At 50.5% G+C, this 57,671-nt stretch carries 49 protein-coding genes and 6 pseudogenes (1 of these 55 running past the window's edge); 21 read left to right on the top strand and 34 right to left on the bottom strand.

The genetic code is table 11. From position 1 onward, the window contains the following. Positions 1–911 carry the 5' portion of a type VI secretion system baseplate subunit TssK gene (gene tssK, locus IAE27_RS27530; RefSeq protein ID WP_154022279.1) on the bottom strand. The gene continues 433 nt to the left of window position 1, outside the view, so 911 of the gene's 1,344 nt are visible here — the first part of the coding sequence; the start codon lies at positions 909–911; its stop codon lies off the left edge, out of view. A 1,121-nt stretch (positions 912–2,032) separates the two neighbouring features. Between tssK and IAE27_RS29900 the strand changes: the two genes are divergently transcribed. Continuing rightward, on the top strand, positions 2,033–2,164 hold the full coding sequence (locus tag IAE27_RS29900) for a hypothetical protein (protein ID WP_261982985.1): 132 nt from the start codon (positions 2,033–2,035) through the stop codon (positions 2,162–2,164). 196 nt (positions 2,165–2,360) lie between these two features. On the opposite strand, the gene IAE27_RS27525 is transcribed toward IAE27_RS29900, so the two are convergent. Further along, a complete protein-coding gene (locus tag IAE27_RS27525) occupies positions 2,361–3,977 on the bottom strand; it encodes a peptide ABC transporter substrate-binding protein (protein ID WP_004101482.1) in 1,617 nt (538 codons plus the stop codon). A gap of 189 nt (positions 3,978–4,166) precedes the next feature. On the opposite strand from IAE27_RS27525, the gene mpaA reads away from it, so the two are divergent. Next, a complete protein-coding gene (gene mpaA, locus IAE27_RS27520; RefSeq protein ID WP_154022278.1) occupies positions 4,167–4,880 on the top strand; it encodes a murein tripeptide amidase MpaA in 714 nt (237 codons plus the stop codon). Here the strand turns inward: mpaA and ycjG are convergent. Then, entirely contained in the window at positions 4,871–5,836 is a 966-nt protein-coding gene (ycjG, locus tag IAE27_RS27515; protein WP_154022277.1) for an L-Ala-D/L-Glu epimerase, read from the bottom strand. The genes mpaA and ycjG overlap by 10 nt on opposite strands. A 101-nt stretch (positions 5,837–5,937) precedes the next feature. Here ycjG and tpx point away from each other — a divergent pair, with 101 nt between their 5' ends. Further along, positions 5,938–6,444 (top strand): thiol peroxidase, encoded by a 507-nt coding sequence (tpx, locus tag IAE27_RS27510; protein ID WP_004101479.1) that lies wholly within the window; start codon positions 5,938–5,940, stop codon positions 6,442–6,444. 45 nt (positions 6,445–6,489) lie between these two features. Here the strand turns inward: tpx and IAE27_RS27505 are convergent, their stop codons facing one another. The 4 genes from IAE27_RS27505 to IAE27_RS27490 all read right to left on the bottom strand — a co-directional run bounded on the left by IAE27_RS27505 (position 6,490) and on the right by IAE27_RS27490 (position 12,238). Next, positions 6,490–7,545 carry an AbrB family transcriptional regulator gene (locus tag IAE27_RS27505; protein WP_004101477.1) on the bottom strand — a complete coding sequence of 352 codons (1,056 nt, stop codon included), beginning with the start codon at positions 7,543–7,545 and terminating at the stop codon, positions 6,490–6,492. A gap of 127 nt (positions 7,546–7,672) precedes the next feature. Beyond that, a complete protein-coding gene (gene tyrR, locus IAE27_RS27500) occupies positions 7,673–9,214 on the bottom strand; it encodes a transcriptional regulator TyrR (RefSeq protein WP_004101475.1) in 1,542 nt (513 codons plus the stop codon). A gap of 942 nt (positions 9,215–10,156) precedes the next feature. After that, the gene (locus IAE27_RS27495; RefSeq protein ID WP_064398350.1) at positions 10,157–10,504 is read right to left on the bottom strand and encodes a DUF6404 family protein; all 348 of its coding nucleotides are present in this window, start codon (positions 10,502–10,504) and stop codon (positions 10,157–10,159) included. A gap of 372 nt (positions 10,505–10,876) precedes the next feature. After that, complete coding sequence (locus IAE27_RS27490) at positions 10,877–12,238, bottom strand: YncE family protein (protein WP_135800818.1); 1,362 nt, start codon at positions 12,236–12,238, stop codon at positions 10,877–10,879. Positions 12,239–12,574: 336 nt separating this feature from the next. On the opposite strand from IAE27_RS27490, the gene IAE27_RS27485 reads away from it, so the two are divergent. Beyond that, a complete protein-coding gene (locus IAE27_RS27485; RefSeq protein WP_023340962.1) occupies positions 12,575–13,192 on the top strand; it encodes a LysE family translocator in 618 nt (205 codons plus the stop codon). 296 nt (positions 13,193–13,488) lie between these two features. Continuing rightward, positions 13,489–15,252, top strand: coding sequence for a sensor domain-containing phosphodiesterase (locus IAE27_RS27480; protein WP_064398353.1), 1,764 nt, complete (start codon positions 13,489–13,491; stop codon positions 15,250–15,252). Between the two features lie 280 nt (positions 15,253–15,532). Here IAE27_RS27480 and IAE27_RS27475 read toward each other — a convergent pair whose 3' ends face one another. Then, on the bottom strand, positions 15,533–16,072 hold the full coding sequence (locus IAE27_RS27475) for a VOC family protein (RefSeq protein WP_046878778.1): 540 nt from the start codon (positions 16,070–16,072) through the stop codon (positions 15,533–15,535). Between the two features lie 208 nt (positions 16,073–16,280). Beyond that, positions 16,281–16,670, bottom strand: a complete 390-nt coding sequence (locus IAE27_RS27470; RefSeq protein WP_072057040.1) for a GFA family protein — start codon at positions 16,668–16,670, stop codon at positions 16,281–16,283. Between the two features lie 196 nt (positions 16,671–16,866). On the opposite strand from IAE27_RS27470, the gene IAE27_RS27465 reads away from it, so the two are divergent. Then, positions 16,867–17,535: an epoxyqueuosine reductase QueH gene (locus IAE27_RS27465; RefSeq protein WP_023340966.1), complete on the top strand. Its 669-nt coding sequence runs from the start codon at positions 16,867–16,869 to the stop codon at positions 17,533–17,535. A 267-nt stretch (positions 17,536–17,802) separates the two neighbouring features. Beyond that, positions 17,803–18,786 (top strand): alpha/beta hydrolase, encoded by a 984-nt coding sequence (locus IAE27_RS27460; protein ID WP_077266548.1) that lies wholly within the window; start codon positions 17,803–17,805, stop codon positions 18,784–18,786. 131 nt (positions 18,787–18,917) lie between these two features. Here IAE27_RS27460 and IAE27_RS27455 read toward each other — a convergent pair. Together IAE27_RS27455 and IAE27_RS27450 are read right to left on the bottom strand one after the other, a co-directional pair. Then, positions 18,918–19,476, bottom strand: a pseudogene (locus IAE27_RS27455) (cysteine hydrolase family protein). An 87-nt stretch (positions 19,477–19,563) separates the two neighbouring features. Beyond that, positions 19,564–20,766 (bottom strand): MFS transporter, encoded by a 1,203-nt coding sequence (locus IAE27_RS27450; protein WP_154022276.1) that lies wholly within the window; start codon positions 20,764–20,766, stop codon positions 19,564–19,566. Between the two features lie 85 nt (positions 20,767–20,851). Between IAE27_RS27450 and IAE27_RS27445 the strand changes: the two genes are divergently transcribed. Further along, positions 20,852–21,502: a GntR family transcriptional regulator gene (locus tag IAE27_RS27445; RefSeq protein ID WP_064398456.1), complete on the top strand. Its 651-nt coding sequence runs from the start codon at positions 20,852–20,854 to the stop codon at positions 21,500–21,502. 91 nt (positions 21,503–21,593) lie between these two features. On the opposite strand, the gene IAE27_RS27440 is transcribed toward IAE27_RS27445, so the two are convergent. The 5 genes and pseudogenes from IAE27_RS27440 to IAE27_RS27420 form a co-directional block, all read right to left on the bottom strand. After that, positions 21,594–22,859, bottom strand: a complete 1,266-nt coding sequence (locus tag IAE27_RS27440; protein WP_064398360.1) for a Y-family DNA polymerase — start codon at positions 22,857–22,859, stop codon at positions 21,594–21,596. A gap of 1 nt (position 22,860) precedes the next feature. Then, positions 22,861–23,280 (bottom strand): translesion error-prone DNA polymerase V autoproteolytic subunit, encoded by a 420-nt coding sequence (locus IAE27_RS27435; protein WP_064398361.1) that lies wholly within the window; start codon positions 23,278–23,280, stop codon positions 22,861–22,863. 310 nt (positions 23,281–23,590) lie between these two features. Further along, positions 23,591–23,743 (bottom strand): hypothetical protein, encoded by a 153-nt coding sequence (locus IAE27_RS27430; protein WP_224257692.1) that lies wholly within the window; start codon positions 23,741–23,743, stop codon positions 23,591–23,593. Positions 23,744–23,836: 93 nt separating this feature from the next. Further along, a pseudogene (locus tag IAE27_RS27425) lies at positions 23,837–23,992 on the bottom strand (IS1-like element transposase); the annotation flags it as partial. A gap of 240 nt (positions 23,993–24,232) precedes the next feature. Continuing rightward, entirely contained in the window at positions 24,233–26,434 is a 2,202-nt protein-coding gene (locus tag IAE27_RS27420; RefSeq protein WP_181879915.1) for a TonB-dependent siderophore receptor, read from the bottom strand. A gap of 335 nt (positions 26,435–26,769) precedes the next feature. Here IAE27_RS27420 and IAE27_RS27415 point away from each other — a divergent pair, with 335 nt between their 5' ends. Then, complete coding sequence (locus IAE27_RS27415) at positions 26,770–28,401, top strand: hypothetical protein (protein WP_200093221.1); 1,632 nt, start codon at positions 26,770–26,772, stop codon at positions 28,399–28,401. Positions 28,402–28,624: 223 nt separating this feature from the next. On the opposite strand, the pseudogene IAE27_RS27410 reads toward IAE27_RS27415, so the two are convergent. Next, a pseudogene (locus IAE27_RS27410) lies at positions 28,625–28,945 on the bottom strand (recombinase family protein); the annotation flags it as partial. A 103-nt stretch (positions 28,946–29,048) separates the two neighbouring features. On the opposite strand from IAE27_RS27410, the gene IAE27_RS27405 reads away from it, so the two are divergent. The 4 genes from IAE27_RS27405 to IAE27_RS27390 are packed head-to-tail and all read left to right on the top strand — an operon-like array spanning position 29,049 to position 31,124. Then, positions 29,049–29,405 (top strand): hypothetical protein, encoded by a 357-nt coding sequence (locus tag IAE27_RS27405; RefSeq protein ID WP_004849222.1) that lies wholly within the window; start codon positions 29,049–29,051, stop codon positions 29,403–29,405. Next, positions 29,402–29,788 carry a hypothetical protein gene (locus IAE27_RS27400; protein WP_070557323.1) on the top strand — a complete coding sequence of 129 codons (387 nt, stop codon included), beginning with the start codon at positions 29,402–29,404 and terminating at the stop codon, positions 29,786–29,788. The genes IAE27_RS27405 and IAE27_RS27400 overlap by 4 nt, the downstream gene beginning before the upstream one ends. 54 nt (positions 29,789–29,842) lie before the next feature. Then, on the top strand, positions 29,843–30,076 hold the full coding sequence (locus tag IAE27_RS27395; RefSeq protein ID WP_074185878.1) for an excisionase: 234 nt from the start codon (positions 29,843–29,845) through the stop codon (positions 30,074–30,076). Then, positions 30,054–31,124, top strand: a complete 1,071-nt coding sequence (locus IAE27_RS27390; RefSeq protein WP_049130020.1) for a tyrosine-type recombinase/integrase — start codon at positions 30,054–30,056, stop codon at positions 31,122–31,124. The genes IAE27_RS27395 and IAE27_RS27390 overlap by 23 nt, the downstream gene beginning before the upstream one ends. Before the next feature lie 260 nt (positions 31,125–31,384). Here IAE27_RS27390 and IAE27_RS27385 read toward each other — a convergent pair whose 3' ends face one another. The 7 genes and pseudogenes from IAE27_RS27385 to pspA all read right to left on the bottom strand — a co-directional run bounded on the left by IAE27_RS27385 (position 31,385) and on the right by pspA (position 35,830). Further along, the gene (locus tag IAE27_RS27385) at positions 31,385–32,446 is read right to left on the bottom strand and encodes a YcjF family protein (RefSeq protein ID WP_070557322.1); all 1,062 of its coding nucleotides are present in this window, start codon (positions 32,444–32,446) and stop codon (positions 31,385–31,387) included. Then, entirely contained in the window at positions 32,443–33,840 is a 1,398-nt protein-coding gene (locus IAE27_RS27380; RefSeq protein ID WP_115240143.1) for a YcjX family protein, read from the bottom strand. The genes IAE27_RS27385 and IAE27_RS27380 overlap by 4 nt, the downstream gene beginning before the upstream one ends. Before the next feature lie 89 nt (positions 33,841–33,929). Then, positions 33,930–34,244, bottom strand: a pseudogene (gene pspE / locus IAE27_RS27375) (thiosulfate sulfurtransferase PspE). A gap of 33 nt (positions 34,245–34,277) precedes the next feature. Beyond that, positions 34,278–34,508: a phage shock protein PspD gene (gene pspD / locus IAE27_RS27370; RefSeq protein ID WP_004101464.1), complete on the bottom strand. Its 231-nt coding sequence runs from the start codon at positions 34,506–34,508 to the stop codon at positions 34,278–34,280. 19 nt (positions 34,509–34,527) lie between these two features. Beyond that, positions 34,528–34,887 carry an envelope stress response membrane protein PspC gene (pspC, locus tag IAE27_RS27365; RefSeq protein ID WP_004101461.1) on the bottom strand — a complete coding sequence of 120 codons (360 nt, stop codon included), beginning with the start codon at positions 34,885–34,887 and terminating at the stop codon, positions 34,528–34,530. Then, a complete protein-coding gene (gene pspB, locus IAE27_RS27360; RefSeq protein ID WP_004101459.1) occupies positions 34,887–35,111 on the bottom strand; it encodes an envelope stress response membrane protein PspB in 225 nt (74 codons plus the stop codon). The genes pspC and pspB overlap by 1 nt, the downstream gene beginning before the upstream one ends. Before the next feature lie 50 nt (positions 35,112–35,161). Next, a complete protein-coding gene (gene pspA / locus IAE27_RS27355) occupies positions 35,162–35,830 on the bottom strand; it encodes a phage shock protein PspA (protein WP_004101456.1) in 669 nt (222 codons plus the stop codon). A 152-nt stretch (positions 35,831–35,982) separates the two neighbouring features. Here pspA and pspF point away from each other — a divergent pair, with 152 nt between their 5' ends. Continuing rightward, entirely contained in the window at positions 35,983–36,972 is a 990-nt protein-coding gene (gene pspF, locus IAE27_RS27350) for a phage shock protein operon transcriptional activator (RefSeq protein WP_017146047.1), read from the top strand. Here the strand turns inward: pspF and IAE27_RS27345 are convergent. Together IAE27_RS27345 and IAE27_RS27340 are read right to left on the bottom strand one after the other, a co-directional pair. Further along, the gene (locus IAE27_RS27345; protein WP_142475993.1) at positions 36,963–38,354 is read right to left on the bottom strand and encodes an MFS transporter; all 1,392 of its coding nucleotides are present in this window, start codon (positions 38,352–38,354) and stop codon (positions 36,963–36,965) included. The genes pspF and IAE27_RS27345 overlap by 10 nt on opposite strands. Positions 38,355–38,379: 25 nt before the next feature. Beyond that, on the bottom strand, positions 38,380–39,549 hold the full coding sequence (locus IAE27_RS27340) for a M20 aminoacylase family protein (RefSeq protein WP_064372487.1): 1,170 nt from the start codon (positions 39,547–39,549) through the stop codon (positions 38,380–38,382). A gap of 168 nt (positions 39,550–39,717) precedes the next feature. Between IAE27_RS27340 and IAE27_RS27335 the strand changes: the two genes are divergently transcribed. The 6 genes and pseudogenes from IAE27_RS27335 to IAE27_RS27310 all read left to right on the top strand — a co-directional run bounded on the left by IAE27_RS27335 (position 39,718) and on the right by IAE27_RS27310 (position 47,502). Next, on the top strand, positions 39,718–42,030 hold the full coding sequence (locus IAE27_RS27335) for a helix-turn-helix domain-containing protein (RefSeq protein ID WP_196549993.1): 2,313 nt from the start codon (positions 39,718–39,720) through the stop codon (positions 42,028–42,030). 165 nt (positions 42,031–42,195) lie between these two features. After that, a complete protein-coding gene (locus IAE27_RS27330; protein ID WP_064372489.1) occupies positions 42,196–42,480 on the top strand; it encodes a hypothetical protein in 285 nt (94 codons plus the stop codon). 369 nt (positions 42,481–42,849) lie between these two features. After that, entirely contained in the window at positions 42,850–44,493 is a 1,644-nt protein-coding gene (gene sapA / locus IAE27_RS27325) for an ABC transporter substrate-binding protein SapA (protein WP_004101448.1), read from the top strand. Then, a complete protein-coding gene (gene sapB / locus IAE27_RS27320; RefSeq protein WP_004101442.1) occupies positions 44,490–45,455 on the top strand; it encodes a putrescine export ABC transporter permease SapB in 966 nt (321 codons plus the stop codon). Before sapA ends, sapB begins: the two co-directional genes overlap by 4 nt. 202 nt (positions 45,456–45,657) lie before the next feature. Continuing rightward, a pseudogene (locus tag IAE27_RS27315) lies at positions 45,658–46,211 on the top strand (SOS response-associated peptidase family protein); the annotation flags it as partial. Between the two features lie 103 nt (positions 46,212–46,314). Then, positions 46,315–47,502, top strand: coding sequence for a diguanylate phosphodiesterase (locus IAE27_RS27310; RefSeq protein ID WP_115239617.1), 1,188 nt, complete (start codon positions 46,315–46,317; stop codon positions 47,500–47,502). A 240-nt stretch (positions 47,503–47,742) separates the two neighbouring features. Here IAE27_RS27310 and IAE27_RS27305 read toward each other — a convergent pair whose 3' ends face one another. From IAE27_RS27305 to IAE27_RS27290, 5 genes and pseudogenes are all read right to left on the bottom strand, one after another. After that, complete coding sequence (locus IAE27_RS27305; protein WP_200093219.1) at positions 47,743–49,917, bottom strand: TonB-dependent siderophore receptor; 2,175 nt, start codon at positions 49,915–49,917, stop codon at positions 47,743–47,745. 350 nt (positions 49,918–50,267) lie between these two features. Continuing rightward, positions 50,268–50,507: a hypothetical protein gene (locus IAE27_RS29775; RefSeq protein WP_074188455.1), complete on the bottom strand. Its 240-nt coding sequence runs from the start codon at positions 50,505–50,507 to the stop codon at positions 50,268–50,270. A 284-nt stretch (positions 50,508–50,791) separates the two neighbouring features. Then, positions 50,792–51,271, bottom strand: a complete 480-nt coding sequence (locus IAE27_RS27300) for an NUDIX hydrolase (RefSeq protein WP_115239618.1) — start codon at positions 51,269–51,271, stop codon at positions 50,792–50,794. Continuing rightward, positions 51,264–51,674 carry a hypothetical protein gene (locus IAE27_RS27295; protein ID WP_142745168.1) on the bottom strand — a complete coding sequence of 137 codons (411 nt, stop codon included), beginning with the start codon at positions 51,672–51,674 and terminating at the stop codon, positions 51,264–51,266. Before IAE27_RS27295 ends, IAE27_RS27300 begins: the two co-directional genes overlap by 8 nt. Before the next feature lie 366 nt (positions 51,675–52,040). After that, positions 52,041–52,253: pseudogene (locus tag IAE27_RS27290) on the bottom strand (recombinase family protein); the annotation flags it as partial. 465 nt (positions 52,254–52,718) lie between these two features. On the opposite strand from IAE27_RS27290, the gene IAE27_RS27285 reads away from it, so the two are divergent. Further along, positions 52,719–53,933: a colicin-like pore-forming protein gene (locus IAE27_RS27285; protein WP_227685316.1), complete on the top strand. Its 1,215-nt coding sequence runs from the start codon at positions 52,719–52,721 to the stop codon at positions 53,931–53,933. A gap of 33 nt (positions 53,934–53,966) precedes the next feature. Here IAE27_RS27285 and IAE27_RS27280 read toward each other — a convergent pair whose 3' ends face one another. The 3 genes from IAE27_RS27280 to IAE27_RS27270 all read right to left on the bottom strand — a co-directional run bounded on the left by IAE27_RS27280 (position 53,967) and on the right by IAE27_RS27270 (position 57,515). After that, positions 53,967–54,293 (bottom strand): colicin E1 family microcin immunity protein, encoded by a 327-nt coding sequence (locus IAE27_RS27280; RefSeq protein ID WP_115239620.1) that lies wholly within the window; start codon positions 54,291–54,293, stop codon positions 53,967–53,969. Positions 54,294–54,683: 390 nt separating this feature from the next. Further along, entirely contained in the window at positions 54,684–55,598 is a 915-nt protein-coding gene (locus tag IAE27_RS27275) for an arabinofuranosidase catalytic domain-containing protein (RefSeq protein WP_115239621.1), read from the bottom strand. 9 nt (positions 55,599–55,607) lie between these two features. Continuing rightward, the gene (locus IAE27_RS27270; protein WP_200093217.1) at positions 55,608–57,515 is read right to left on the bottom strand and encodes a hypothetical protein; all 1,908 of its coding nucleotides are present in this window, start codon (positions 57,513–57,515) and stop codon (positions 55,608–55,610) included. Positions 57,516–57,671 lie beyond the last annotated feature (156 nt).

The raw sequence follows: 57,671 nt of genomic DNA, 5'->3' as shown, positions 1-57,671 counted from the left end.
TCAAACAGTGGAGGAAAGACCGCCGTTAACTGCTCATGCCGATAGGCCGGAATATCGGCTGTAGTGTGTTCAAGAGAAAAAGTCAGCAGGCTACCTGCCAGACCGGCCAACGCTGTATACAGACGTTCCGGATGCACCTGCGGATGACGAACAAAATGGCTGAGCAACGGCTCAGCGCTGTTGAGCGCACTCAGCAGCCAGAACAGCGACACGTCCGCTACCGCGAAGTCGGCCATTCGCTCGTTGCTTTCCCGACGCATAGACATCAGGCGCTGCAGGCGCGCACGGAGCTGACCCGTCAACTGTTCGGTTTGTTCCCTCAACCAACGGCTGGCCTGTACGTTCAGCAGCGGCGGCAGAAAAGACTCGTCCTGCGACCAGTGTCCCTGGCTATCGCGCGTAAGACGGATCGCGGCGACGGTCTGGTAATCAGCGTTGTCGCTATCGGCCTCACGCAGCGTCAGCTCCGGCTGCATTACCGCAATCTGGCGGCAGTCCTCCCCATAGCGGTTTCGCACCTCCCGCCAGGCCAGACGCCAGCGCACAGGACGCTCCGCTCTCTGCTCCGGTTGCAGACAGTTGCCACCGTTCTCATGCTCATGGGGCAGCGCCAGAACCACCGTCAGTTCGTGATGTTCTGTTTCCGGCAGGTTCATCACCGGCGGCAACGCATCGGCGTTATCGCTATCAATGAGCGTGCCGTCGGCGAAACGCACGCACAGGTGGTCGGCTTTCAGTTTCCCCTGCTTCAGCAGCGCGGTATTAAACTCCGCCCGCGCCACTCCCCAGGGATGAATTGCCCCCAGCCGGGCGACATACTCTGTCTGCCAGGCCGATTGCGCGGTTTCCTGCTGAAAATGTTGGGGAGAGATCATCTGCCCCCGTCCCCATAACGGTCGTACTGTTTTCATCCCTGCTCCTGTATTACGCTTTTGATATCAGACCCACCTGCGACAGGGGCACGTCCGTGTCTTCCAGGGCTTTGTCGGGCTGCTCCGCGCTATTTTCCGATTGACGGCCCTCACCCTTAAACTTTTCTATAACGCTTCCAGACCCTCGCCTGAGGGGCGACAGAAAGCGCCTCCATATCCAGAAAGGGATTCATCTCACCCCAACAGCACGCCCGGATTAGGTTGTTTTTTAAACAGAAAACAACGAGTACTCTCTGTTTCCAGTACTGCGGCTTGCCTTTCGCGAAGCGGTGTTGATATTTACCAACATCAGCCATTTCCGGATAATTGATTAAACAACGCACCCGATTAATTCTGGGGCCAGCGTGTTCATTTCGGCTCATAATTTCTGAGTCAACGCGGCGTCTTTTAGAATTTATTCAAACGCCTTTCTGAATATAGCGATATCAAAGTCTGTATTTGAGGGCGCGGGATAATTGACGTATCGCCAGCATGGCATGAAGTTAAAGTTTCTCGCACGCATCCTGCTCGTACTCAAGGCCTTTAAAAACTTAGACACTCTGACGCATATTATTTCCCGCCCGTTCTTTTAGCGCCTGCTCAGCCCAGATAAACGCTCTTCTGCACGTCATTATGAAAACGCGCAGCTAAAAAGAGCGCCCATTGGCGTTGAATTTTTTTATCTTCCAGATAAAAGACGCCCCGCTTTGCCATTACTCAAATCAGTAACGATGCAGCGCATAAGCGGAAATGCGACGCCGCTATTCGCGCCCCTCTGACGTGCAGCCTCAGCTTAAATCAGAGGCCGCCTTACAGCCGCACTCGCAATATCCTGGCCATAGCGCTTCCTTCCCTGGAGGCGTATGGGTCAAACATAACGATTTTCTTTGCACAATCATCGCAGGGCCAGACATCAGAATAGAGCAACTCATCCGTGTTCAGGCCAAATATAAGACTTTGCTTAAGCATTTAAATGAAAATACAAAAAATAATAAGCATCATGCGCACAAAATCAACAAAAACATTCATCATCTGACTGCGATAAATAAAAAATTAACATCTCACAAATGAATAAATATTAAATTCACATATAAACAAATTGAGTTTATTGATGCTAATCAATGAACGAAGGCACTCAGGCCATTCCCGAGGCGGAAAAGATTGCGCGTATCCAAAAAAATATGTTGGGTACATTTAATCGCTCGCAAGCCATCAGCCAACCCAACCCCGACGATAAATATAAATATCAATAATTTCAGATAGGATAAATATAGATTTTAAAAATGATATCTGATGGCCTCTACGCTGTTCATTGACCAGGAGAGTGAGAGCTGGCGAAAGTGAGGTTTGCCGCTGCGTCTGGAAATAGAATACAGGTTAGCTGGCGCTGCGGGCCGCGCTCTGGAGAGATGTGATGGTTGCCTGACGCCCGCAGGCAACCGGTGCTTATCAGTGCTTCACGATATACATCGTGCGGCTATAGGCGACGTCTTCCGGATTGGCAATCGGATACCCTTTCAGCCACGGTTTAATCAGTCGCCCGTTGGTATACTGGTAAATCGGCGCGATAGGCGCTTTCGCCATAATGATTTTTTCCGCCGCGTTGTAATCGTCATTGCGCGCCTTTTCCGACGTTTCCAGCGCCGCCTGAGTGAGAATTTTGTCGTAGGCCGGATCGTTGAAGCGGGAGATATTACCGCTGTGCGTCGAGGTTAGCAGAGACAGGAACGTTGAAGGTTCATTGTAATCCCCCACCCACGAAGCGCGAATCACATCGAAGTTGCCGGTATTACGGCTGTCGATATAGGTCTTCCACTCCTGATTTTGCAGCTTCACGTCGACGCCAAGATTCTTCTTCCACATAGACGCTACCGCAATGGCGATTTTCTGATGATTCTCCGAGGTGTTATACAACAGGCTGAGCTTCAGCGGGCGACCCGGGCCGTAGCCCGCCGCCTGTAGCAGCGCTTTGGCCTGGGCATTCAGCTCAGCCTGGCTCATGCTCTCGATTTGCGACGGCTGGGGAGTGAAGCCGGCAGTAACATCCGGAGTAAAACGCCAGGCCGGTTTCTCACCAGTACCCAGAATTTTTTCCGCCATCAAACGGCGGTCGATAGTCATACTCAGCGCCAGGCGGACGCGCTCATCGGCGGTTGGCCCTTTCTGTGTGTTAAATGCGTAATAATAGGTGCCCAGCTGTGGCGGAGTGTAAACCTGCCCCGGAATATCCTTCATCAGCTTCTGATACATATTTTTCGGGAACGACTCGGTAATATCGATATCACCGGCCAGATAGCGCTTAGTTGCCGCTGACTCCTGATTAATGGGCGTAAACGTGACCTGCTGGATCACCGTTTTGCCGTTGTCCCAGTAGTGCGTATTGGGAACCACCACCAGTTTTTCATTCACCACGCGATCCTTTAAAACGTACGCGCCGTTGCCAATCAGGCTTCCCGGACGGGTCCAGCTGTCGCCGCTCTCAACATTCGCCTTCTGGACCGGATAAAACGCAAAGCTGGCGGTCAGATTGCTGAACCACGGCAGCGGTTTATCCAGCTGAACGCGCAGCGTTCGCGCGTCTACGGCGGTGACGCCAAGAGTATCCGGCGCGGCTTTACCATCAATGATATTTTGCGCATTGGCGATACCGGCCAGCGCCGCAAACCAGGCAAAGGGTGAAGTGGTTTTGGGGTCAACCAGCCGTCGCCAGCTATAGACAAAATCTTCTGCCGTCACCGGCGTTCCATCGGACCAGCGGGCATTATCGCGCAGGGTAAACGTCCAGACGCGGTTATCATTGCTCTGCCAGCGAGTCGCCACGCCTGGTATTAGGTTGCCTTTCTCATCCTGATTGACTAAACCTTCAAAAAGATCGCGGATAACCTGAATTTCAGGTAGGCCGACGGCTTTCGCGGGATCTAAGGTGGCGGGCTCATCTTTTATGTGCCGCACCAGCACCTGTTTTTCGGCTAATACGGTGCCGGGCGGGACATCCGCCGCCCAGGCAAGAGAAGAGACGCTGGCTAACCACAGCGCGCCGCATGTCAATTTGACAGGATACTTCATAAGATCCCCTTTAAAATAAAAAAACCAGAGCTGGCAGTGCGATAATTATTTGTTTCATCACCTGAAATTGCAAACAGCTTGTGAAAGAAAGTTGACATATATGCTGATTTCAACATTGCTGGAAACTATTTGATTCCGGGACGGTTTTACACAACACTGCTGAAAAATAACCTGATAACAGGATGCCCTATGCCCGTTTCTCGTCCTCGCCCCCAGCGCGGTGATTTTCCGACTGGAACCCAACGCTACGGCCAGTCTTACCTGGGCGCGCCGCTGCTGTGGTTTCCGGCGCCGCTGGCCGATAGCCGTAGCGGCCTGATCCTTGCCGGTACTCACGGCGATGAAAACGCCTCCATCGTCACCCTCTCCTGTGCGCTACGAACCCTCAAGCCAGAGCTGCGCCGTCATCACGTGGTGCTGGCGGTCAACCCTGACGGCTGTCAGCTGGGGCTGCGGGCTAACGCACGCGGTATCGACCTGAACCGGAATTTTCCAGCGGCGAACTGGAAGGAAGGAGAAACCGTCTACCGCTGGAACAGCGCGGCAGAGCAGCGCGATGTCGTTCTACTCACCGGCGAAAAGCCAGGTTCGGAACCCGAGACCCGGGCGCTGTGCCAGTTGATCCATCAGATCCACCCGGCATGGGTGATCTCATTTCACGATCCGCTGGCCTGCATTGAAGACCCCGGCCACAGCGAACTGGGGCAATGGCTGGCCGATGCGTTTAGCCTGCCGCTGGTGGGTAGCGTCGGCTATGAAACGCCCGGTTCTTTTGGCAGCTGGTGCGCCGATATCGGCCTGCCCTGTATCACCGCCGAATTCCCGGCAATATCCGCCGACGAAGCAACGGAGAAATATCTGCAGGCCATGACGGAGCTGCTGCACTGGCACTCTCAGAGATGAAGCACCCCGGTGCTGAAGTGCAGCGCCGGCTCGACATCCACGGCCAGCCATGTTGGACCATCAAGATCGGCAAAACGGGCCAGCGGCGCCAGCGGTAGCGCCGCGCTAATCGCTCTCGACGTACACAGCATACAGCCCAGCATCCGCGCAAACCCCAGGCGTTCTGCCTCCTCCGCCAGCAGCAGCGCTTCAGTCAGACCACCGGTCTTATCCAGCTTGATATTAACCATTTCATAGCGGCCGCGCAGCGCCGCCAGGCTATCGCGAGTATGGCAGCTCTCATCAGCGCAAATAGGCAGCGGATGGATAAAATTTGCCAGCGCTTCATCGGCCCCAGCCGGAAGAGGTTGCTCCAGCATCGCGACGCCGACATCCGCCAGCAGCTGACAGCGCTCGGCCAGACCGTCGCTGCGCCAGGCTTCATTGGCATCGACGATGAGCGTTGCCTGCGGAACCGCCTCGCGAATGGCAATTAACCGCTCGCTAATCAGATGGTCATCAAGCTTCACTTTCAGCAGCGTGGCACCTTTCTCCCACAGGGCCGACGCGCTGGCCGCCATCTGCTCGGGGGTGCCGATCACCACCGTTTGCGCCGTAACCACCCGGTTGGGCAGCGTCACGCCTAACAGCTGCGAGATGCTTTTACCCGCGCTGCGCGCCTGCCAGTCCCAGAGCGCGCAGTCCACTGCATTACGCGCGGCCCCTGGCGGCAGCAGGCGTTGAATCTGCTCTCGAGTGACGCCCCGCTCAATCTGTTCGCCGATCGCCATAATCTGCGCCATCACCGAGGCGATACTCTCTCCATAGCGAGGATAAGGCGCGCATTCCCCCGTGCCCTTGACGCCATTCTCTTCAATTTCCACCACCACGACTTTTGCCTCGCTGCGGCTGCCGCGGGCGATCACAAAAGGGCTATGTAGCGGCCAGGCTTCTTCATAGACTCGCAGATTTCGCATTCCCTGAACCTCGCAGGTAAGTATTAAAAGGATTTGCCGTGCCGATGACGGATGTCATACACTAGCCGCGACGTTAACTATATGTAAACAGGAAGATAACCATGTCACAAACCGTGCATTTCCAGGGCAACCCCGTTTCTGTTCAAGGCACCATTCCGCAGGCAGGCGCTAAAGCGCAGCCGTTTACGCTGGTGGCCAAAGATCTCTCTGACGTCGCGCTGAGCCAGTTTGCGGGCTCCCGTAAAGTGCTGAACATTTTCCCAAGCATCGATACCGGCGTTTGCGCGGCATCGGTACGTAAATTCAACCAACTGGCGTCAGAATTGAACAACACCGTAGTGCTGTGCATTTCCGCCGACCTGCCGTTCGCCCAGTCACGCTTCTGCGGCGCTGAAGGCCTGAACAACGTCGTGACTCTGTCCACTCTGCGCGGTGCGCAGTTCCTGGCCGACTACGGCGTAGCGATCTCCGCAGGCCCGCTGGCCGGTCTGGCAGCGCGTGCTGTGGTCGTGATTGATGAAAACGACCAGGTGGTATACAGCCAGCTGGTGAATGAAATCACCGAAGAGCCGGACTACGACGCAGCCCTGGCCGCGCTGAAAGCGTAATATCCCCACCAGGTAACGTAAGCCCTCGTTAAACGGGGGCTTTTTTTATTCCCGCGTCGCATAGCGGGAGATAAAGCGCGCAATCGCCGGGCCGGTCAGCAAGATAGTGAACAGGCGCAACGTCTGCATCGCCATAATAAACGACATATCCGCCCGCGTGCCGGCAGCGATAATCGCTACCGTGTCCAGCCCGCCCGGGCTGGTCGCCAGATAGGCGGTCATAAAGTCCAGCGGTAAAACCTGCGTCAGTCCATAAGCCATCAGCGCACATAGCAGAATCAGGCCGATAATCGATGCCAGGATCTGCGGCAGGGTTTTTAACGCCAGCAGGAAGATCTGTTTATTAAACTTTAGACCAACGCTCCAGCCAACGGCGGCATAAGCCAGCGCCAGCAGCCACTCAGGGAGTTCAAGCTGCAGCCAGCCTTCTCCCTGCACCAGCGCGCCGATCAGCATCGGGAAAAGCATCGCACCGGACGGAAAGCGCAGACGCAGCCCCAGCCATCCCGCGGCCGCCGTCACCAGCAGCGTAAGCGGTAGCTGCCAGCTTATCGGGGGAAACCAGGCGACCTGCTGAGTCATCTCCTGGGCTTCGCCGCCGAGCGCAACGCGAACCACCAGCGCCGCGGCACCGGCAACAAAAAGTACGCGCAAATACTGCATCAGCGCCACCAGTCGAACGTCGGCGCCGTACTCCTGGGCCATGATAACCATCGCCGAAGCGCCGCCCGGCGAACTTCCCCACGCCCCGGTGGCGCCGGGTAGCGCGCTATAGCGCACCAGCAGCCATCCCGCCAGCGCGCTGATGGCGAGCGTGGAGAAGAGAATCAGCAGCACCAGCGCCCAGTTTGCCAGCAGAACGCCGAAAATCGAGGGCGTCAGGCTACGGGCGATCATGCAGCCGATAATCATCTGAGCGGCAATAAAAAAGGGTCGGGGAACGCGGATTTCCGCCCCGCGAAGGCTCAGGCAAATGCCGGCAATCATCGGCCCCAGCAGCAGCGCGGCCGGGAGGTGAAACCAGAACAGCGCAAAAGAGATCGCGCTGGAGAGCACCAGCAGTTTCATCCACTGAAAAAAACGACTACGCCAGATCCACATGCGTATTCCTGCAAAAAAGAGGGTAAAAACGCAGTATATACAGATTCATTCGCCGCCAGGCCCCCTCCTTTTTCTGGAAATGTTCTGGAAATGCCGACCGACGGCGCAGGCAGCCGGTCGGCGGGAATTACTCGTCGCCTTTTTTCTGGCTCAGGCCGTACTCGCGAAGTTTATTGGCGATGGCGGTATGCGAGACGCCAAGCCGCCTGGCCAGTTTACGCGTGCTGGGGAAGCTACGATAAAGCTGGGTAAGCACCGAGCGCTCGAAACGGCGCGTGATATCATCCAGCGAGCCTTCCATCGCTTCTTCGCCAACCGCTAATGACGAGACGTCGTGATCCGGCAGCAGGATATCCTGAGGGCGCAGTTCAAAACCGTCCAGCTGAGTCAGGGCACGGTAAATCGCGTTTTTGAGCTGGCGCACGTTGCCCGGCCAGCTATAGCGCGTCAATACGCTGTTTAAATCGGCAGAAAGTTTCGGCCGCGGGATACCCTGCTCATCGGCGAAACGCGCCACAAACAGTTCGGTCAGCGGCATGATATCCTGCGGACAATCGCGCAGCGGTGGTAAATAGAGCGTCAGCACGTTAAGACGATAATAGAGATCTTCGCGGAACAGCCCTTTTTGCACCAGTTCCACCAGGTTTTTCTGCGTCGCGCAGATCACCCGTACATCTACGTGGACTTCATGATCTTCCCCGACCCGGCGGAAGGTTCCATCGTTGAGGAAGCGCAGCAGCTTAGTCTGCATTCGCGGCGACATTTCGCCAATTTCATCCAGCAGAACCGAACCGCCGTTAGCCTGCTCGAAGAACCCCTTTTTGCCCTGGATAGCGTCGCCAAACAGCTCGCTCTCCACCGCGTCCTCCGGAATGGAGCCGCAGTTCAGGGCCAGATAAGGTTTCCCCGCTCGCGGGCTGGCGAGGTGGCAGGCGTGGGCGAGCAAATCTTTACCGGTACCGGTATCGCCGACGATCAGCAGCGGCGCGCTGAGCATAGCCAGCTTGCGAGCCTGCTCGACGACGTGGCGCATTTTCGGGCCTACGGCGAGGATCTGGCTGAAGGCGCTGGTATCCTGAATGGTCATCGTTTGCAGCTGACGCCCCATACGGACCGTTGAACGTAGCATCGCTACCGCGCCGGTTAGTACCTTCTCGCCGTGTTCGCCTTCGAGATAAACCGGGGTGATCTCCAGCAGGAAGTTCTGCCCGTTAACCACCACGTGCTCGGCGTGGGACTCCTGCGGACTATTTTCCAGCCAGCGCTGGACGTTAAAATCGGTAATCAGCTGTGCGACCGGATGGCTGCGCAGCTTCTCCTGGCTCTGGCCAAACAGCTGGCAGCTGGCCGGGTTAGCCAGTTCGACTTTTCCTTTGGTGTCGAGAGACAGCACAGGCTCCGGCATCGCTACCAGCAGCGCGCTGAGCGCCAGATGTTCACGCTCTGACGGCATCCACGCCACGGTGCGCACATCGGTGACGCCAGCGATACGACGAATTTCCGCCATCAGACTGCTGAAGCTAGCGAACTCCAGCTCGGCGAAATTGAGATAAATTCGGCCAATAGGGTCAATGTCGATACCCCGCAGGTCGATACCGCGCAGCACCAGTAAATCGAGCAATTCACGAGTCAGACCAAGACGGTCTTCACAAAAGACTTCAAGACGCATAGGAGTTTTCACCCTAAAGAGGCCAATAACGGATGAATAATAGGACAGTTATTTGCTGGCGTGAAGATAGCTGTCAACAATTATTGACAGTATGGCGGAAAAATGGCCTTTCTGCCGTAAAGAGAAAGAAACACACAAAATAAACATATAATTCATATAGTTAACAAAATATTTGATTAAAAACACACTGCAATTCACGACATTACACTACAAATATGGTCACTATATATCAACTACTTAAGGCTCCTTCGTGACCTGCAAACTGACGTTTTCAAACAGGTCTATCATCCTGCCTCATATCTTTGATCACGTGCGTTGCGACACCGAGCACTTCTATATCGCCCTGATGCTTTGCACCTTGCCTTACAATTCATTCATACTCTCTTCACTTTTACATTTTATCTTTGCCTTGCCTAAGGATAGGACCTCAGGCGCAAATCCTTGTAAATTTAGTTTTTTTATATAGCATATTGGTCTCATCAGACACCCGCCTCTATGTGCGGGTTTTTTCTTTTATGAGGCCCTGGAGACCAGTACTCGGAATGGCAATAACATTTGTCTGTATGGTGATACTGTTAGCTATGAGTTTACTGATGCTCTAAAAAACTCAGTTTTCAACGATCATCACTTTTGTTCACTCTTCATTATTTCAATATCATTTTTATGTATATAAAACTCAATCATAGTGATGTGATGAGTTAACTTATTGGTAACATTGAAAATTAGTATATATAAACATAGTCCCCCTCGTTCAACGAAGTTTTTTTTACTCATGAGTTTGCATTACAACCCTTACTTACCATCTCCATTAAATTGATAATTGAGTGTTAATAGTAAGTGCTAGCATCATCAAACAGGGCTATCACCCCACCTCAAGGCCTTGATAACGTCCGATATGTGCCTAAGCGGACGATAAACATTACTGATTCGTTTGCAGGCCATTTAAAGGTTTTTCCAGTCAGGCAGATTATTGGCCTTTTTGCGCCATCTGTGAAACGCTGCCATCATTAGGCCATATAGGATCCCACAGGAGAAACTCCGTAATATCGCCCCGGAAGGTTGAACGTCCATATCTTTCCATGTGAAAAACCACATTACGATTCCCCATGCAAGACCAAACCCGAATCCCATAATGAATGATATTTGCCAAAATGAAGCGAAAGGTAATGGCGGTATTCTTAGTCCTAACTTCCATAAACCACGCAACAGAGGAGGGGCATAGTTGCTGCGCCACATCTTTTTGCTTTCCATAATGGCAAGTGCACGTTCCTTTTTTCGCTCAAAACTCATTTTTTCTCCCTGAATGACACGTTAACTATTTACTGGTCCTGTATTGTGATTACCTGTCTTCATATCTGAACTGTGCTGACTTCACTTTGTATCATAACTCAAAATATATTGTTTAAGTCCGCTTCTCGCTGTGAGTTCAAAGCAGCCTCTTAGAGACTAGCGCTTGGGCAGCTTCGGGATGCATAATAGGTCATGCGGAGTATTATTGAAAATTTGTGTTTAGGGATCGCGAAGGACGTCAGCCAGCATCGAGTATGAGGATGTCAATACCGGGCTGATATGCCGGAAACATCCCCCCGCCCCAAAGGAGCAGGAGGATTAATAATAATGTAAGGCCTGTCTGTCCGAGAATAAAGCAGCCGACTAATGTCGCTAATTTTTGGGGGTGATTTTCGTCACTGAACCTGTTTGAGCTTTATCCCCGGAGGTTCCATACATAGACACCAGATAAACGGTACCATCAGGCGCGGCAGTCAGGTGGTTTGGTGTTTCATCCATCGGAATATTAGCAACTAATTTACCGTCCTTGTTCAGAACAGCAACAGTTCCGCCTGCACGCGTGGCGGCGAAAACCTGCGACGTCACAGGATCCCAGACGACAGATACGCCCCCGGCACCAATATAAGTATCAGCGAGAACCTTACCCCCAGCATCAAGAACCACGACGTTGTTCGTCTCCTGAGAAGCAACGTAAAGACGGCCAGTTTGCGGATCGCGAGCGATGTCGGTTGCGCCCTGCGCCTGAGGTACTTTCACCGTTGTACTCTTGCCGGTTTTGAGATCAATCCAGCCTACCCATGGCGTATCTCGGCTAACGCCGTAGAGTTTGCTGCCAGCGCTATCGAGGGTAAGATCGGTACTGTTAAACAGGTTTTTGCCACGCTCCACCACAAACTCCAACTGACCGATGTGCTCCAGCGTTTTGGTGTCATACACTTCGACAAAACCGGTCAGAGCCGCGCTGACATAGGCCCGATTGTTGGCTTCATCAATAACCACATCGCGTGGATGCGAGACCGATCCCTCCGGGAAAACCTTCACGACGGAAAGCGTTTTTGCGTCATAGACGGTCACCGTCTCGGCAAGAGTGTTCGTCGTCCAGACCTGATTATGGGCGTTATCAACACCGACGCCGAAGACACCAATCTGCTCACCTTTTTTGTCTTTAGGCAGCGTTGCCTCTGCTTCGATAGCCAGGGTTCCGGCGTTCAGTCTCATCAGGCGGCTACCATCCTTCGGGCCGCGTGCAGAGGTCACGAACAGCTTCCCGTCAGCCGACACTGCCGACTGGTAAGCTCGCTCACCGACGGACGTTGTTTGTAGCCTGAAAGCCTCCGTGTTTTTTGGCGGGACAATCCGGGACAATTTCAACATGACCTGCGAAACGCTCGCGGGATTTTGCGTAATAACAGTGAGTAGATGAAGGCCTGTAGCGGCATCGGTCGGAACGGTCAGCGGAATATTGAGATTTCCTTTTTCATCGGCAGTCAGTGGTTTTGGTGTCAGGACTTCAGTGCCATTGAGCATGGTGACGGTCGTGCCCGCCTGCAGGTTCTTAATGGCTACAACCGTTTTATCTCCTGGCTTAACAGGAACTTCCCGTGACCCGGCACGGATATTACCAGGGAAGGTAGTGGTGGCGGCTGCCCATTGGCTATCGGCGTATGCCGTTGTGGCGGTTGACATCGCAATAGTGGAGGCCAACAGCACTGACCAGACTGAAATTCTTCTCATCTTATCTCCATAAATTGTATTGATGCTGCATCTCAACGCAGCCACAGTTTTTCCCCACGCACTTAGTATTAACTTCCGCTATGAGAAAAATGTCTTGTTACGAACGTGTTCAACATATCATACCGGAGTAAATAATTATCATTACCGTTTTATGTGATATCGTAAATGGTAGGGGTTTAATGTATAGCGGGCGACTGGGGGTTTTGCGGTAAGAGGCCGCATTGTGCCAGTAGCGGACGTTGTTTACACAGTGTCATATTATTACCCAGCAGTTCATTGGATATGCGGTTCGCGCAATGAGGGGCTGTCTGGCACTGATTAAAGATGGAAACATGAATGACAGGTGATTTGATCGCGGTTTCTGCTATTGGCGTAGCTATCCTTTTTGGTGCAATGAGCCCGGGAGCTAGCTTTCTTCTCGTTGCCCGAATGGCAATGTCCAGTTCGAGACGGACGGCTTTATCTGTTGCTGCAGGTATGGGTTTTGGTGCATCTGTTTTTGCTGCCATAGCGCTAGCGGGTCTCCATACCCTGCTGACTCTAATCCCATCACTTTACACAGGACTCAAGGTTGCAGGCGGTTGCTATCTTTTATGGCTGGCGTTGAAAATGTTTCGTCGTCCTTCAAATCGTTTTAATGATTCTGCCGGTACAAAAGAAGTAAGCGTCTCGAAAGCTTTTATGACTGGCGTTTTTACGCAAATCAGCAACCCCCATACTGCGCTGGTATTTGCCAGTATTTTTTCCGCAGCGCTGAGCAAAAATATTCAGCCTGTTATGTACATCATCCTGCCCACAATGGCATTCGTTATTGATTTGCTCTGGTATGCAGTCGTTGCATGCTTATTATCAACTGACGGGCCACGTCAGGCTTACATTAAATATCGTCATTTTATAGATAAACTCAGCGGAGGCTTTATGGCCTTTTTGGGAATACGATTGCTGTTAAAGTGAGTCTGACTAGTACGACGTAGTCTGGTGATACGAAGTGTTCATTTCGTCTTTTCGCTCATAGCTGCTAGTCAAATATCTCGCATTAAGCATGTGAGATGACAGTGTCTGACTGATAGGCAGAATTACAGGACAGCCCTGGGGAGACATTTCCGGGAGACAATCAACGGGAAACATTTTAATGTGAGAGTTTAGGCGGGTCACTGAGTATGTATTACCACATGCCATTGGAAGAATGATCCATGCCACCTGCGAGTGTGGAACAACCAAAAGCCTACTGCACCGGAGGATGTCTTACCATGTTGACTAATCTCAGTAGAGATGAAAGTAAAAGACTTGCGGCTATCGACTTGTTGAAAAATCCTGACAAAGGTCGGGATGATGCGTTAAAAAAATATACTCATCTAATATGTCACTTGCTGAATATGCCGATGAGCTTTGTTTCTGTTCTCGATGAAGAAAAGCAATATATCAAATCCGCTCAGAATATCGCCGCCACGGAAACCCGCCTGAGCGAGGCATTTTGCGTACAGCCCCTGAAACAGAGTAAAACATTCATTTGTCATGACACTCATCAACACCCCACCTTTCGTGACTATCACGCGGTAAAAGAAGATCCATTCATTCGCTTTTATGCAGGGTGTCCACTTAAAACTCAGGATGGAGTACCGATAGGAACCTTGTGTATCCTCGATACTCAACCCAGGGAACTTTCAGACAAGCAGCTCGAACTTTTTGAAAAGATGGCAGGGCTTATATCAGATTTTCTGGCCTCCTGGCACTCAGTAGGCTATACCGATGTCGTCACGCTATTACCCAATCGTCAGCGCCTGCTCAAGGACATTGAGGTGTCGGCGGCAAGCACCTTCCGGCTGGTCATCATTGACTGCATTGATATGCCCTTTGCCTACGAGATGGCCCGCTCATTGGGAATGATTGCCGTAGAAAACTTACTTCGGGACATGACCGTCGAACTGCAGGCACGTCTCACCCTGGCGGGCCAGCTTTACGCCGTGGCGGTCGGACGATTTGCTTTTTTAACGCCTGAACCTACGGCCCTGTCACTGGAAAGCATTGCACAAAACCTTCAAGGAACCCAGGCCCGGATTGGCCCGGAAGTTCCCCTGGATTTGGATATTCACATGGGGGACTCCGGGCTATGCGACAGCACCCTGACGCCGAATGAAATTCTGCGTCGTGCGGTAAGCGCCTTGCATGAGGCTATAAGCCAGGGGCACCGTTTTACGACCTATAATGACGCCCTGGATACCCGCAAAAAGAGAGATTTCAGCCTGCTGACCGAACTCAGACAAACGTTGCAGGGAAACCAGGGCTTATATCTGGTCTATCAGCCGAAAATCTCACTGGCGACCGGGCGCGTGACGGGTGCTGAAGCGCTGGTCAGATGGAAGCATCCGACAAACGGCGAAGTCCTGCCCGGCGAATTTATCCCGCTGGTCGAAAAAACCAGCCTGATGCGTGAGCTCACGGCCTGGGTTATCGATCGTACTATTGCGCAGCTGAGTGAGTGGCGGGACCAGGGACTTACTCTGCCGGTGTCAATTAATCTGGCCGCCAGTGATTTTTCTCGGCCCGATTTCGCCGAGGAGCTTGAACAGAAACTGCGGAATGCGTCTCTTGACCCAGCGCTGCTGGGGTTAGAGTGTCTGGAAACAGAGAAGATGCTTGAGAGTCCGGCCGCGCTTAACGGGCTGGACATGCTCAAAAAACGCGGGTTTAAAATTTCTCTGGATGACTTTGGTTCGGGATACAGCAACATTAATTATCTGCGACAAATCCCGATGGACACCATCAAGCTTGACCGCTCTATTGTGAGTAAGGTTGCTCACGACAAGGCAAGCCGCATCGTTGTTCGCAACGTTATCATCCTCCTCAAGCAACTCGACTATACCGTTCTGGCCGAAGGAGTCGAGGAAGCCAGTACTGTTGATATTTTAAGAACGCTGGGCTGCGATGAAGTTCAGGGCTATTTTTTTGCCAAACCAATGACCCCTGATGTTTTTGAAACCTGGTATCATGGTAGAGACGAAGCCTTAAAGTGAGCGAGCATTAAGTAGATACGTATGCACGCATGCCCGTAATATATGACTAAGAAGGGAGCTGGTCACCCTGATCAGCCCTCTATTGATTATCAGACGCCAATGATAGTCCTTCATCCGGGTAATCATGACAAGTTCTAACGACCGCTATTAGCTCTCAACAGACCTTCAGTTCCAGGAGCTTGTCCGATGTGTGCCAAAAGCGGACAATCCTGATACTGAAATTAGAACTGTGGGGAACTCCATCATAATGCGGCGTCGCCCTGAAACCGCAACATATCATTTATCGCTCAGGTATCCATGTGTCTGCTTCGCTGTCTTCAGGATAATAATAACCATTAGGTATTGATTGTAGTTCAATCAGGCCGCCCCATGGAGCCTTAAAGTATACGCTGGCATTATCATCGGTATCTTCATGGCGCGAATTTCCATGAATTTCCGAAAGGAACTGGCCTCCCGCTGCCCTGACCCTTTCCACCGCGTAATGTATATCGTCCACATAAAGTGAAATGTGGTTCCAGCCAAAGTCCTGTAGCCTTACCGGCTGCGCCTGTTCTCTGCTTACTATCTCAAAAAGCTCCAGATTTGGACCATTACCAATTCTCAGCAACCGCTGTTTGATAATCATTGAGCCTTCTGTCAGGCCCAACTGTCTTTCGGTATCAGCCCCTTCTCTTGGGGAATCGCTATCGGTCAGGCCGTCATAAACAAACCTGGCATCTAATGCCTTTTGCAAAAATTCTGTTGCCTGCTGCAGGTTTGGAACCGTTAGCCCCACATGATTTATGCCCCTGCTAACAGTTCGTTTTTCTCTATTTATCATATGTATACTCTGGTTAAAAATTTGAGTGAATCAAACAGAGTTTAGTACACTTTTCATTTAAGAAACGCCAGGCCTGATATTGTGTAAATTTTCTGCCGCTATAAAAGAATATCCGTAGTTCGTTCCTTACGGACAGCTAAAGACCATAATTAATATTCACCTTCAACTTTAAGTGACATCATGATGGCTACATGTAAGGCTTCAGCGTTTATTCAGCGATATCAGGCATGATTATTCTCCACCATTCAGGTTTCATATCTTGAAATGAATGGGATGATGGGGAAAATAAGTCGCGTTGGTTATTGTCAAATATACCGCTCAGCAAAGCAGTTACCTGAGAGTCATCAATAGCACCAACCGAGGACCCACACCGGGCGCAAAATGCCCTGGATGAAGCTGCTGATGAGCGGAACAGCGATGGTTCCCCCCCTTCGGCAGTCCATTCAACATCTGCGGAGTCAAATTCAATCCATACTGCGGTCTGACAGCCAGTATGTTTCTGGCACATATCGCAGGAACAGGAATGAGGGGAAGAAGGATTTATCGCTGTGAATCTGATGAACCCACATAAACATCCACCTGACAATTTCATATCCATCGAGCCTTTGTAAAATGTTCAGAGAGACAAAGATAGCATCGACCACTCCTCACAGCGGAACCTCAAATCAGTCAGTTAGTCCGCTCAGTGCCAATAACAGACATTGCGGGAAACGTATGAAGCTGGCCGCCATTCCCGATAGCACAGCCCTGATGCTACACTGTTTTGTATTCTCATTATCTCATCAAATAAATTTATGACTACCGCTGATTTCAAACGTCCTAAACTAGAACTCCCAAATGGGACAGATAAACTGCTGCTGCACTCTTGTTGCGCTCCGTGTTCTGGTGAGGTAATGGAGGCGATCCAGGCCTCAGGGATCGACTACACCATCTTCTTCTACAACCCGAACATTCATCCGCAGAAAGAGTATCTTATTCGTAAAGATGAGAATATTCGCTTTGCCGAACAACACGGCGTACCGTTTATCGATGCGGATTACGACACAGATAACTGGTTTGAGCGCGCCAAAGGCATGGAATGGGAGCCCGAACGCGGCATTCGTTGCACCATGTGTTTTGACATGCGTTTTGAGCGGACTGCGCTTTACGCCGCTGAAAATGGCTTCAACGTGATCAGCAGCTCACTGGGGATCTCTCGCTGGAAAAATATGCAGCAAATCAACGATTGCGGTCAGCGAGCCGCCGCCCACTATCCGGGTATGGTTTACTGGGACTATAACTGGCGCAAACAGGGCGGTTCGTCGCGCATGATTGAAATCAGCAAGCGGGAGCAGTTTTACCAGCAGGAATACTGCGGCTGCGTTTATTCACTACGTGACAGCAACTTGCACCGCAAATCCCAAGGCCGTCCTCTCATTCAGATCGGTAAGCTTTACTATGGTAAAGAAGACGACCAGTCCTGATTTTATGTCACGCCCTCGGTGGCGTGGCCGCCTTCCTGTGCATTCCTCTAACAATTGCATGCCCCACCCGGCACGAACAGTAATTTTTAGCCGTGAGATGGCTGAAAGGCGATCTAGCACTGAGGTCTGCTGATCGCTCAAAGCAGCCCTTCAGTATCTCGCCCGTCCGCTTTGTGCCAGCAGCGGACTTTTCTAATGCCGCTGGAGAGCAGGCCATATTTATAATATAAATTGACGGGTACGCTGAATTTTACAGGAACATCTCCGATGAATATTGCCGCCTCCATTGCCCTTTTGAGTGCTTGCCCATTTGTGAGTCTGGCAGCAGTACCGGTGACCTTTTCCGAAACTGTCCTGGATGCCGCAGGGCCAAAAGGCCCTTTGAAAGGCACGTTACTTACCCCGAATTCAAAACCAACAGCCGTTGTTCTTATTGTTCCAGGCTCCGGACCGACCGATCGGGATGGAAACAACCCGCTTGGTGTGAATGCATCGCCTTACCGATTTCTTGCTGAAGGCCTGGCTGCCAAAGGCTTTGCGACGCTTCGTATCGACAAACGTGGAATGTTCGCTAGCGCAATGGCCGTAAAGGATGCCAATGCGGTGAAGATTGCTGACTATGTTGACGACGTTCGATCCTGGGTAGACGTGCTTAGACGTCATATGCACACTCCCTGTATTTGGGTTTTAGGACACAGCGAAGGGGGCGTAGTCGCACTTGCCTCAGCTCAAGAGAAGGATATGTGCGGCGTGGTTCTTATCGCAACGCCCGGGAGGCCGATGGGCGAGGTGTTGAGGGGGCAACTTAACGCTAATCCGGAAAACGAAATGCTATTAAAGCAGGCACTGCCGATAATTGATGCTCTGGAGCATCGGCGGCGAGTCGATATTACGAATGTGCACCCAGCACTACAAAGTCTCTTTAATCCTGCGGTTCAAGGGTTTTTGATCGATGCGTTTTCATATAATCCGGCTCATCTCATTTCGAGTATTTCCAAACCCGTGTTAGTACTACAAGGGCAGCGCGATCTCCAGGTGGAAGAAACGGATGCAAGACTGCTTAAGGCCGCGAATCCTCAAGCGTCGCTGGTTATACTGCCCAATATGAACCATGTTATGAAAGAGGTGACCTCGGACGATCGCAAGGCGAATATCGCGTCATACGCTGAACCCGCGCTCCCTTTAGCTCCCGGTTTAATCGACTCGATTGAACATTTCCTGATCCACAACTCACCTTTTCCCGAAAAGTAACAGTTGCTCAGCTCTCGGCGGATGAACTCCCTCATGTAGGGTCTGCTTAGTGCCAGGAGCAGACGTTCATATGACCAAGCAACCACATATGCCCGGTCATATGCACTATCTACACTACGGTTATCTTGACGTCAGATATTCTTGTTTTTATGCCCATGCTTCTGATATTTCAGTTGAACGGGTAACAATGGCGTGTTGAGGCAGGATTTTGTCAAGTATAAACAAATTGGTGTCATGATCTGGATCGGCGCAACAATCACCCGCAACCACCAGTCGGTAATCCAGGTCAAAAGCTTGCCCGACTGTAGACAGCACCACGCCACTGGTGGTCACGCCGGTAAGGATCAAAGTTTCAATGCCTTGGGCGCGAAGAATCATCTCAAGTTCGGTAAATGAGAAAGCGCCAACTCTGCGTTTAACAATGACGGCCTCATTCTCTGCGGGAGCGACTTCAGGATGAATAGCCGTGCTCTCATTGTCAGCCATAAACATTCCATTCTCTTTAATCGAAGAGAAGATAGTGTTGTTTTTGCTGACCTCTGGATACCCTTTGCGGAATCCGACACTGATATAAATGACCGGTACGGCTGCTGCGCGCGCAGCTGCTATCAGTGATGCGGTATTGCGGATAACGTTTCCAGCGATTTCTTGCGGGAGAAAATTGTTAAGGATGATCGTTTGAAAATCCATAACTAGCAGAGCGCTGTTTTTACTGATATTACTGAGTTGATTCGACATAAATTTTCCAAATTTGTAGCTGAAGGCTAATGAAGTGAGTCAGCGCGTTGCTGACTGGCGATGTATTTTAAAGTTCCAAGCCGCTCCGGCTAGCAGGATACAGCTGGTTGCCAGAAAGACGGCTCGCATCCCGATATGCCCGCCGACAAAACCACCTATCAGCGGCCCGATGAACTGACCGGCGAACTGCGCGGCGACGGAATAGCCAAGGATGCTACCCACCATGCCTTCTGGTACACGGTGACATATGACTGCCGCAATACAAGGCAACAAGCCGCCAAGCGCCAGCCCCATGAGGAAACGCAGGGCAATCAGTTGCCACCCGGAGGTGACAAAAGCCTGCGGGATGAGCAACAAACCGGCCGTAGTCAGCGCCAGCGTGATAATGCGTAAATGTCCTATTCTGTCTGCCAGTTTACCAAGCCAGGAAGCTGAGATAATGCTGCCCAGGGCCGCGGCTGCCATCACATATCCCGCCACTTTCGTTATCTGAGAAGCGTCGATGACGAGAGTACGCACATAGACCGTGATAATGGGTTCTATTGACATATTGGCCAGCATCAGCAGCAGACCGGTACAAAGCATACAGACAATCACAGAGCGGGCAGGCAATTGGGGCCAGCTCACCCGCGTTTTTGCCGCAGCATCCTCGGGCTTTTGTACCGCTTCGCGGATGAGAGTCAGGGTCATAATAAAGGCCAGAAAAATCAGTGCGCCTGCACAGAAAAATGTGGACCGAATACCAATCAGCCCCGGTAGCCATCCCCCGGCAAGGGGGCCGACAAGATTGCCAGCCATGACACCGGATGAAACGATCCCCAGCGCCCATGCGGCACGTTCTCTGGGAGCCTGTACAGCGATAAGAATTGTTGCGCCGGATGAGTAGCCTCCAGCCAGCCCAACTAGCAACCGCAGACCGACAAGTTGCCAGATATTCGTCACCAGCCCCATAAGCGAAACCGTAATAGCCATGCCAAGGCTGGCTCTCACGAGCATCGACTTACGTCCATATCTGTCACCAAGTCGTCCCCAGACGGGGGCAATCAACCCGGCAGTAATAAACGTTGCGCTGAATGCCACACCAGACCATTGAACAACCGCTGCATGCCCGTGAACACCAAGCTCTTCGACATATAAAGGCAGAAACGGCAGCATCAGGGTCATTGCAAAGACGGTTGAGAACGAGCCAATGAAGCAAACGATCAGGTTTCGCTGCCAAAAGCTGTTATAAAATTGGGTCATAAAAACGCCCTATCATGGTATACCAAGCTGGTATACCATATCGATTATGCATTTTACTGTCAATTTGTGGGAGAACATTGCCGTCATGAGCCAGGCATCAGAAGTTGAAAACCAATTAAGAAAATTGATACTCAGCATGGAACTGGGGCCGGGAGAACGACTGACCGAGCGCTGGGCTGAAGCAACGTTTAACGCCTCCCGGACGCCTGTTCGAGCCGCATTACAGAAGCTGGAGTCCGAGGGGCTGGTATGTCGTGACGGGTTACGCTGGTTGGTGGCACCGATCGATGTCGCTGAAGTTGAACAACTGTGTATTTACCGGGAAGTACTGGAAGTGGCGGCATTAAAACTGTCAGCCAGCCAAATGACGGAAGAACAACTCAGCGGTCTGGAAATCCTGCTTAAAGAGAAGACTGCTGTTGCGTCTGAAGGGATGTTGGACGATGCCGGAACACGATTCCATCTGTATCTGGCCCGTCTTTGTCAGAATGCGTTTATCATTGAAGGGATAAGTGATGCACTGCGACGGCTTTCACGGGCAAGATGGCTTGATAAAGCGCCGTCGAACCCCGCCTGGGAAGAGCATCGCGAAATATTTGCTGCGCTTCGCTCGCAGGACATTGAGAAAGCCGCAGAGTTACTCGCCGATCATCTTAGGGAAAGCCGAATCCGCCTTCTCGACGCTATCAATTCAAGCAAACGTAGCCTGAGGGCGAGAGGGATTGTTATATCCTGACCATATGTCGAGTTTCACGTCAGAATAACAAAGGTCGGCTTCTCGCTCTAAGCGGACTGTAGTAGCGTCACCATTACCATTAATGGCCGAATCATCTAACTTTGAGCAGGTCGCAGAACCTCGTAGTATAGCGCGGGGATAGCATTTCTCTCTTCATCTGCCAGGCAGTCTGGATTCCCTGCCCCGCAAAATAGAGCGTCCCCCTGCCATCCTTTGCATTGAGATGGTCGAGGACTTCCATTAACTTTTCGCTGTTCTTCCGCGGTGCGTTGTCATCAAAAAGATTCAGCTGTGCCACGCCCTGGCTGTAGAAATCGCCCAGCATCACGCCGGCCTTCTGGTAACGGTGCCCGTCTCGCCAGATAGCATCGAGGCATTTCGTCGCCGCGGTAATTATGTCCCGGCTATCCTGGGTTGGCGTTAGCAGCTTTACATATGCGCTGTTGCCGTAATATGGCTCGTTGAGCGCAAAGGGGCTGGTTTTGACAAAAGCGGAGATAAACCGGCAGTACTGATGCTCGCCGCGAAGTTTCTCGGCTGCGCGCGATGCATAGCTGCATATCGCCTGTCGCATTTCATGATATTCAGTGATGCGGCCACCGAAAGAACGGCTGCACACAATTTCCTGCTTTACCGGCGCGAATTCCTCAAGACCAAGGCATGGCTCGCCACGCAGCTCACGCACTGTTCTTTCCAGAACAACATTAAAATGCTTCCGGATAAAACGAATATCCGTATCGGCTAACTTAAGCACCGTGTCTATCCCCATAGACTCCAGTTTTTTACTGATACGGCGCCCAACGCCCCATACTTCATCAACCGGCAACAGCGCCATTAACTTCCTCTGTCGTTCCATATTCGACAAATCAACTACGCCTCCGGTTTGCCGCTGCCACTGTTTCGCTGCGTGATTTGCCAGCTTAGCCAGGGTTTTAGTCTGTGCTATGCCGACGCCGACCGTGAGGTGCGTCCGGCGCAGAACCGTCTCGCGAATTTCCCGGCCAAAGTCGGTAAGGTCACGACAGTTACGAACTCCTGTCAGATCGCAAAATGCCTCATCGATACTGTAAATTTCGCATCGTGGAGATAGCTCTTCAAGCGTAGTCATGACCCGGTTCGACATATCCGCATAGAGCTCATAGTTGCTACTAAACGCGATAATGCCGTGCCGGCGAAACATGTCCTTTTGTTTGAAGTACGGCTCCCCCATTTTGACAAAGGGCTTCGCCTCAGCGGAACGAGCAATTACACACCCGTCGTTATTGGAAAGTACGACTACTGGCCGCCCTTTCAGGTCAGGACGAAAAACCGTCTCGCACGATGCGTAAAATGAATTCACATCGCAAAGCGCAAACATCTTAGCCTGCCGATTTGATGATGTAAGTAACGACCCCAAACACGTCGAGAGTATCTTCGCTTCCGACGACTATTGGCGAATATGCAGGATTCATTGGGTTGAGCTGAACCCGCGGATGCAGCTGCAGTTTCTTAACGGTGAATTCCCCGTCCACCGCGGCAATCACAATATCGCCATGGACTGCGGTCCTTGAACTATCCACGACCAGAAGATCCCCCTCCCCGATCCCGGCCTCCTTCATGCTATCGCCGGCAGCTTTGACAAAATACGTCGCGCTGGGGTGGTTAACTAGCAGCTCGTTAAGGTCGATACGTTGCTCAACGTAATCCTGTGCAGGGCTTGGAAAACCACATTGCACAAGGTCACTATACAACGGCATCAGGATAATCTTACGTAACTCAACTGGCGTGTAGAACTGCATGATAGACTCGCTCACATAAATACTGTTTATATATACAGTAGATTTAACCCAACCACATATCAATATAGGTTCCAACTATCAATTCTTGTCATTGCCGTAACGCATTGATGTAATGAGTAAGGTAAGTCTTAAAGTGCTTTCAGTGCGTAACTGTTTGATGGTTTTGCGAACAATGCGAGGATAAAATTTTTCAGCTATGGCACTGCCTCCATAGCAAATTGCTCACCTGCGGGCTCTTGCATACGGTTCGCAGGTGAGCAAACTTAGCCGGCCGGAAAATATTTATAAATAGTCTTCACCCCTACTCCAATCACGTCTTGGGCCTTTCCTCCTGAGCTTGAATTTTTTTCTCCAAATCTTCAACTTGCTGAATCAGCACCTTAACCGCCGCCAGTGTATCCATCATGATCACGTTGTTATCCAGCTGCAGGCGGTCATCGACCACCTTCTCAGCGTTGAGCATATACGACGTGTTAATCTCCTTATGGATATATTCCAGAATCACTATTGGTTATATACAACGCGATATAATAAGGGTTTATCTCTGGTATCCGTGAGGCAGAGAGGTTTTTAAAGCCCGTATGAGAATGTTGATGCCGACTTTCAGCGTTCTGGCGGTATACCGCAAACCTGCGCCGTTATAGGACATTTCGATAATTTGGCCTTTTATGCCCGGTTTTCTGTCTTCATAACGATAAGTTAGGTGGAACACCGGTAACTGGCCTGACAGTGGGAGCGCTCACGCCTGTCGGGCTTAGACCATAATGATAAAGAGCATCATAAACATAACGAGGACAACAGACAGTAACAATAGCACAGGAATATTTTTAATAACGAAAAGACATCACCACAACCAACTATTTGTAGACACTACCTGAAATAATTTACGTGTTTAAATCAGTGATAGGAGGTTGGGCACGGTTGAGGCGACCTTAAGGCCGCCTATCATTTATTAAAATGACATGGTTACGCCAGCATAATAAGCACGTCCGGGTTCGTTATACGTTGAAGCCCCCGCGTTCTCACGGTAGATACGTTTGTCAAACAGGTTACTAATACCTGCATTGGCACGCAGATTTTTGGTAATATCATAGTTGACGTTTAAGCCAACAACGGAATAAGGACTAATTTCACGTTGTGAAAGACCATTACGGTTTTCAAGGACGGTTTCAGCATACTGGCGCGGTTTCTGGCGGCCATATTGCGTCCAGTTAATATTTGTGCTCAAGTCTTCAGTAGCTTGCCATTCCAGTTGGGAGTTAATGGTAAACTCCGGGATGACTGACAGCGGATTTCCGGTCTTCTTGCTTTCAGAACGGAACATGTAGGTTGCGTTAGAGCGCCACTCCAGCGTATCGGCAATCAAAGGAATAGTCAGGTTACCTTCCAGTCCTTCAACGATAGCTTTACCGCCGTTCTCCCACCGCAGCACGTTATAAGTACCGTTGCTGTAAACGGCAGAAGTGCCAGACACGATTTTGTTTTTGTAATCATTGCGGAAGTAGGTAATGCCAGCTGCATAACCTGCATGACTGAATTCAATCCCCACTTCTTTGTTAACGCTAATTTCAGGATCGAGATTATCGTTACCCAGTAAATAACATTGGCTAAGACCAATCGGACAACCGTTACCGCGCGTGGAAAGCAGGTAGCCCGGCGTTGACTGATACAGATTTGGCGCTTTGAACGCACGTGCTATACCGGCTTTCAGGGTGAAGTATTCACCCATTCCCTGTGAAATATTCAGGCCTGGACTCCAGTTCGCACCGAAATTATCGTGATAGTCAAAGCGCAGCCCCGGAATAACCTCGGTACTGTCGGTCGCGGCAATATTATCCTCAAAATAGAGCGAACTAATCGTTGCAGAGTTTTTACTGCTACGTTGAGAAGGATCGCCCGAGCTACCCGGTAAATAGAAGTCAGTACTTGACGACTGCATGGAAGCCGGATCGTTGAGTTCGTCGCGATTCCACTCCGCGCCAAGAGTCACCGTTTGATCAACGAATAACTGTAGAGGAAAGTTGATTTCCCCGCCAGCACGATAGCTTTGCAGGCGACTGGTGGAAAAGACATCGCTATTTATCATTCCTTCAGTACTACCGCCGGTACCCTCTTTTAAACGGGTATTGTTGGTCTTTTCATAGTTGAAATTAAGCCTGGATGTTCCCCAATCCCAGATTCCGTTGTGAGTAATTCCGTAGTTTTGACGATATAAACGATTTGTTTCACTGCCATAAAGCGATTCAACCAGACCGTTAGCACTGCTATTACTATTACTGTTTTGAGTATCACCCGCATAGATATTTCCCTGACGGCTATAGCCATAGGAGAAATCAACGATCTGGGTAGGCGTAATTTTCCAGGAAAGTACTCCGTTGATGTCTTTATTACGCACGCCTTCTCGACCGGCTGCATATGAACCGTTTTGTTCGGTGTTGATGTCATAGGAATCGGCATCGGTGCGGTTGAGGTTGCCATACAGACGCATCGTCAAAACGTCACCGGCCAGTGGACCACTAAGATTGAAATTAGCACGACGAGTGTCGCCTTCTTTGCTGTTTTCAGGCTGGTTGGTGAAAAGGGATAAGGATCCGTGCCAGTCGTTAGTGGGGCGTTTAGTAATGATATTCACCACCCCACCCGCAGCGCCGGAACCATAACGGGCTGCAGCCGGACCGCGTATCACTTCAATGCGTTCCACCATTTCCGCTGGGACCCAGTTGGTATCGCCACGGGAATCACGCTCACCGCGCCAGTTGTATCGCACGGAGTTACGAGAGCTCACCGGCACGCCATCAATCATCACTAAGGTATTTTCCGGACCCATGCCGCGAATATCGATCTGACGGTTGTTACCCCTACTGCCACTGGCACCGTTACCGGTCAAATTCACGCCAGGCATTTTGCGGATGATGTCGGAAAGATCGTTAACTGGGGGGCTTTTTTGAATGTCTTCCTCGGTTATGATCGAGACACCTGGCTGTTGTTTCAGTCCCTGTTCGGCGGTGACGAGCATCGTTTCATCGTCCGCCAGTTTATCCGTGGGTTCTTCCGCAAAAGCCGGTGAGGTGAGGAGGACAGCCAAAAACAGCGCAACTGGGCGCTTCTTATATAAAGTTATATTCACTTCGATAATCCCCAGAAGAGTTAACATTTAATGAAAATACTTATGATAATGAGAATCATTAGTATTACACACAAAATGATACAGGATCTTCCGTTTTTACACATTTTTTGATGGATTTGCGCTTTTGTGTAAATAAACTAGAGGTAGCCAATGAATAAAATATATTTACTTTCAAATAGTTAATTGTGCTTCTAACGTATTAATGCCCCAGTATAGGCGGATACTAGCACCAGATTCACTTGTCGATTTTCTACTCAACCATGATAGATGATAGGTTTCAGACCTCTTGTTTGAGTGCTAACCCTTGATACTGTGTATTTATACAGTATAGGTTTGAGAAGCATTTAACAAGAGGATGAAAAATGAACAATTACACAGCAGATGACTCTTTACGAGAAGATTTAAACTCCACTACAAATGGCCTTGGAGGTGACCTTGTCAATACTCCATATAAGCTTAGTGTTACAAAGTTACTAACCTTAGGCCGTATTGTATATCCAGAAATGTTTGGGACAGATATAACATCTCCATCAGATGATGATTTGTGGGCAGCAATGTTTAAGGAACTCTCTGAACTCGATGATACGACACTATCCAGTGACCTTCCTTATACTATCGATTTACGCGGTAAAACCTATAACTTATATTCATCACATAAACTTGATATAAACTTTAACATTATCAATGGCTCCATTCTCATGGCTGGGGGACAGATTGTTATGGGGGATGAAACGAGTGGAGCCAAAACGAGAAGGCATTACCTTAAAGATCTAAAAGTTAGATATATAAATGATGGCAAAGCTTATTATAAGGACGCGCTAATAAAAATCGCCAGATGTTATAACACTTTCATCATAAATTGTGATTTTTGGGCTGGAACTTCAACAAATAAAAATGCTAACGGTGACCCTCTTCGCGCCCGGTATGGATTATGGCTTGGTTCAAAAAGAGCATGGGGGTGCTCGATAATTGGTGGTGAGTATTATGGCGGGCAAATCAGTTGCCGAATTGGATTTACAAATGACCACACTGGTATCACAGTAACTGGCGGTGTGACATTCCATCACGGAGTAGTTGGTAATCTATTAATGTGTAACCCTGCTGGCGCAATGGTTGGCGGGTGTAATATTGAACATTCCGAAGATGGTGCCTGGGGGTTAGCTATTACATCAAACACAAATAGTGGTAGTAACTCTGCACATGGAGTAATTATTGAAGGATGCTACTTTTACAATAATGGAAATGGGACCAATGGAAATCTAAATGCTCCAGCAGGTATACTGATAGGCTATGATGTTCCCGGCACAGAGGGCTTTGACACCAATGAAGGAATAATAACAAGTCTTAATACAGCCCATAGCATTACTATTCGTAACAGCTACATAGTGTCTCCCAAACAATCAAGAGCTGTTAAACTAAGAGGGTTGTATGGTTTAAAGATAGAGGATAATAAGTACGGTATTGCACTCAATGAACCATATGGTTTTATTGTAGAGGGAACAGCGGCCAGAACGTTTATTGCTAATAATAGAAATCAATCATCTGGAGTTTCAGATGAAACTGAATACACTTCAACAAGTAAACCGCAAATTGGCGGAAGAGGAGGTGCATTCACTCCAAATATCGTCGGTAGCAATAGCGTAGGAAGTATTACTTATAGTTCGCGAGGTGGTGACTATTATATTAGTAATGGAGTATGCCAATTGTCACTTTGGTTAACTATCAGTTCTATTACCACACAACCTGAAGGTAATCTATCAATAACTCTGCCTGTAGCGATAACTAATGGTCGTCGTACGGGTTGTGGCGTTTTCGCCCTAGCACTGAGTTCAGGCAACTCCTCTTTACCAGTTTCGGCAGCTATTACTAGCGGCTCTACACTCAACCTTTACTTAGGAGGTGCAGAAATGCAGGGATCTGTTCTTCAAGCGTTAACAGATATCCGACTTTCTCTCTCGTACCCCGTAGATGGAGCAACTTATACGGGTTCATGATACTGCATAGAACCACGAATAAGTTAAGCTTTCTGCTGCTTGGGGCAGAATCGCAATACATGAAACCCCAGCCTTTTTAGTATTTATATTCTTAAACAGAGAGTGAAGGAAACTCCTCACTCTCCTGTTCCTATACCAGCACGATGTAGTCCGGTTTAATCTATTTAGCACCAGTCATTTCACCATCCAGTACATCTCTTAACTTCTTTATACTTAAGGGCCTTTATCCAACAGGCAAATATTTATATATCGTCTTTACGCCCACCCCAACCACGCTCGCGACTTGCTGGCGTGTAGCCCCTTTCCTAAGCATCCTACGACTATGCTCAACCACTTCTGGTGTCATTATTCTCCGGCGACCGCCGATACGGCCCTGCTCTCTTGCCGCGGCTAATCCTGCCCGGGTGCGCTCGACGATCAGCTCTCTTTCCATTTCCGCCAGAGCACTCATGACGTGGAAGAAAAAACGTCCTGCTGGCGTACTGGTATCAATGCTGTCAGTCAGGCTTCGGAAATTCACCCCGCGCGCCTGCAGCTCTGATAACCATGAAGGGGCGATTGAGCTTTTTCCATACTGGCCTGCGGCCACACGGTGTTTTCAATTTCCTTGTTCCTGAAGGTTACCATGATGCGACGGAGGGAACTTTATGAGCTGCGGGTATCAAGGTTATGAATTTGGTGCGCATTACCCAGATAGCCTTTGCTGTGATGGCTACCTGTGGGATTGCGACGCATACGAAGATGGCATGCTGACAAATGGTGGTGACATTCCTTGCCCTGTCTGTAATCGCAAGCAGTGGCTGGCCTTCTACCGCGATCACATCATTGAGTGCGGAATGATGCAGTCAGAGCGCAAGCATGGGCCTAAAACTGTGAAATACGGGGGTTTCCCTGAGCCCGTGCGTGGTGATGCAAAGGCTATGCGCACCATCCGTCGCTGGCTGCGTCGCGGTTGGTATCAGGGCCGGAAGTTCGATGCGGAAGCGCACAAGGTGACGGCATGAATATCACCGAACTTACCCCGGAGGTTGCCAGAGAGTCCGGCAGCATCCTGATTATCGTCGCTGCACGGTTGGTACGTCGTGAGTTCTTCACCCCGCTGCATAACCTCTGCGAAACGGGAAAGCGTGTTGTAAGCACCCGCGAACTGCGTATTGCAGTAGAACAGGTAGAAGAATACATGAACCGCGAGGCTCTGAAGATTGTTGATGGTCATGACAGGCTGACCAAAAAGCTCAAAGAGTCCGAAGAACGCATTGCGAAACTGGAGCTAAGGCACCGCCAGCGTGACCGTGATGATTTTATCAGGGGAATAACCCACCCCGCCTCCATGTATACCGCCGATGAAGCTATGGAAGCAATTGCAGAATACGACCGCACGCACTGAGATGATTTCCAATAATCAACATTAAACCGGGGAACTGATTATAGTTTCCCGGCCATGAGGTTATTTATGGCACTTATTACCTTAAAAGAATGGAACGCCAGGCAGCCACGACCACGCAACCTGGAGACCGTTCGTCGATGGGTTAGACAAAGCAAAATTTATCCAGCACCGAAGAAAGACGGCGTGGAGTATTTGTTTCAGGAAACGGCTATTAAGGTTGAGCCATCACAGTCATCAACCTGCGGTCTATTGCGGAGAATGACTAGTGGGAAGAAGAAGAAACCATGAGAGACGTGATTTGCCACCTAATTTGTATGTAAGGAATGGAGGTTATTACAGCTATCGCGATCCGCGGAATGGGAAAGAATATGGTTTAGGCAGGAACCGACGGCTTGCGGTCAGTGAAGCGATACAGGCCAATATAGAATTACTTGGTGACGCTGGTCATATTCCGCTTAGTACGCGCATCAGTCAGATAGACTCCGTTACCTTACATTCATGGTTAGAGCGCTATGAAAAGATTGTCGCCTCTCGCGGGTTAAAACCGAAAACACTTATCGACTATGCCAGTAAATTAAGGTCAATAAAGGAACGAATGCAGGACATTCCTATTGCCGAAATCACCACTAAACAGATAGCTATTATCCTGAATGATTACGCTAATGAAGGAAAGCATGCAATGGCAAAGCTAATCAGGTCGACGCTTGGAGATATATTCAGGGAGGCTATCTCTGAGGGGCATATCGCAGTAAACCCCGTCACGGCGACGAGAGCCGCTAAATTTGAGGTTAAACGCACCCGGCTGACCGTAGAGGAATATCGGGAGATTTACCAGGCTGCGGGAACGCTATCACCGTGGGTAAGGTTGTCAATGGATCTGGCCGTGCTAACCGGGCAGCGTGTCAGTGATTTATGCGCTATGAGCTGGGAGGACATTCGCGACGGGTATCTGTACGTAGAGCAGAAAAAGACAGGGGCCAAACTGGCGATACCAGTCGGGCTAAAAATTGAAGAGTTAGGCATCTCTCTGCAGGGAGTTTTGCAGAAATGCCGTAAGCTATCCGCAGGAAAGGCCATTATCTCATCCAGTAGCGGAAAGTGTTTGTCACCCACTACAGTCTCGAATGCTTTCAGGCGAGCCCGTGAGCTTTGTGGTATTAACTTTACAGGAGGGCCACCCAGTTTTCATGAACTCAGGAGTCTGTCTGCAAGATTGTACAGCAAACAGGTTGATGATAGTTTTGCACAGCATTTGTTAGGGCATAAATCAGGCAGCATGACGGCAACATATCGTGACGACAGAGGCCGCGAGTGGGATAAAATTGAAATAAAGTAATGAATTTATTTTGAATGATTTTGAATGATTTTGAATTGATGATTTTAAATCATTGATTTAAATAGTTAAATTTTCAATCACACTTTCTGCCGTAAAGTTATGCGCTCAGAGAGGAAAATGGCAATAAAGAACCGGTCGTCATCGCCGCTGCTTTTCTCCCCGGATTGCGCTGTGCATCGCCGTGAGACAAGTGACAGCCTTCAGTGGAGCGGTAACCCGGCTAAGGCATTCACGCCGCAAGCCGGGAATGCTTAAGCGACTTATTTTTCCGCGCCGCTTTTGCTCTTTTGCAACGTCTCTTTTAGCTGGCCGATCAGCTCGCGGCGGAAGTCCCCCAGCCGCGGTTTATCATCGGCGATCCACGGCAGCGGGCGGCAGAGCTCCATCGCCTTGATACCCAGCCGCGCGGTCAACAGCCCGGCGCCAATCCCCTGCGCCGCGCGCGCCGATAGCCTGGCCGCCAGATCCTGCGACATCCAGTCCATCCCGACTTCCCGCACCAGCTCGCTGGCGCCGGCAAAGGCGATATTCAGCAGCACCAGACGGAACAGGCGCAGGCGGCTGTAGTAGCCGAGCTCAATACCGTACAGAGTGGCGATGCGGTTGATGAGGCGTAAATTACGCCAGGCGATAAACGCCATATCCACCAGCGCCAGGGGACTGACGGCAATCATCAGCGTCGATTCCGCCGCCGAGCGGCTAATCTCACGCCGCGCCTGCGCATCCAGCACCGGCTGCACGATCCGTGCATACAGGCTTACCACTTCACGATCGTTTTGTGTTTCGTGGATCGCTGCATACCAGCGCTGCAGCGCCGGATGCGATTGATCGAGGCCCGCCTGCCGGGCCAGCTTTTCGCAAAAGGCACGCCCTTTGCCGACCGCATGGCTGTGCATCAGGTCCCGCGCCTCATCGCGCTCGTGCGCGCGCTGGCGTAACCGCCACAGACGGCGCCATTCGGTCGCTACCGAGCCGACGCCCGCCCCGACGATCAGCGCGCCGGCTGCGCAGCCGCCGAGGGCGATCCAGTCTTGCGTTTGCCAGGCGGTCATCGTCCACTGCACGCCCTGCGCCACGACGCTGACGCCAAAAATAGCCAGCCCGGCGCTGACCATCTTTCGCCACAGGCTGCGCTTAGGCCGCAGCACCGATTCCACCACCGCTTCCGCCGCCCCCTCTTCTTCTTCCGGCGCGTCAAGGCGCGCAGGGGCGAACTTCTCCGCATCCGCGCCGTCAAAAGCGCGCGCGGATTTCAGAATTTGCGCCTTTTCCACCTCCAGCGGGCCGTCGAAATCAATACGCGGTTTTAAAGGTTCGGTCATCGCAATTTATCTCCGATCAAAAATTCCAGCGCCGCGTCGAGGCGAATATGCGGCAGCGGTTTATCAACGTCCATCACCTGCGGGCGAAAGTTTTCAAACTGAAAGCCCTGCTGCTCCCAGAAGGCCTGACCCGGCAGGCGCGCGGGCACTTCCCCGGGATAGACGGTCAGCGGCTGTCCGTCGCTTAGCCGATGCCCCCGCAGCGCAGGGATCTTCTCCCCGTTCACCTCAATAAGCCCGCTCTGCGTCGCCTGAATCGACGCCAGACCCAGGCAATCCATGCTGATGCCTTCAAACGCCGCGTTCTGCCAGGCATCCTGAATCAGCTGCTGCAGCAGCGATACCATATTGCTGTGCTGATCAACGGTGACGTGATCGGCTTTGGTCGCGGCGAACAGCAGCTTATCGATAACCGGTGAGAACAGACGACGGAACAGCGTGCGCTGGCCATAGTGGAAGCTTTGCATCAGCTGCGTCAGCGCGAGACGCATGTCGTTAAACGCCTGAGGCCCGCTGTTAAGCGGCTGCAGGCAGTCCACCAGCACAATCTGCCGGTCGAAACGGAGAAAATGATCTTTGTAGAAGCCTTTCACCACTTTCTCGCAGTAGTATTTAAAACGCTCGCGCAGCATTCCGGCATTGGTCTGTTTGTCCGCCTGCGCCAGCTTAGCCTCACCGGCGGCATCAACGTCCGGCCAGGGGAAGAACTGCAGCGCCGGCGCGCCGGCCATTTCGCCGGGCAGCACAAAGCGCCCGGGCTGAATAAAATGCATCCCTTCGCGCTTACAGCTGTGCAGATAATCGGTCCACGCCGCGGCGATCTCCGCCAGACGGGTTTCATCGGCGGGCGCCAGCGGATCCAGCCCTTCGCAAAGCTGCCGCCAGCGCGCCGACCACGCCGCCCTCGGCCCCTGCAGCAGTCCGGTCATCTGTCGTGACCAGGTCAGGTAATCCTGGGCCAGCATCGGCAGATCCAGTAGCCACTCGCCGGGATAATCGACAATCTCCAGATAGAGCGTCGAAGTCTCTTTAAAATGGCGCAGCAGCGAATCGTTAGAGCGATAGCGCAGAGCGAGGCGGATTTCGCTGACGCCGCGGGTGGGCGTCGGCCAGAGCGGAGGTTGTCCATAGAGCTGGGCCAGCCCTTCGTCATAGGTAAAACGCGGAATGCCAAAATCCCGCTGCGGGACGCGCTTGACGCCCAGCAGGCGTTCTTCTCTGGCCGCGCTAAGCAGCGGCAGCCGTGCCCCGGCGTGGATATTCAGTAGCTGATTGACCAGTGCGGTGATAAACGCGGTCTTGCCGCTGCGGCTAAGACCGGTGACGGCCAGACGGAGATGCCGGTCAACCCCACGATTCACCAGCGCATTAAATTCTGTTTTGAGTCGCTTCATCGCCATCCTGTTGAGCCTGAAGAACGAGGGAAATAGACATGAGGGCTAATCAATAAAGTGCAATAGCCCCGCTGCGGCGGGGCTGACGGTTAGTGGCTGGCGCTTTTCGGCATCGCTATTTGACTGAGGCCGCCGGCATTCACCACCTGCGTGTAGCCCATTTCGCTCAGCAGCTGCTGAGCCTAGCCCGACTGTCGGCCAACGTTACAATAGACGTGAATGGTATCGTTTTTATCCGGCACTTCAGCCGCAATCCGCGATTTTAAATCCGCCAGCGGTATGTTCACCGCGCCGTCAACGTGTTCTTTTTGATACTGCTGCGGAACGCGGACGTCAATCCAGTGCTCCGCCGCGAAGGCGGGTAAAGCCATCGCCAGCGCTAAACCCAGAAACAATTTTCGCATTTTATCATCCTGATAGAGTGAGTTTTTAGGCACTCATAACATACGCCATCCACGACGTTTAGAAAACCGCTGCGCCGCCCGGCTGAGCATCGGTTCCAGAACAAGCATCAGCAGCATTTTCAGCGGCCGACGCGCGACGGATTTTACCGCCCAGCCAGCGACGCCCGCCGGGCCGTAGCGCAGCGCGGTGAGCAGCACCAGCTTGCCTGCGATTTTCAGACCCGGTTTAACTTTTTGCCCGGCCTGCTGCCATTTCATGTTCATTATTAACCTCAACTTTCAGTTATAGCTGACGAAAACGACTGCGTAGCGAAAAGGTGTCAGAGGTGACGTAGCGTTCCATTTCACGCAGACGGCGCTCCCCTGCAGCCAGCTCCTTATCCGCAGCAGCCAGCAGCTCTCCGCTGCTCGGCGTTTTTTCACCATACAGCTCGCTTTCCGGCATAGGATCCAGCGCAAACGAGAGAATGATGTAGGCCACCACCACAAACAGGAACAGGCCAAAAATCATTGCCAGTACGGTAATCAGGCGCACCAGCTTAACCGGCACGTCCAGGTACTGCGCGATACCGGCGCAAACGCCTTTGACCATGCCCTGCTGTGGAATGCGCCACAGTTTTTTACTCAGATCCAGTCCGCCCATTATTTTTCTCTCCAGTTCGGATGCTCAGCGTCAAGAATGGCTTCCAGCGCCTGAATACGCTCGCGCATGCGCTTTGCGTCATCGGTCAGCTGCAGCAGGCGCTGCTGCTCGTTTTGCGATAAACTGCCGCTGGCGGTGCGGTTGTTGTAATGCAGCCAAAGCCAGACCGGCAAAACAAACAGCACAAACAACGTCAAAGGGATGGCGAGAAAAAGCATGCTCATGTGAACTCCTTGCAGATGGCGGCGGCACGTCTCGGTGCCGCCCGAATACATTACTGGTTATTTTGATTCATTTTGGCTTTCAACGCCGCCAGCTGCTCGCTGATTTCATCGTCCGCTTTCAGATCGGCGAACTGCTGATCCAGCGATTTATCTTTACCGAAGCGGTGGCTTTCGGCTTCGGCTTCCATATGATCGATACGGCGTTCAAACGATTCAAAGCGCGCCATCGCCTCATCAATCTTGCCGCTGTCCAGCTGACGACGAACGTCGCGGGAGGAACTTGCGGCCTGATGGCGCAGCATCAACGCCTGCTGACGGGCGCGCGTTTCGCTCAGTTTATTCTCCAGCTCGCCAATCTCTTTTTTCATCCGCGCCAGCGTTTCATCGACCAGCTGCGCTTCATTTTCCAGGCTAGCGATCAGGTCGGTCAGCTTCTGCTTCTCGATCAGCGCCGCACGAGCCAGATCCTCTTTCTCTTTACGCAGCGCCAGTTCGGCTTTCTCCTGCCATTCCGCCTGCTGAGCAACGGCCTGTTCAATACGACGGGTCAGCTGTTTCTTTTCAGCCAACGCCCGCGCCGAGGTCGAACGCACTTCAACCAACGTGTCTTCCATCTCCTGGATCATCAGTCGAACCAGCTTCTGCGGATCTTCCGCTTTCTCCAGCAGAGAGTTAATGTTGGCGTTCACGATGTCGGCAAAACGAGAAAAAATACCCATAATTTCAATCCTCATAGTTCTGGTATCAGGCACCGGCCTGTGCCATCACTAATACAAATGCCGTGCCAACTTTTTATCTTATTGATTTTAATAGAAGTGGTTGTTATCTGGCCAACGCATTGCTAAAGTGACCTGGTGAATCACACTACTTAATGGCGAAATTCATCATGGCGGAATACAAGGACAACCTGCTCGGCGAGGCCAACAGCTTCCTGGAAGTGCTGGAACAGGTCTCAAGACTGGCGCCGCTCGATAAACCGGTGCTGGTGATTGGCGAACGCGGAACCGGTAAGGAGCTGATCGCCAGCCGCCTGCACTTCCTCTCTTCCCGCTGGCAGGGGCCGTTTATCTCGCTGAACTGCGCTGCGCTGAATGAAAACCTGCTCGATTCCGAGCTATTCGGTCATGAAGCCGGGGCATTTACGGGGGCCAGTAAACGCCATCCGGGGCGCTTCGAGCGCGCCGACGGCGGTACCCTGTTTCTTGATGAGCTGGCCACCGCGCCGATGCTGGTGCAGGAAAAGCTGCTGCGCGTGATTGAGTATGGCGAACTCGAGCGCGTCGGCGGCAGCCAGCCGCTGCAGGTTAACGTCCGCCTGGTGTGCGCGACCAACGCCGATCTGCCACAAATGGTGGAAGATGGGCTCTTTCGCGCTGACCTACTCGACAGGTTGGCTTTCGATGTGGTGCAGTTGCCGCCGCTGCGCGAACGCCAGAGCGATATTATGCTGCTCGCCACCCAGTTTGCTATCCAGATGTGCCGCGAACTCGGACTGCCGTTGTTTCCCGGCTTTAGCGAACGTGCCGCCGTGACGCTGCAGAACTACCGTTGGCCCGGGAATATCCGTGAATTAAAAAACGTGGTGGAACGATCGGTTTACCGTCACGGCAGCAGTGAAAGCGAGCTGGATAATATTATTATTAACCCCTTCCGCCAGCAGCAAACTGCCCCGCCCGCTGCAGCAGAAAAGGCGCCCGGCCCCACGTTGCCGCTCGATTTGCGCGCTTTCCAGCAGGAGCAAGAAAAAAGCCTGCTCGAGAGAAGTCTCGAACAGGCAAAGTACAATCAAAAGCAGGCGGCCGAGCTACTGGGGCTAACCTATCACCAACTGCGGGCGCTGCTGAAAAAGCATCAGCTTTGAGCTATGCGCGGCAGCAGCAGCGCGCTCAGCGTCATTGAACCGAGACAGAGCGCGGCGTTAAACCACAGCGCATACTGCGCCGCGCTGGCCATTCCCAGCGGTAAAAACAGCGCAAAAAGTGACGCTGTCACCGCTATACCCATCGCCCCGCCGAGCGAACTACCCATCTTATAAATTCCCGACGCCACCCCGACCTTATTCTCTGGAGCGTTGACCACCGCGGTGTCCGTTGACGGAGTAGCGTAGCAGCCCAGTCCAAAGCCAAACAGCACGTTGCTGAAAAAGACCGTAACGATATAGGTCGATTTATCGAGAAAGGTGCAGGAAATAAGCAGGATGCCAAGCGCGGTAAAAACCGGGCCGGCGATCATCGGCAAGCGCGCGCCGTAGCGTTGCAGCAGCTTTTCGCCCACCCGGATCATCGCCAGCACGGTGACCAGGTAGCCGAGCGTCATCATTCCGCTCTCCAGCGGGCTTAGATGGTGCCCCTGCTGGAGCCAGATGCTGGCAATCATCATGGTACCGATGGCGCCGTTGAGCAGAAAATTCGACAGCACCGCGGCGCTGTAGGCCCGGTTACGAAACAGCGCAAAATCAATCAACGCCGCGTCGCCCTTACGCCGACCGCTGCGGATAAAAAATAACCCCGCCGCCAGCGCGCCGCCCAGCATCGTCAGCGAGGTTCCGCTGCTCCAGCCCCAGCCGTGGCCTTTACTGATAAACAGATTTAACAGCACCAGCGCAAGGATCAGGCTGAGCAGGCCGCTGATGTCCAGCTTATGCTGCTGCGCGCTGGCGCTGCGGCTCTCCGGCGTACCGCGCAGTAAAAACAGCGCCGCCAGCGCTACCGCGATGGAGAAAACAAAGATCCAGCGCCAGCCCAGTCCGGTAGCAATCGCCCCGCCGACAAACGAGCACAGCCCGCTGCCGCCCCAGGAGCCGATGACCCAGAAGCTGACCGCCCGCTGGCGCGCTTTACCTTCATACCAGGTTTTTATTAATGCCAGCGTCGCCGGCATGATGCAGGCGGCCGATAGCCCCTGTAAAACGCGTCCGGCCAGGAACAGCGCGGGTCCCTGGGAGAGCACCAGCATTGCGCTGCCGGCTATGCTGAGAATCAGGCCCAGGGTGGTCATGCGCATGCGGCCGAATTTATCCGCCAGCCCGCCGCTGGCGACCACAAAGCAGCCGCTGAACAAGGCGCTCAGGCTCACCGCCAGGGTCAGGGTTTCCAGCGAAATATCAAAGCTGCTTTTCATTGCCGGAACCACGTTAATCACCGACTGGGCAAACAGCCAGAAGGTCAGAACGCTCAATACAATACCCGCCAGCAGGCGATCGGTGCCGACGAACTGCGCTTCGCTTAGCGATACAGAACTCATAGCAGGGTCCTCTTCGTTGCGGAGATTAACGCAAATAGTGTTCCGTCAGGGCGCACCACAGCGCGGCGCCTTTTAGCAACAGGGCATCGTTGAAGTCATATCCCGGGTTATGCACCATACAGCGATCCGCTTCATCCCCGGCTCCGATGGTGAAATAGCAGCCGTTCGGATTACGCTCGAGCATAAAAGCAAAATCTTCGCTGCCCATAAACGGCTTCACTTCGCCGACCAGGTCCTCGCCAAATAGCGAAGCCGCCACCTTCCGAACCATCTCATTGGCTGCCGGATCGTTTCTTAAAACCGGGCTGCCGTTAACGTGGGTAATGGCGGCGCTGGCGTTAAAGCTCTCGGCCTGAGCGACGGCAATATCGTGAATGCGCTGCAGTACGGTCTCGCGAACCTGTTCGTTTAAGGTGCGCACAGTGAGCTTCATTAAGGCCTTGTCATTGATAATATTCGGCGCATGCCCGGCCTGGATGCTGCCCACGGTCACGACAGCCGGCTCAAACGGCGTGATATTGCGGGAGACAATGGATTGCAGCGCCAGGGTGATATGGCAGGCCACTAGCGTAGCGTCGACGGTATGCTCCGGCAGCGCGCCGTGTCCACCAACCCCTTTGACTTCAATATGGAGAGTGTCGGATGAGGCCATCATCGCCCCGTCGCGCAGACCGATTTTGCCTAACGGTTGTCCCGGCATATTATGCAGGCCAAAAATGGCATCGCAGGGGAACTGGTCGAACAGGCCGTCTTCGAGCATAACCCGACCGCCGTAGAGCAGTTCCTCAGCCGGCTGAAAAATAAGCTGCAGCGTGCCGTTAAACTGCCGCGTGCGCGCCAGATATTCCGCGGCGTACAATAGCGTGGTGGTATGACCGTCGTGGCCGCAGCCATGAAAACGCCCCTCTATCTGGCTGGCCCACGCTTTGCCGCTCATCTCCTGCATCGGCAGCGCGTCCATATCCGCCCGAAGTCCCAACCGTTTTTGACCGTCGCCTGCGCGTAAGGTACCGACCACGCCGGTTCCCGCCAGACCACGATGGACCTGATAGCCCCACTCGCCGAGCAGTCGGGCCACCTCTTCGCTGGTTTTATGCTCTTCAAAACCGATTTCCGGCTGCTGGTGGAAACGGCGACGAAGAGCGACAAACTGCGCCTCATTAACCTGTAATGCCTCAATAATCGGGTGTGTCATTTTTATTATTCCTGTGTTGTGTTTGCACGACACTTTCGAGTTTATGCATCCATGGCGGCTTTAAAATGCGCTTTTTTGTTTTATAGTGACGGATTATTAATGAGTGTTTTTCATACAAAACGGTTATGACAAAAAACAACACGCTGTTTTTTGTCTTCAGGAGGCGGTGTGGATCATCATTCAGGCGACTTTCAGGTTACGGTTCGCGATATCCGCCAGTTGAGCCAGCAGGAAAACGAGACGCTGACGCTACTATGGCTGCTTGAGGGCAGCGTCGAACTCCGCGATGGCGAGTCGGGCCGGAACCTGCAGGCTGATGAACTGGCGATAGTGAATCGCCATCGCCCCTGGAGCCTGCACAGCAAGACGGCGAACGTCGTGATGGCGCTGTCGCTGAGCGCTGGATGGCTGACCCGCCTCGACGGCGATTTTTTTGCCTCTGCCTACCAGAGCAGCAACGAAACCCGCGATGCCGAAGATACCCTGCGCTACCTGATGCGCCAGCTGCTGGTCCTCGGTCTGGTCAATCCGCAGGCCCACTACCGGCTGGAGGCCAACCGCTGGCTTAGCGAAATTGCTCTTCTGCTGGCGTCACGCTTCAGCCGTCCCCTCACCGCCCTGGCGCCTCGCGGAGCCGAACGCTGGAGTCAGCGAATAAATCGGGTAGTGGCGCGAATCGACGCCAACTATCAACGGCGCCTGTCGCTGCAGGAGATAGCCGCCGCCGAATTTGTTTCTGAGGCCTGGCTATCGCGTCTGTTCCGCAAAGAGGTGGGCGTCAGCTTTATGCAATACATCACCGGGCTTCGCCTGCGTAAAGCTGCTGAGCAGTTGACGATGACGCGTAAATCGATACAGCAGATCGCTCAGCAACAGGGCTTTGCCAGCAGCCGGGTGATGAGCGACCTGTTTAAACGCGAACACGGTCTGACGCCGCGCCAGTTTCGCCAGCAGCATCCGCAAACGGCGGTTGAATCCCCTCGTCCACGCGTTCAACGGGCTGAGCTGTGGCAACCAGTGTCTATAGACAGGCTATATTCCCGGCTCAATGCGCCGCAGATCAATGGGTTGGATAGCCCGCCGCTGCGGCTCAATCCCCAGCAAACCCGTCATCTTGATATGCGCCAGCTACCGGCGCGCGGTACGCCGCTGCGGCACTCGCGCATCGTCGTTACCGTTCGGGAACTGGATGACCTGCTGCGCGAGGATGTCCGTCAGGAGCTCGAAGAACTGCACAACTCGCTGCCGATATTCGCCATCGACGTTCACGATCCGTTTCTCAGTAGCCGCCTGTTCGGTACCGGCTGGGACGATGCGCAGCTGGCCGGGTATGCCTGCTGGTATAACCTGCAGCGCATTTTTAGCTGGCTGGCGTCGATGGGCTGGGCAGTAATACTGCATACCGGTATCACCACCCGCGGCGATCTGCTACAGCGTTTTCTGCGCCTGTCCGCCAACCATTTTCCACCGGCAACCCTCGCCAGCTGGCGTTTTGTCTGGCACTGGTCCCCGCAGGCCAGCGATGAGGCGCGCCAGCATGCCTGGCGGCAACAAAAAACGATCCTCCAGGCGCTTTCGCCGCAGTCGGCGCTGGGGATCTGGCACCGCTTTTCACAAAACGTGGAGGAGGATCCCCTCCTCTGTTCACCGCTGCTGGCCGAGGCGGATTTTCTTGCCTGCCAGGCAGATGCGAATGAACTGCTGGATCTGGCGCAGATTGATAGCCAGAGGCTGGCCGCCAGCGAGAATTACCCGGTGCTTAAAATGCGCAAGCTCCACAGCGCGCTGCGCCAGCGGCAGCTGCTGTTACCGCTTTGGCTACTGTCGTGGAATACCCTGACCGGCGATACTCGCGACACCAACGGCCGTTTCTTTCGCGGCGCGCTACTGATGGATAATCTGCTGGGGCTGGCAGACCAGGTGTGGCTGGCGGGGTTCTGGCTGAATTCCGGGCTGCAGGGGGAGGCTGGCGCTAACGGCAAGCTTGATACCTCCAGCCTGGCGCTGCACTATCTCCACGGTTTGCCGCGACCGGTGTATTGGGTCTTGTGGCTGTGGCGCAGGCTGCGGGGCGAAGTGGTGATTAACGAAAAAAATTTGCTGCTGCTGCGCGATAACGGCCATTACCAGTTGCTGCTGCGCAATACGGTGGTTTTCAATCCCTGGCTTTCCAGCGAGGAGGCGTTTATCCAGCGCTTTAGTCAGCCATGGAGCGTGCGCCTGCTCGGCCTTGATGGACGCTGGCGCATCAAACATCATCTCTTCGATCGGCATCATGGCGCGCTCTTTCCGCTTTTCGAGGCTTTTCGCAGCCAGAGTGGCCCGGATGAAGAAGAGTATCGCTGGCTGATGCACCAGGCGCGCCCGGCCCTGCGCGTGAGCGAAGAAACGCCCGCAAGCGATCGCTGGCAGCTCGTCGATTCGCTGGAGAGCAACGCGCTGGCGCTGTATGAATTTACGCCACTTAATGACATGAAGTGACAGCGTCACGTGGATGGTTACCATGACCTGCGGCGGCAGACAGGGACAAAGTTAAGGGTTTTGGATGCGCCCGGGCCGTCATCATGGTTAAACATTTGTAACTGGTAAGATATACTGATGTGAACTATCATCGGCGCATGATGACTCAATGGACTGAAAATACAGATGATTCCGGTTAATTCCTCAACGCTTGGCCGCTATGCCGCGCACGTCAGCCTGGTTCATACCATGAAAAGCCACAAAGCCCCGGCGCTCACGGTCATGATGATCTTTTCAGACCTGCTTATTCGTTCAACCGAAGATTCCTATCGTCTGCAAGGCTGGGCAATCACGCCGCAAAAAAGCGGCCTGGTGCTGCGTACGTATGTCGCGAACCATCCTGATGGCGGAAAGCTTGAAATCACCCCAAAAGACTATATTGCACGTTATAACCGGCTCCTGCCGCTGTAGCGCCCCTTTCTCCGGCGGTCATGCCGGCACGGCTCGCTGGAGAATCCGCAAATAAAAAGCTACCATGTGGCAAACATCTGGGCGTCTGCGGCGCAGAGAAGCGCTATGCTTGCGACAATACGTGCCCGCGAGCCGTTCTGCATTTGAATCGATGAAATTCATATTTGCGCTTCCCGTCTCTTCGCCTGTTGCCAAACGCAGGGTGAATTAAGAGGTATACTCGAAGTTAATAAGCGGTATGAATTTGAATTAGTTGGTCAAATAACCGACGCAACCATCGCTTACATTATCTCCATAAGCAATAAGGTGGTGGTAAATGTTATTTAATATTAATAAGATAGAGCCTTGCTCTATAATCAATAAGAAACTATGCGCCTGAAATTGTCTTCTCTCCTGGCAGCGGTGTCTATGCTGTACGGGCAAGCTTTTGCCGCGCCCGCCCTGCCTGCTAACGCGGATATTCGCGATAGCGGTTTTGTTTATTGCGTAAGCGGCCAGGTTAACACCTTCAACCCACAAAAGGTCAGCAGCGGTCTGATTGTCGATACTCTTGCCGCCCAGTTGTACGACCGACTGCTTGATGTTGACCCCTATACCTACCGCCTGGTCCCGGAACTGGCAGAAAGCTGGGAGGTGCTGGATAACGGCGCCACCTACCGCTTCCACCTGCGCAATAACGTGCCGTTCCAGACCACCGCCTGGTTTAAGCCGACCCGCAATTTCAACGCTGACGACGTGATTTTTACCTTTGGCCGGATTTTTAACCGCGACCATCCGTGGCACAACGTGAACGGCAGCAGCTTCCCCTATTTCGATAGCTTACAGTTCGCCGACAGCGTCGAAAGCGTGCGTAAGCTGGATAACCACACCGTTGAATTTCGCCTCAAACGACCGGATGCTTCCTTCCTGTGGCACCTGGCTACCCACTACGCCTCGGTGATGTCGGCGGAGTATGCCGCAAAGCTGGCCCAGAGCGATCGTCAGGAGCTGATCGATCGTCAACCTGTTGGCACCGGCCCGTTCCAGCTTGAGGAATATCGCAGCGGGCAATATATTCGTCTGCAGCGCCACCCGGCCTACTGGCGAGGTAAACCGCTGATGCCGCAGGTGGTGGTCGATCTGGGCTCCGGCGGTACCGGACGACTGTCAAAACTGCTGACCGGCGAGTGTGATGTGCTGGCCTGGCCCGCTGCCAGCCAGCTCTCTATTCTGCGTGACGACCCGCGCCTTCGCCTGACCCTGCGCCCGGGAATGAACATCGCCTGGCTGGCGTTCAATACCGCTAAGCCGCCGCTCGATAATCCGGAGGTCCGTCACGCGCTGGCGTTGGCCATCAATAATCAGCGTCTGATGCAGTCAATCTATTACGGAACGGCGGAAACCGCAGCTTCAATGCTGCCTCGCGCCTCCTGGGCCTATGATAACGACGCCAGAATCACCGAATATAATCCTGCGGAAGCTCGCGCCCGGCTTAAAGCGCTGGGGCTGGAACAGCTGACGCTCAAACTATGGGTTCCGACCAGTTCGCAGGCCTGGAACCCCAGCCCCCTGAAAACCGCCGAGCTTATCCAGGCGGATATGGCGCAAATTGGCGTGAAGGTGATCATTGTGCCGGTCGAAGGGCGTTTTCAGGAAGCCAGATTAATGGATATGAGTCATGATCTGACGCTTTCCGGCTGGGCAACGGACAGTAACGATCCGGACAGCTTCTTCCGTCCGCTATTGAGCTGCGCGGCGATTGCCTCACAAACCAACTATGCTCACTGGTGTCATCGTGAATTCGACGACGTGCTGCAAAAAGCGCTGACATCCCAGCAGCTAGCTTCGCGCATTGAAGCTTATAAAGAGGCCCAACGCATTCTTGCTGATGAACTGCCGGTACTGCCGCTGGCTTCCTCCCTGCGTCTTCAGGCCTATCGTTACGACATGAAAGGCCTGGTGCTGAGTCCGTTTGGCAACGCCTCTTTTGCCGGCGTCTCGCGGGAAAAAGAAGACGAGGTGCAAAAACCATGATTATTTTTACCCTGCGTCGCCTGCTGCTGCTGCTGATTACGCTCTTTCTGCTGACGTTTGTCGGTTTTAGCCTGAGCTATTTTACGCCTCACGCGCCGCTGCAGGGCGCCTCGCTGTGGAACGCCTGGTGGTTCTGGTTTGAGGGCGTGCTGCACTGGGATTTTGGCGTCTCCAGCATCAACGGGCAGCCAATCTCCGAGCAGCTTAAAGAGGTATTCCCTGCCACGATGGAGCTGTGTATCCTCGCCTTCGGCTTCGCGCTGGTAATCGGAATCCCCGTCGGCATGCTGGCGGGGATTATGCGCAACAAATGGCAAGATACCCTGATTAGCGCCCTGGCGCTGCTGGGCTTCTCGATCCCCGTATTCTGGCTGGCGTTGCTGTTGACCCTGTTTTTCTCCCTCACCCTGGGCTGGTTCCCGGTCTCCGGGCGCTTCGACCTGCTGTACGAAGTGAAATCGGTCACCGGCTTTGCGCTGATCGACGCGTGGCTTTCCGATTCGCCGTGGCGTCATGAAATGATCGTCAGCGCGGCGCGCCATATGGTGCTGCCGGTGCTGACCCTCGCAGTGGCGCCGACAACGGAAGTGATCCGTCTGATGCGCATCAGCACCAGCGAAGTGTACGACACCAACTATGTCAAAGCAGCGGCCACCCGCGGCGTATCGCGGCGGACGATTTTACACCGTCACGTACTGCATAACGCCCTGCCGCCGGTGATCCCGCGCCTGGGTCTGCAGTTTTCCACCATGCTAACGCTGGCGATGATTACCGAAATGGTCTTTAGCTGGCCGGGACTGGGCCGCTGGCTCATTAACGCCATTCGCCAACAGGACTACGCCGCAATCTCAGCGGGCGTGATGGTCATCGGCGCGCTGGTGATTATTGTGAACGTGATATCCGATATTTTGGGGGCTATGGCTAACCCACTGAAACATAAGGAATGGTATGCCCTACGATAGCACTTACATTAATCAAGCTTAAACCACTTAAAATCAAATGGTTAAATTATATAACTTCGGTTTTTAATTGGTTTTAATACACAAATTTGTACACATTGTTTAGATGTTCGCTCCGACAGTCGTTTGTTATGGGATTGTCGGAGCTATTCCCTCCCTTTGAGCCATATCTTCTATACTTCTAGTCTGAAGACTGGAGGTAACCATGTGCGGACGCTTTGCTCAATCACAAACCCGTAAAGAATAGCTAGCTTATCTTGCCGAAGAGGCCGAGCGGGATATCGCCTATGACCCCGAACCGATCGGCCGTTAAAACGTCGCACCTGGTACCAAAGTTCTGTTGCTGAGCGAACGCAATGAAGAACCGCACCTCGATCCGGTTCATTGGGGTTACGCACCCGGGTGGTGGGATAAACCTGCGCTCATCAATGCTCGCGTGGAAACCGCGGCAACCAGCCGGATGTTTAAGCCTCTCTGGCAGCACGGCCGGACGATCTATTTTGCGGATGGCTGGTTTGAGTGGAAGCGTGAAGGTGACAAGAAACGGCCCTATTTCATCCATAGGAAGGAAGGCAAGCCAATATTCATGGCAGCTATCGGCAGCGTACCTTTCGAGCGCGGAGATGAAGCAGAGGGATTTTGATTGTGACCGCTGCAGCCCACAAGGGTCTGGTCGATATCCACGACCGCCTGCCGCTGGTACTGGTGCCTGAAGCCGCACGCGAATGGGTGAAGCAGGATACTGGAGGGAAAGAGGCAGATTGCTTACACATTCTTAGCAAAAACTTTTTTTAGAAAAGATCAGACATTTCTTTTATGCACATGCTAATCTCAAAAAAATAATTTTCCTACGGACGAAAAAATGCTTATAACACTTATCTACCGAAGCCACGTTCGTTCAGGAACGTCATATCAGGAAATTGTTGATATGGTTAAAAGCGCCAATGATCGCAACATGCAGATGGGCGTCACTGGTGTGTTACTTTTTAATGGAATCCATTTTTTCCAACTGCTTGAAGGCCGCGAAGAATCCGTCAAAGAAGTTTTTGACAGTATCAGTTGCGACAAACGTCATTTTAACATTGTTGAACTTTTATGCGACTTTGCTCCTTTTCGACGTTTTGGTAATGCAGGCATGGAGCTAATTGATATCAGAATCCACGCGCAAGATGATTGCCTCGCATCTGTCCTTGAACGTGGTACAACAAAGCATAAGCTTATGTACAATGATCGGGCGCTGCGATTTTTCCGCACGTTCATCGAATCGACTGAAACAGAAAATTATTATGAGTTACCTGACAAGTCTGAATGGTATTTTACTTCCGAAGCTGTAGGGTTAAAATCTTCAACAGATTCCAGTTTAATTGAGATAAAACCTGTCGTGGATCCCCTCGCTCAACATGTACATTCATTTGAGTTAATACCGAATGTACAGTCGCAAAACAGTGAGGAGCTCTTTTTGACAGACATAACCTCAAAACGAGACGCTTTTTTCTTTGCCGGGAAATTTATACTCGCGGAACAAAGAATATCAGTTAGCCTTCAACCAATGACGCTTATTGAAGTGCCAAGGTCTGTTGAAACACTTCTTGATTATATTCAGTCCAATAATCTTATTCCTGAGCAACTTATCATTCAGTTCTCAGAAAGAGCGATCATTAGCGATATGAATAAGTTTACTCAATCAGTCAGAAAACTCAAAAGCGCTGGAATCAGTGTTGCTATCAGCGATTTTGGAGCAGGTTATTCAGGCTTGTCGCTTCTCGCCAATTTCCAGCCGGAAAAAGTAAAAATCCACCATGATCTAACAAGAGATATTCACAAAGACGGTTCCCGTCAGGCAATTGTGCAAAGCATCATTCATTGCTGTGAAAAGCTTGAAATCAGAGTTTGTGCAACAGGTATAGAACAACCGGAGGAATGGATGTGGCTCGAATCAGCGGGCATATCCTGCTTCCAGGGAAGTTTGTTCTCGGGTTATGATGAGAACAATCAGTTACATGTCACCTGGCCTAATCTCATCAGCGATAATAATGAGAATTGCTTATGAGCTTTTGCTTAGTAAATTGATGCTGATAATGGTACTTCTAACCTCTCGCTCATAACCGCTATTAACAGTAAGTGGGCGAGAATAATTAATAATTGCCTGCGTTTATTGTCACTTGACCTGCAACAAATCGCTAAATCGTATTGTTCACCACAACCAACTATTTGTAGACACTATCTCAATTAATTTGTAAGTTTAAAAGCTGGTCATGGTAGAGGCGACCTTAAGGCCGCCTACCATTTACTAAAATGACATAGTTACGCCAGCATAATAAGCACGCCCGGGTTCGTTATACGTTGAAGCCCCCGCGTTCTCACGGTATATGCGTTTGTCAAACAGATTACTAATACCTGCGTTGGCACGCAGATTTTTGGTAATATCATAGTTGACGTTTAAGCCAACTACGGAATAAGGACTAATTTCACGTTGTGAAAGCCCATTACGGTTTTCAAGAACGGTTTCAGCATACTGGCGCGGTTTCTGGCGGCCATATTGCGTCCAGTTAATATTTGTGCTCAAGTCTTCAGTAGCTTGCCATTCCAGTTGGGAGTTAATGGTGAACTCCGGGATGACTGACAGCGGATTTCCGGTCTTCTTGCTTTCAGAACGGAACATGTAGGTTGCGTTAGAGCGCCACTCCAGCGTATCGGCAATCAAAGGAATGGTCAGGTTACCTTCCAACCCTTCAACGATAGCTTTACCGCCGTTCTCCCACCGCAGCACGTTATAAGTACCGTTGCTGTAAACGGCAGAAGTGCCAGACACGATTTTGTTTTTGTAATCATTGCGGAAGTAGGTAATGCCAGCTGCATAACCTGCATGACTGAATTCGATCCCCACTTCTTTGTTAACGCTAATTTCAGGATCGAGATTATCGTTACCCAGTAAATAACACTGGCTAAGACCAATAGGACAACCGTTGCCGCGCGTGGAAAGCAGATAGCCCGGCGTTGACTGATACAGATTTGGTGCTTTGAACGCACGTGCTATACCGGCTTTCAGGGTGAAGTATTCGCCCATTTCCTGTGAAATATTCAGGCCTGGACTCCAGTTCGCACCGAAATTATCGTGATAGTCAAATCGCAGCCCCGGAATTACCTCGGTACTGTCGGTCGCGGCAATATTATCCTCGAAATAGAGCGAACTAATGGTTGCTGAGTTTTTACTGCTACGTTGAGAAGGATCACCAGAGCTACCTGGTAAATAGAAGTCAGTACTTGACGACTGCATAGAGGCCGGATCGTTGAGTTCGTCGCGATTCCACTCAGCGCCAAGAGTCATCGTTTGATCAACGAGTAACTGTAGAGGAAAGTTGATTTCCCCGCCAGCACGATAGCTTTGCAGGCGACTAGTCGAAAAGACATCGCTATTAATCATCCCTTCAGTACTGCCGCCGGTACCTTCTTTTAGACGGGTATTGTTGGTCTTTTCATAGTTGAAATTTAGCCTGGATGTTCCCCAATCCCAGATTCCGTTGTGAGTAATTCCGTAGCTTTGACGATATAAACGGTTTGTTTCACTGCCATAAAGCGATTCAACCAGGCCGTTAGCACTGCTATTACTATTACTGTTTTGAGTATCACCCGCATAGATATTTCCCTGACGGCTATAGCCATAGGAGAAATCAACGATCTGGGTAGGCGTAATTTTCCAGGACAGTACACCGTTGATGTCTTTATTACGCACACCTTCTCGACCGGCTGCATATGAACCGTTTTGTGCGGTGTTGATGTCATAGGAATCGGCATCGGTGCGGTTGAGGTTGCCATACAGGCGCATCGTCAAAACATCACCTGCCAGTGGACCGCTAAGATTGAAATTAGCACGACGAGTGTCGCCTTCTTTGCTGTTTTCAGGCTGGTTGGTGAAAAGGGATAAGGATCCGTGCCAGTCGTTAGTGGGGCGTTTAGTAATGATATTCACCACCCCGCCCGCAGCGCCGGAACCATAACGAGCAGCAGCCGGACCTCGTATCACTTCTATACGTTCCACCATTTCCGCGGGGACCCAGTTAGTATCGCCTCGGGAATCACGCTCACCGCGCCAGTTATATCGCACAGAGTTACGAGAGCTCACCGGCACGCCATCAATCATCACTAAGGTATTTTCCGGACCCATGCCGCGAATATCGATCTGACGGTTGTTACCCCTACTGCCACTAGCACCGTTACCGGTCAGATTCACGCCGGGCATTTTGCGGATGATGTCGGAAAGATCGTTAACTGGTGGGCTTTTTTGAATGTCTTCTTCAGTTATGATCGAGACACCGGGCTGTTGTTTCAGTCCCTGTTCGGCGGTGACAAGCATCGTTTCATCGTCCGCCAGTTTCTCCGTAGATTCTTCCGCAAAAGCCGATGAGGTGAGGAGGCCAGCCAAAAACAGCGCTATTGGGCGCTTCTTACATAAAGTTACATTCACTTCGAAAATCCCCAGAAGAGTCAACAATTAATGAAAATGCTTATGGTAATGAGAATTATTAGCATTATACATAAAATGATACAAGATCTTCCGTTTTTACACATTATTTGATGGACTTGCTCTTTTGTGTAAATAAATACGAGGTCGTTAATGATTAAAAATCTTTTTTCCCAAATAGTTAGCTGTTATACGCCCTTCTTCCTTTTACTTTCAGTACAGATTCGGCAAAAGATGAACATTTGTATGCAGTTCAGAAATAACCTTAGAGGTTGAACGGTCTAAGGCAGGTGTGAAACGGGCCATCAGTCTTTTATCAGCGATCGCAACTGAGGGAAAAGAACTAACCATCATTACATGATCCTCCCCATGCTCCTTAAAATCCAAAGCCTGTTTTCAGTGTTGTCCGGCGTTTTGTCAGCGAAGCAGCTTTGATACCTCTCTATCCACCGATTAGCCTCAGAGTGTGAGAAGTGAATGCCGCGCTGCTGTAATGATGAAACGAAATCTCTTGTATGTAAGTATTGATATCCCTTTGAGTTACGTAAAACTGACTCGCGAAATGCCTGGTTAATATCTCTTTGTCGAAGCATGATCTACTCTCCCATAATCACTGTTTATGCATACAGTAGTTTTATCCAGATAGCAGATCAATATAGGTTTCGACTATCAATTTACGTCGTTGACGTAACACATTGATGTAATGAGTAACGAGCGCTTTCTATACTGAACTGTTTGACGGTTTTGCGAGCAGTGCAAATCCAGCATTATGCACTTATGATACTGACTTCATAGTAAACAGCTCTTGACGAGCTTCTGTATACAGTTCGCTGAAACGTTCAACAAATTAAACGGGCATAGGGTTGCCTATGAAACATTACCTGTTAGCCTGTAATAGCATTAATGAGGCCAAGGTGAAATTATCTTTAACCTTCCCATTTTTTACAAGCTCAATAACTTCATCATAAGTATAATAATCACAACCTATAACACCCTCGCTTGATTGCAATGATAATTGAGATGTATCTTTCACTTCACAAATAACAGCCCGAACATTGTCAGCAATCAATCCTGAATCAGTAATCAATTCGCCTAACAAATAGCTATTCACCGAAACGAGATTCAATTCTTCTCTAAGTTCTCGTTCGGCACCATCTATATGTGATTCTCCATTTTCGATAAACCCTCTTGGAAATTCAATGAGCGCGACACCATTTCTTGAATGTTGGATTAATGCGTATTTTCCATTACATTCAGGAATAACAACAACGCCACCGTGTTTCTGGCTTATGCGCAAGTGTCCAGAGTCATTAAGGAACACCGCAACATATTGATTCTCAACAATAAGATTATTCAAAATTTACAATCCAAGTTTTATGATTTGCTGATTTACGAATTATCATTATAGTATTGTAAAAATAATATACAACATATGCTATGTAAAATGCACACTCAACTAATACTATAATTTCTTTATTGCTTACTTTAAGTAAAGACATAACTTCTTTAACTAACATCACAACCGGAAATCCGGAAATAAGAGTCATCCCAAGTATGACTCTATTTTCAATACCAGAGAACATTTTAGCAAGCGTCATTTCCTTATATTCCTTTTCTTTCTTACCGAAAAAAGATGTAATCTCTGAGTTAAGTGTATCTAATTCGAGGATATTTTTCGATATCACTTTATTAAGCGCTAACGCCGAGTTAGCATATTGCATATGCCATGAACGTAAACCAGACAACGTTCTGATTGTCATACCACTAATCAGACATATAACCACATTAAAAAAAACTGGAGAGTACGGACTTACAAGTAACTTGCTAATTGCTGAGTACGACCCGAAATAAAACGATATCACAACCAAGTAAAAAGCTATCGCCTGATCACGTTTTGTCGATTGTTCTTTCAAATGTTCATTGCACCGCTCATATACACAAAGTAGGAAATCTTTAGAGACTGACATCAAAACCCCTATTTATTAACATGTTATGTCCAGTTATGATAATTCTATACCACTAACACTTAATGTCACATTAAAAGATGAGTAGCTTCGGCATACTCCGCATAAGAAAGCCAGTTTACCACCTGCAAAACTCCACAAACAGTTCACAGATGAACCGTTTTATTGTGCAGGGAAATATTTATAAACGGTCTTTACCCCTACCCCGATCACATCCGCCACTTGTTGCCTCGTTGCGCCGTTCTTCAGCATTCGATGCGCACGATCGACAACCTCCGGCGTCATCACCCGCCGGCGGCCGCCAATACGCCCCTGCTCTCTCGCAGCGGCTAAACCGGCGCGGGTACGCTCGACGATCAGCTCTCTCTTCATCTCCGTCCCAGTAGCTTATTCGTGGTCGTGTAGGATTAATAGAATATCTAAAATAGGCGTCTTCTGTAGCCGGATAACCAGTTTGAAGTGATCATTAGCGACTCGAACGGCACCGACTCTGGTCGGGCCGGTTATCACATATTTGCTTGTTAAAAAACGCCCTACGCGAATGCCTATATCTTAATCTCGTTTAGAAGAACCAAAGAAATTGGTTCAAAAAAATTTCATATTCAAGGTAGTTAATTTAAAAGACTCCAATTGTTTACAATAAAACTCCAAGCTAAAAATTATTACAATGCAATAATTTTTAAAATTAATACATTTAAAACACACATCACTAAATTAAAGCTAGTTCATACCAAACTATAAAGCATATTTGAACACCATTGACTTAATATCTAATAAGACTTAGCATTGAAAACACTGTATATCCATACAGCACCCTCAAGAATAAAAAAGGAATCATTCATGCCAGAAGAAAATATGACAGTAACTCATGATGTAAGCGGTAATAAAATCAGTGGAGGTGGTGTTCATTGGGGAGGCGGAGGTAATACTGGCAACCATGACAGCAGTAGTGGTAGCTCATCGACGCAAAGCCCAAGTCAAACACAGGCTGGAAATATCATTAATAATCCTACCCTTCGTAAAAAATTTGAGGACTTTGTTAAAAAAGCTAAATTAATCAATCCCAAAGCTAAACTAACACTCAATAAGATCGAAGTTAATGGCGATTTATCCATTGGTATAGAAAACATGACTAAGGCCGAAGTATCGCAACTAGGTGTCGGATTTGTGGGTGTGCCTACAAACACCGGATACACGGCTGCAGTTACCGTGAAGACAGGTTATAAAATTCCAAGTTACCCTCGTGATTACACGAATCTGAATGCAGACAATGCAAAATTATCAGCTGTTGGGGTTTACATTTCTGTTTTACAGGGAATGCTGCCTCCTGGATATAAAATTGAAAGCGGTAAAGTTACGACCGAGGTAACCAAGAAAGACATTATGACTGCAGGAGGTAAGGGAGGTGGCGTTCGTGTCGTTACGCTTAGGTATCGAATTGCAATTCCTGTTCTTACTGATGCATGGAAAAAGAGCGAAGCTCTTAATAAAGAGATAAAAGAAAAGGAAGCTCAAGCTGTAAAAGATGCTGTTAAATTTACAGCAGATTTTTACACCCAAGTCTCGAAATCTTATGGGGAAAAGGCTGAACAGCTCGCAAAATCAATGGCAAGTCAGGTTAAAGGCAAAAAAATTCGTAACGTTGACGATGCCCTGAGAGCGTATGATAAGCACAAGGCTAATATCAATAAAAAAATTAATGCAAAGGATCGTGCAGCTATTACTAATGCCCTAAAAGCGGCAGATATGAATACTGTTGCGAAAAATATAGCTAAATTTAGCAAGGGAGTCGGCTACGTAGGCCCAGCTATGGATTCTATTGATGCTTTTAATGAACTTAAAAAGGCAGTTGAGACTGATAACTGGCGTCCTTTCTTTGTTAAAGTGCAGACAATCGCTATCGGTTTAGCCGCCACGCATCTTGCAGCATTAGCTTTTGCCGCTGTTTTGTCTGGTCCGGTAGGAGTGCTGGGATATGGTTTAATTATGGCTGGAATTGGTGCTATCGTTAACGATACCATTGTAGAAGAAGCTAATAAGATTATCGGCATTTAACACCAATTTAGCCTTATAACTAATACAAAGCCATTATTTTATAATGGCTTTCTTCAATTGCAGAACTAAGAAAGCGATCCCCAAGGGAATTGCGAATAAAAAATTAAATATACAATATAAGGTAAATTTATAGGTATCTGGGACATCAAAAGTGCCAGGGCGCATAACATTACGCTGTAAATACTTTAAAGAAATCTGCTCTATTAAATACTTTGCAAAAGGAAATAAAAGCGCACTTAAAATTGCAAAAACTTTAAGGTAAGTCATTTTTGTTTCATAGCTATCGTAACTAAAAAATAAAATGCATGCGGCTGAAAAATAGCCCCAAAACATATTTTTAACATAAAAACTCTTATCCATAAAGTCTCCCCACCTATTCCAAGGTACTCATTCCAGTAAGTTAACCTAACATAAGTTTACTTTTTCAACAAGATGCTATAAATTAGTTTAGTGCGGTTTAAGTTATGATTTATAACTATAAGTCATCTAATAATAACCAAGAAGTGCTAACAATGCTACACGCACCTGTGTGAATTTTGAATCTGTTTTATGCATTGTAGTGGGCCCAGGAAGTACAGACTTTTGGCTAGTCCGCATCGTTTGGGCCGGTATTACGTTCTCGTTTGGACCTAAACCTCTCTAAAATTCGCAACCCTAATAATACCCGTAACCAGACAAATGGATAGCTAATGTCCAATCAGGTCATTGCGGCTGTCATGATAACTGCCAGCCGCAATATCAAGGCTTAAATTAATTAGTAAAGTATTTCTGCTGATTAGCCGTGATGTTTCTGAGGAAATAATCACTTTTTGAATCAACGAGGATAAATTCGCCGATAGTCACGTAAGAAAGCTCGCTTGGCGCCCCGCTTACCCACGGCCCGCCACCCAGTACAGCGGAATCAGATATTCCTGAGACTTCACCAGACACGGAGCCGGTAACCCATCCTCCGCTATCCAGAGCGATGCCCTGCAAATGAGTTTTAAAGTCGATGTAGGAGCGAACAATAATATTTGTATTTGCTGTAAACGGGGTAGTTTCTGTCACGATCTCAGCGTTACCCGAATCTGCCTGCGTCGAAATTATCTGTAGCAGGTTTTTCGCCTGACTCTGAAATCCGGCGCCCAGGTTGTATCGACGACGAACGGGGCTGTCTGATTTATAAAATGAGAAAATACTACAGGCCGCTGCGGGCGAAGATCGAAAACGCAGAACAAGAGATGAGGACAAACTTGCTACTCCAGATAACGCAGAAACAGCAGCCGTTAAAGAGAGGGCATCACTTGTTCCGTCGAATACCACGCCTGGCTTAGAACCAATCAGATCAACAGCGCCTGCCGAAACTATCCGTGGCTGTCCGGACACATTTTCGCGGATAGCATTAAACTCATTACCCGATTGATCGTACCAGACACTGATAAATCCGTTGCCTGAACCGCAAAAATTAAGCAGCGCCGTCGTGTCCAGGTCGCCTTCGGCAGTAAATCCAATATTAATCTCTGTGTTATCACTGGAGCGACGTACACGAATTGCAGGTCCGGTGTAGGATGCTGAAAGCTGCCGCAAAGACAGAGCCACTGTGGGAGTATATCCAAAAGTAGGCCAGTAACCGGGTAAATCTTTTTTATCGCCGGTATATGCAGAGTTAGAATTAAGTACAAGCATGATGACCTCTTAATTAAGAATCAGATTTATTTTTTGGACCGCTGTCTGTCCGACACTGTTCTGGCAGGCGCTGGTGATAACATATGAGCCATTTTCACCACCGAAGTTGATTAACTGGCAGCTTTTGGTATCAAAGATCACGCCTTCGGGTAGTGAATAAACGCCGATGGTTTTGGTACATTTCTCGCCATCAGTGACAAGGATTCCGCAATCCCAGAGAGGATATAAATCAACACTTTTTCCTGGTTTCAGTGTTAATGCATCACCTGAAAAACGAGGTCCAATATTGGCCCATGTGCGGGCGGGTTCGCAGCTTGAGCCATCCTGCAGATAGCCATAAATAACGAAGTTAAGACGTCCCGCTTTCGTGTATCCGTTACTGATAGTAATGCTTCGGGTGGATGCATCGTAAGTAACAAAAGGAGGAAGGGAGTCATAGGAAACTGTATGGCTGCCACCGGGTTCATTCTCTTCAGTCATGACTGTCTGGACATGCTCTGAAACATCGTCACGGCCCCACAGAACCGACTTAGCCGGAAGTACTATTGTGCCGCTGCTGCCATAATCAATGTTGACTGAAGGAACGGTGACGAGCGGCTTGATATGACTCAATCCTGTTTTACGCCAGATGCGGCACCAGTCAACACTAATTGTCGCCCCCTTCCAGAGTTTTTCCCATGCCCAGGCAGAATAGGTTTCACCATGGAAAGTGCCTTTATATACATGACTACTCATCAACAAGTAACCCGGTTCACGTACTGAATTGGCATCAAGACTTAATATGCTGCTAAAGGTATCATCAATGAATATCTGGACATTACTTTGATTGAGGATGGCGCTAATTTTATGGTACTTGCCATCAAATATATATTTTTCCGGTCCAAGCGTTCCTCCGCCTGTTTTCGAACCATCTGCTCCCCAGAGATTATAATTTGACGTTGCAAACTGGCTGATGCCCTCGATAATATCCAGCTCATCCGAATTGTAGGTGTAGGATGGCAGCGAACTTTGGGTCCATAATGACGGGTGCCACCCTGGCGGGTTTTGTGTTTTGTGAGTGAACATCGCATACCACTCAATAATACAATCTCCAGTCCCGGCGGGACCGGCGAAAAATGAAAATGCGCCTACAGAGCTCACCATCGCCGCCAGGTCATGCCTTGAGCCTTGCAGATATGGTTTTTCATTCGCAGTAGCTGCACGGGCCTGAAGCCTCAGAACACCATCCTCAACGCGCATATTATCAAAACCCACCGGCACGCCCCGGTTCGAGTCATTAAAGCCCGTAAACGCGGGGTCAGTGTCGTACATTGTGCCCAGTTGCGTATCAGAGCCTCGCGGCGGGTTGAGGTAAGTACGGGTGGTAAACCATCGTCCAAGTGGGTTTGACGGTGTGATAATGTCCAGAGCATTGAAATCATCCCCCGCAGACAGGGTAAATCCTTCATAAAGTGAACCTGCTGCACCGACGCTCTCCAGCGCTATCCCACCAATTTTCCCGGTGCTCTTATCGGATACCCTGTGTCCACCCAATAAGCTCTCAATGCTAAGCGTAATATTTTTCATCATATCGTCAGCTGTTAATATGTATGCGTACCCGGTAGCATCTGGAATAGCTACGTTATCACGTAACCATTTTATTTTCTCAGCATAATAACCATCGGGAATATTAATATAAGCAGCTGTATCTACCTGATTACGTATATCAATCGAAACAACCGATGATACGGGCGTTTGATTGTTTTTCAGGTTATTTATTTCATCCTGAACTGAGTCAGCCAGCAAAGGTAGGTACAGGCGGCCGTCATTTGCCTGAATGAGTGTGTCATGTTCGCCATCACCAAAGCGCAGGATATCGTCCCCGGCAGTTAACGAAGCATAGGATTCAATGTACTTAAAATAATCCTGGATGGACAAATTAAGTAGCGGAACGAATACACGACCGTCGCAATCCTGTATGAAGGTATCATTCTCACCATCACCTAATCTGAAAATATCACTTCCACTACGTGATGAAACCAGTGATCTTGACCCGCCATCTCCGGACAGCTTTTGTATCTTAAGTTAACGATG

It is taken from the genome of Klebsiella sp. S69 (genome assembly GCF_016516145.1).
Taxonomy (GTDB): domain Bacteria; phylum Pseudomonadota; class Gammaproteobacteria; order Enterobacterales; family Enterobacteriaceae; genus Klebsiella; species Klebsiella oxytoca.
The sequence above is the reverse complement of the archived record's forward strand: the minus strand, read 5'-3'. Positions and strand labels throughout refer to the sequence as shown.

Excerpts from the sequence above, each read along its gene's own strand:
- IAE27_RS29900 (WP_261982985.1), top strand. The coding sequence starts at position 2,033 with ATGAACGAAGGCACTCAGGCCATTCCCGAGGCGGAAAAGATTGCGCGT.
- IAE27_RS27525 (WP_004101482.1), bottom strand. The coding sequence starts at position 3,977 with ATGAAGTATCCTGTCAAATTGACATGCGGCGCGCTGTGGTTAGCCAGC.
- mpaA (WP_154022278.1), top strand. The coding sequence starts at position 4,167 with ATGCCCGTTTCTCGTCCTCGCCCCCAGCGCGGTGATTTTCCGACTGGA.
- ycjG (WP_154022277.1), bottom strand. The coding sequence starts at position 5,836 with ATGCGAAATCTGCGAGTCTATGAAGAAGCCTGGCCGCTACATAGCCCT.
- tpx (WP_004101479.1), top strand. The coding sequence starts at position 5,938 with ATGTCACAAACCGTGCATTTCCAGGGCAACCCCGTTTCTGTTCAAGGC.
- IAE27_RS27505 (WP_004101477.1), bottom strand. The coding sequence starts at position 7,545 with ATGTGGATCTGGCGTAGTCGTTTTTTTCAGTGGATGAAACTGCTGGTG.
- tyrR (WP_004101475.1), bottom strand. The coding sequence starts at position 9,214 with ATGCGTCTTGAAGTCTTTTGTGAAGACCGTCTTGGTCTGACTCGTGAA.
- IAE27_RS27495 (WP_064398350.1), bottom strand. The coding sequence starts at position 10,504 with ATGAGTTTTGAGCGAAAAAAGGAACGTGCACTTGCCATTATGGAAAGC.
- IAE27_RS27490 (WP_135800818.1), bottom strand. The coding sequence starts at position 12,238 with ATGAGAAGAATTTCAGTCTGGTCAGTGCTGTTGGCCTCCACTATTGCG.
- IAE27_RS27485 (WP_023340962.1), top strand. The coding sequence starts at position 12,575 with ATGACAGGTGATTTGATCGCGGTTTCTGCTATTGGCGTAGCTATCCTT.
- IAE27_RS27480 (WP_064398353.1), top strand. The coding sequence starts at position 13,489 with ATGTTGACTAATCTCAGTAGAGATGAAAGTAAAAGACTTGCGGCTATC.
- IAE27_RS27475 (WP_046878778.1), bottom strand. The coding sequence starts at position 16,072 with ATGATAAATAGAGAAAAACGAACTGTTAGCAGGGGCATAAATCATGTG.
- IAE27_RS27470 (WP_072057040.1), bottom strand. The coding sequence starts at position 16,670 with ATGGATATGAAATTGTCAGGTGGATGTTTATGTGGGTTCATCAGATTC.
- IAE27_RS27465 (WP_023340966.1), top strand. The coding sequence starts at position 16,867 with ATGACTACCGCTGATTTCAAACGTCCTAAACTAGAACTCCCAAATGGG.
- IAE27_RS27460 (WP_077266548.1), top strand. The coding sequence starts at position 17,803 with ATGAATATTGCCGCCTCCATTGCCCTTTTGAGTGCTTGCCCATTTGTG.
- IAE27_RS27450 (WP_154022276.1), bottom strand. The coding sequence starts at position 20,766 with ATGACCCAATTTTATAACAGCTTTTGGCAGCGAAACCTGATCGTTTGC.
- IAE27_RS27445 (WP_064398456.1), top strand. The coding sequence starts at position 20,852 with ATGAGCCAGGCATCAGAAGTTGAAAACCAATTAAGAAAATTGATACTC.
- IAE27_RS27440 (WP_064398360.1), bottom strand. The coding sequence starts at position 22,859 with ATGTTTGCGCTTTGCGATGTGAATTCATTTTACGCATCGTGCGAGACG.
- IAE27_RS27435 (WP_064398361.1), bottom strand. The coding sequence starts at position 23,280 with ATGCAGTTCTACACGCCAGTTGAGTTACGTAAGATTATCCTGATGCCG.
- IAE27_RS27430 (WP_224257692.1), bottom strand. The coding sequence starts at position 23,743 with ATGCTCAACGCTGAGAAGGTGGTCGATGACCGCCTGCAGCTGGATAAC.
- IAE27_RS27420 (WP_181879915.1), bottom strand. The coding sequence starts at position 26,434 with ATGTTAACTCTTCTGGGGATTATCGAAGTGAATATAACTTTATATAAG.
- IAE27_RS27415 (WP_200093221.1), top strand. The coding sequence starts at position 26,770 with ATGAACAATTACACAGCAGATGACTCTTTACGAGAAGATTTAAACTCC.
- IAE27_RS27405 (WP_004849222.1), top strand. The coding sequence starts at position 29,049 with ATGAGCTGCGGGTATCAAGGTTATGAATTTGGTGCGCATTACCCAGAT.
- IAE27_RS27400 (WP_070557323.1), top strand. The coding sequence starts at position 29,402 with ATGAATATCACCGAACTTACCCCGGAGGTTGCCAGAGAGTCCGGCAGC.
- IAE27_RS27395 (WP_074185878.1), top strand. The coding sequence starts at position 29,843 with ATGAGGTTATTTATGGCACTTATTACCTTAAAAGAATGGAACGCCAGG.
- IAE27_RS27385 (WP_070557322.1), bottom strand. The coding sequence starts at position 32,446 with ATGACCGAACCTTTAAAACCGCGTATTGATTTCGACGGCCCGCTGGAG.
- IAE27_RS27380 (WP_115240143.1), bottom strand. The coding sequence starts at position 33,840 with ATGAAGCGACTCAAAACAGAATTTAATGCGCTGGTGAATCGTGGGGTT.
- pspD (WP_004101464.1), bottom strand. The coding sequence starts at position 34,508 with ATGAACATGAAATGGCAGCAGGCCGGGCAAAAAGTTAAACCGGGTCTG.
- pspC (WP_004101461.1), bottom strand. The coding sequence starts at position 34,887 with ATGGGCGGACTGGATCTGAGTAAAAAACTGTGGCGCATTCCACAGCAG.
- pspB (WP_004101459.1), bottom strand. The coding sequence starts at position 35,111 with ATGAGCATGCTTTTTCTCGCCATCCCTTTGACGTTGTTTGTGCTGTTT.
- pspA (WP_004101456.1), bottom strand. The coding sequence starts at position 35,830 with ATGGGTATTTTTTCTCGTTTTGCCGACATCGTGAACGCCAACATTAAC.
- pspF (WP_017146047.1), top strand. The coding sequence starts at position 35,983 with ATGGCGAAATTCATCATGGCGGAATACAAGGACAACCTGCTCGGCGAG.
- IAE27_RS27345 (WP_142475993.1), bottom strand. The coding sequence starts at position 38,354 with ATGAGTTCTGTATCGCTAAGCGAAGCGCAGTTCGTCGGCACCGATCGC.
- IAE27_RS27340 (WP_064372487.1), bottom strand. The coding sequence starts at position 39,549 with ATGACACACCCGATTATTGAGGCATTACAGGTTAATGAGGCGCAGTTT.
- IAE27_RS27330 (WP_064372489.1), top strand. The coding sequence starts at position 42,196 with ATGATTCCGGTTAATTCCTCAACGCTTGGCCGCTATGCCGCGCACGTC.
- sapA (WP_004101448.1), top strand. The coding sequence starts at position 42,850 with ATGCGCCTGAAATTGTCTTCTCTCCTGGCAGCGGTGTCTATGCTGTAC.
- sapB (WP_004101442.1), top strand. The coding sequence starts at position 44,490 with ATGATTATTTTTACCCTGCGTCGCCTGCTGCTGCTGCTGATTACGCTC.
- IAE27_RS27310 (WP_115239617.1), top strand. The coding sequence starts at position 46,315 with ATGCTTATAACACTTATCTACCGAAGCCACGTTCGTTCAGGAACGTCA.
- IAE27_RS29775 (WP_074188455.1), bottom strand. The coding sequence starts at position 50,507 with ATGCTTCGACAAAGAGATATTAACCAGGCATTTCGCGAGTCAGTTTTA.
- IAE27_RS27295 (WP_142745168.1), bottom strand. The coding sequence starts at position 51,674 with ATGACAATCAGAACGTTGTCTGGTTTACGTTCATGGCATATGCAATAT.
- IAE27_RS27285 (WP_227685316.1), top strand. The coding sequence starts at position 52,719 with ATGCCAGAAGAAAATATGACAGTAACTCATGATGTAAGCGGTAATAAA.
- IAE27_RS27280 (WP_115239620.1), bottom strand. The coding sequence starts at position 54,293 with ATGGATAAGAGTTTTTATGTTAAAAATATGTTTTGGGGCTATTTTTCA.
- IAE27_RS27275 (WP_115239621.1), bottom strand. The coding sequence starts at position 55,598 with ATGCTTGTACTTAATTCTAACTCTGCATATACCGGCGATAAAAAAGAT.